The sequence below is a fragment of the Actinopolymorpha sp. B9G3 genome, assembly GCF_040120725.1.
Taxonomy (GTDB): domain Bacteria; phylum Actinomycetota; class Actinomycetes; order Propionibacteriales; family Actinopolymorphaceae; genus Thermasporomyces.
This window is the reverse complement of record NZ_JBEEAB010000017.1, coordinates 115,344-170,428: the sequence shown is the minus strand read 5'-3', so window position 1 is coordinate 170,428 and position 55,085 is coordinate 115,344. Positions and strand designations below refer to the sequence as shown.

Genomic DNA, 55,085 nt, shown 5'->3' with positions numbered 1-55,085 from the left:
AGGACCCGAACCATCAACCCCGACCCAACAACCAGGACCCGGAGAACCGGCGAACACAGCGCCGTTAACCACGCACACCCACATCAAAAACCAGCCACCAACACAGAGATCAACACCGCCACCCCGCACCACCACCAGGCACGTGAAAGATCGAGGCTAGTGCGGTCCGACATCAAAGGCGCCGACATGACCGTCCAGGCGCCCAGCTGCGCAGACTGGAATGTCGGCCAGTTAGTTCGGCATCTTGGTGGCGCCCATCGCTCGGCCGAGGCACAGGCGCTCATCCACCGCGCCGACGCCGCCCTTTGCGCTCGGTATGACCTACACGGTCGACCCCGACCTGGCGATCGACGCTATCGACGAGTGGATGCGCCTCACCGCGATGCCGGTGATTTTCGAGATCGACCCCGGCAGGCGCAAGCTGCTCGGGCCCGGCCGCAACCTGCACTTCCATGCCACCGACACCACACCAGAGAAGTCCGCGGAGTGGACGATCGATCTCACCGGCGACGTCATCACATGGCATCGTGGTCGTGCGAAGGCGGCTGTGGTCTCGGTGCGGGGACCTGTGGCCGATCCTCCTTGTCTGCTACCGACGCCTACCTGTTCGTCGCAACGGAATAGCGATCGTCGGCGACAGCCAGCTGCTCGACCTGTGGCTGGAGGCGGTCCCGTTTGGTTGACTCGACTTGGGGTTTTCGTAGCCTCCGCACCCTAAACGTCCGCGCCGGAGCACTGAGCTGTCGCCGATTCCGGGCAGCACCTGGGCGGTGAGGGCCGTGCTGGTGGTCGTGGACGCTGGTTGATAAGGGGTGGCGACTGGTCGCTGACTTCCTCGCCGAAACGGAGTGCGGATCTGTCATTGGAGCGGTGGTGACCTGCGCAGACCTGGGGTCAGGGCGAGTGCGGCCGCCGCGGTTGCGCCGACTGTGGCGATTGCTACCGCGCCGACGCTCAGTGGTGCCACTGTGAGGAGGGCGCCGGCCAGCAGTGGGCCGACGGCAATTCCGGCAGTTCCGATCCCGCCAACGAGGCCGAACACGTGGCCTTGGTCGGCGGGCGGGATGCGCTCGTACTCGATGGTGATGAAGGTGGCCGAGAAGAGTCCGGAGCCGAAGCCGGCCGTGAGCATCGCGCCGACCACGGCGGGCACCGGTGCCTGGGACGCGATGAGGATGAACGGTGGCACGAGTGCGAGCAGGACAGCGGTCGCCATCAGCAACCGTCGGTCGAGGCGGGGCCCCAGGATGCCTGCGAGTGAGGAACCGGCGATCGCGCCGATCCCGCTCGCGGTGAGGATGGCCGCGAGCTGGGGCGCGCTGTGGAGAACTGTCTGCCCATAGACGGGGGCGAGGACGCTATTCCAACCGGACATGGCGACAGCGAGCGCGAGCATGATCGTGATCAGCCGCACGAGAACGCGGTCTGCCCGCAACACCTGGGCTGCTGATAGCAGTGACGGTCGGTGGTCCTGGCGGGGTTGGCGTTCGGCTGGCAGGAACAGCTGGATGGCCAGACCGGAGACGAGGAAGGTCGCGGCATCGACGACGAGAGCCCACGGAGCGCCCACCAGGGCGATGGTGGCGCCGGCGAGGGGTACCCCGATCACCTTCGCGAGCTCGAGGGAGGCGAGATACGGTCCGCTGACAGTCTCGGTCGTCGTCTCTGCCAGGCGTGCCGTCTGCGCGAGCATGACCATGCTGGCGGCGACGGCGGGGGTGCGAAGGAGGCCGTTGACCGCGACCAGGACCAGGAGGAGGGGGTAGGCGATCCCGGTGGTCACGTGCAACACGGGAACGGCGAGGACTGCGAGGCCTGCGACAACGTCGGAGATGACGCGGGTACCGCGCGGGCCGAGATGCCGGATGACCGACCCGGCGAACAGTGACGCTGCCGCGACCGCGAGAAACTCGCACGTGGCCGCGATGCCGGTGAGCGCCGTGTCACCGGTGGTCTGGAAGACAAACCATGGGAGGGCGACCAGACTCATCGCTCCGCCGACGGTGGAGACAAGATTGGCGCCCATAAGGGCGGCCAGGGGAGCACGTCGGCGAGGTCGCGTTACCGTCACGTAGGAAGTTTACGGCGTAAACGTGTACGGTGTAAACGTGCGGGAGTCGCGCGAAGCCGAGCCGTGGAATGCGCCGTCAGGCGGAGTGCCAGTGAGCCGCCGCGACGAGATCGTCGACGCTGCGATCGCCATCTCCGAAGAGGTCGGCGTTGACAACCTGTCGATGCGGCTGATCGGCAAGCGGATGGGTACCTCGGCCATGGCGATCTACCGGCACGTCCCTAGCCGGGAGGCACTCCTCGACGCCATGGTGGGCCGCGTCCTCGCCTCCGTCGCACTGCCTGGACCGGAGAAACCGTGGCCAGAACGCCTCCGGGTGATCGGACACGGGTTGCTCGATGCCGCCCAAGCCAACCCGACCGTCTTCCCGATGGTGCTCACCCGCACCTACCAGGCCGATGAGGCGATTGCTGTGATGCGGTCGATGTATGAGGTGCTGGCCGAGGCTGAGGTACCGCCGGATGCCGTGCCGCGCGTCGAACGCATGGTCAGCACGGCCTTGATCGGTTACGCCGTAGCCGCCTCGACTGATGCCTTCTGGGCCGTGGACCCCACACTCGCGTCCGGTGAATTGAGAGTTCCTGACGTCCGGTCGGCCGGGGGAGCCCCCGAACGCTGGCACGACGAGCTGGACCAAAACGTGGACGACCTCGTCATGCTGGTGCAGTCCCTTGCAAGAAAGGATCGGCGTAGCGAAGATCCTTGACTCGATCTGTCCGTACGAGGATCGCCACCGAACACCTACAGCCGCTCAAGGCAGCCAGTGAGACCTTCTACGACGGCGAGCACGTCAACCGAGCGATTGCGAGTGGCAGACGAACTGCCCGCCGTGGAATCGTGCCGAGCTTGTCGTCCACACCGCTGGCAGCATCAGAACAAGCGACTTCCGTACTGTGCAGGAGCAGCGTTTCGACCGGAGCCGATCCCATACGCACAGCCCAGGTTAGTTCTGGGGCTCCGGGAGTCGGGGATGCTCGGTCGGGTAGAGCGCAACCATGAATGCGTGGGCCTTGCCTGGATTTCGTCTGGGCAACTGCGCGAACTCGTTGACCAGGTCCAGGACGCGGCGGTAGAACTCCTCGGCGTCTGCGTCGTCGATCCAGGCGTAGCGCTTGATCGCGCGGAGATTGTCGTCGATGTGAGCGGGAGCGGCCTCGGCTGCCCACTCGGCCATTCGGTTAGGGATCAGCTCGGTCTGTTCAGGCGTGATCTGGCCGACGTAGAAGACTCGTGCGGTTCTCCCGTAGAAGCGTTCCTCTTGTCCCCGGATGGTGCGCGTTCGTACGACCTTGAGCATCCCGGCGTCGGTCAGGAGATCGACGTGATAGGCGACCGTGCTCTTTGGGCGCTTTACCGCAGAGGCTAGTTCTTGCACCGAGGCCGCCCTCTCGAGCAGTAGTTCGAGCAGGGTGCCGCGGAAGGAGTCGAACATCGCCTTGAGCTCCTGGGTGGACGTGACGATGCGCACGTCGTCGAGCTCGTAGTCCGGCACCTGCTGACTGGTCGACATTTCTCGATTACTCCGCTACTGTGACTGCTCGAAATATCTGGATTAGTTTCGCGGCCAGGCTACGCGTCGCGGCACGAAACGATCAACTACACGCGATAAGCGCCAGGCGAGGGATCTCGTGACCGGCGAGGGCGGATGGGAATCGAGGCTGGACATGGTTGTCGTGGATGTGGAACACGTTGGAGGGTCTTCCTGGGAACCGGCGGCGTCGAGGATCGAGTGCGCCGGACGTCGGCCGCACCCGGCGAAACGCTGCCTGACCTCGGATGAGGTGCCGAATGCCTGACAGGACGGCGGCCAAGCCATACACCGTCCGCCCGCTCGATGCGTCGACATGGGATGCCTTCGCGGAGTTGGTCGAGCGTAACGGTGGGGTATTCGGCGGATGCTGGTGCATGGGCGGTCACCCCGAGGCCGCGCAGGAAGGCCTGGACAAACGCGCCGCGAAGGAAGAGCGCGTACGCACGGGCCGAGCCCATGCCGCGCTGGTATTCGATGCCGAAGGCGTTGCCCAAGGTTGGGCGCGTTACGGCAGCCTCGAAGAGCTGCCGGGAATCAGTCACCGGCGCGCGTATGAGCAGGATCCACCACCGCGGCCAGACTGGCGCATCAGCTGTTTCTACGTCGACAAGCGTCACCGCCAGCAGGGCGTCGCCCGGGCCGCCCTCGAAGGGGCGCTCGACCAGATCGCGCGGGCAGGCGGAGGGCTCGTCGAGGCGATCCCTGAGGTGACCACCGGGCGCACGGCGCATGGCCGGTTCCTGTTCAACGCGACGGTCGAGCTGTTCGAGCAGAACGGATTCCAGCGCGTACGCCAGGTCGGCAAGCACGCATGGATCGTCACCCGCGTCCTCGACCCCGCCTGACCTCCGTCGAGGTCACACCAGGCCCCGGCCCGAGCATCCGGATCCGCCCACAGTTATCCATCTGGCCAGAGCCCGTTCGACGAGCAAGGAGATCGCTATGACCACCCTGTCAGATCGACCCAACACCGCTTTGATGGTGATCGACGTCCAGAACGGCGTGGTGGCCGATGCGTACGAGCGCGACAGCGTCGTCGCCAACATCGGCACACTCGTCGACCGGGCTCGCGAAGAGGGCGTCGCCATCGTGTGGGTTCAGCACTCCTCCGAGCAGATGAGGAAGGGCAGTGACTCCTGGGCGTACGTCTCGGAGCTGACGCGCCAGGAGCCAGAACCGTTGGTGCACAAGACATTCGCCGATTCCTTCGAAGACACCGACCTCGAGGACGTACTGGCCAAGGCTGGTGTCGGACGCCTGGTCGTGACAGGAGCGCAGACGGACGAGTGCATCCGGTCTACGATCCACGGCGCCTTTGTACGTGGCTACGACGTGACTCTCGTCGGCGACGCGCACACAACGGAGGATCTGAGCCCGTGGGGTGCTCCACCGCCGGACAAGGTCATCTCGCATACGAACCTCTATTGGCAGAACCACTCGGCGCCCGGCCGCACTGCCGGAGTCACGGAAACAAAGGACGTGACGTTCAGCGGCTGAAGGGCCGGCATCGGAGCGAGCCGACTGTCAAACGAACCGGCATGCTGCGCCGACGGCATCCACCGTCGAAGACGACCCTGGCCGGCTTGATCAAGCACATGGCCTCAGTCGAGGAGTGCTGGACCGCGGACGCTCAAGGTCGTAAACCCGACCTGCCGTGGGATCCGGCCGAAGCCGAGGAGGACTGGGACTGGAACTCAGCGGTCACCTTCGCGACCAGCCTGTCCGTGACCAAGCCCTTCACCGGACGCGTCGTCGTCTTCGGTTCGGCATCCGGAGAGGCCAGCCTCACGACCCACGACCTGGTCTTCGCCCACCAGGTACAGGTCAAGGGACCGCACATAGGCGCATTGGCGACCGCGGCGCCTTCCATCTACCGAGGTCTGCTCGATGAGATCGAAACGCTCATTGAGCAAGGCGTGTATATCCCCGGCACTCCACACATTCATCCCCTCAGCGACGGCCCGGCCGTGCTCCAAGAACTTGAAGCGGGCGTGACGCACGGCAAGCATGCCCTCGACCCAACGCGATGGGGTGAGCATTGTGAGCCATCGCAACGCTCCGCTGTCGGAACGCTTGGACACTGCCACCCTCGTTCACCCGAACGCTGGCTCGTCGACGGGCGACAGCTCAGAACCCGCGCCGGGACGACGAATCAACGCCGCGGAGCAGCTCGACCAGCGGCATGTCGGCCATGGAGGTCAGCACCATGTCGGCGTCGTGGAGGGGGAGCTGCCTTGTCATCGCGTTGGGGACGACGACGCAGGACAGTCCGGCCGCCCTCGCCGCCGCCAGTCCGTTGGGGGAGTCTTCCAGGGCGATCGCCCGCTCCGGCGCGACGCCGAGTGCCTCGACGGCGACCTGGTAGAGCGCCGGGTCCGGCTTGGTCCTGCGTACGTCCTCGGACGTCTTGACGGTGTCGAAGTGCTCGGTCAGGCCGAGCCGGCGCAGGTGCCCGTCGACCCAGCTCAGCGGGGAGCTGGACGCCAACCCGATCTTGAGGCCGTGTTCTCGCGCGTCCCGGAGATACGCCTCCACGCCGGGCAGGATCGGGTTGGCCGCGATCAGCTCGTGGACGCGGGCCCGCTTGGCGGTACGGATGGCTGTCCGGTCGACGCTTCGGCCGCTCAGGTCGGCGAGATGGGCGTACGGATCCCAGCCGTGATCGGAGCTGCCGATGCACTGCGCCCAGATCTCGATCTCCAGTACGGCGTCATGGGCGGCGAAGATCTCCTGCCACGCCTGGAACTCCGGTACCTCGGTGTCGAGGATGAGCCCGTCGAAGTCGAACACCAGGGCCTCGAAAACCGGGGCCTCGAACGCCGGCATGGGTCGCGGTTCAGCCGGGCCGTCACCGTCCTGCACCTCAGATCTCTCCACGACGACCATTCTGGGTTGTCGTAGGTCCGACGTGGTCGACGACCCGCGGAGGCGCCCTCGGATGCCCCGGGCGTCGAGGGGGAGGTAATTGCCCGGGCGGGCCACCTAGGCTCCGGGCATGGCAGCGCGCGACAACCGTCGGGAGCCCCGGCCACGTGGCCGCCCGCCGCACCCTGACGTGCTGACGCCCACCGAGTGGGCGGTCCTGCTGAAGGTCCGGGAAGGGCTAGGTAACGCCGAGATCGCCCAGATCCGCGGATGTCGCGTCGACACCGTGAAGTACCACGTCGCGAACATCGTCGGGAAGCTGCAGCTCACCGACCGGGCAGCCCTGCAGCGCTGGTCCGGCCGACCACTCGGGGACGAGCCAGGGCCCGGGATCGACCTCGCCCGGGCCGAGAGGAGACAGAAGATGGCCACCACGACCGCACCAGGCACGCTCACCGGGATCGCACCGATGTTCCTCGTCGACGACGTGGCGAGGACCGCCGAGTGGTACCGCGACCACCTGGGTTTCGACATCGGCGACTACCTCCGCGAGGACCACGCGCATGGCCGAATGCACGAGAGCCTCGGTGAGCCCGTCTTCGCGATCCTGCACCGCGACGGCCAGCGGGTGATGCTGGGGCGGACGACGGAGCGCGGCAGGGGCGTGCACTCCAACCAGGACTTCAAGAAGATGTCCTGCGACGCGTACTTCTGGGTCGAGGACGTCGAGGCGTTGTACGCCTATGCGAAGGCGGCCCGCGTGACCTTCCTGCAGGACCTGCACGACCGGTACTACGGCCTGCGCGAGTTCCAGCTCAGGGACTGCGACGGTCGGGTTCTCACCTTCGGCGGAGACCTGCCTGGCAGCTGAGCAGTCCCTGACGTGGACGGAGCTGGGTTCCTCCTGTTTGGGAGAAACACCTGGAGCGCGGTCGTCGTCCGGCTGACATTCAGAACGTTGGCCTCGGGACGGCATCGGATCAGGCATTGGCGACAACCCGTTCGAACCCGTCGATCCCTTACCCGGTTGGACTGTCCTACGTCCGGCGCCCCTGGTGACGTGACCCCAGGGCCGGCCATACTCGAAGGCCCGCGTCCCAGAAGGAGTCCACGTCATGCAGATCGAGGCCATGGAGATCGAGTCCGCCGTTGACAAGGCGCTCGCGCGCCTGGACCTCGCGACGAAGGCGAGCCTGCTTGCCGGCAAGGACGTCTGGTCGCTCCCGGCTGTGCCCGAGATCGGGTTGAAGTCGCTGGTGATGTCCGACGGGCCGATCGGCGTACGCGGAACCCGGTGGACGCCCGACGACCCGTCGATCGCGCTGCCCAGCCCCACCGCGCTCGCGGCGACCTGGGATCCGGAGCTGGCCCGGCGTGTCGGGCGGCTGCTCGCCCAGGAGGCGCGCCGCAAGGGCGTGCACCTGCTGCTGGCGCCGACGGTCAACCTGCACCGGAGCCCGCGCGGTGGTCGGCATTTCGAGGCGTACTCCGAGGATCCGTTCCTCACCGGCCGGATCGGGGTGGGCTACGTCGCGGGTGTGCAGGACGGCGGCGTCGGTGTGACCGTCAAGCACTATGTGGCGAACGACTCCGAGACCGACCGGTTCACCGTCGACGTGCGCGCGTCGGACCGGGCGCTGCGCGAGCTCTACCTCGCGCCGTTCGAGGCGATCGTGCGCGAGGCCGGCGCCTGGGGTGTGATGACGGCATACAACAAGGTCGACGGCACGACGATGACCGAGCACGACGGGCTGGTGAACGGCGTGCTGAAGGGCGAATGGGGCTTCGACGGGGTGAATGTCTCCGACTGGACCGCGGCCCGCGACACCGTGGGTGCGGCGCTCGGTGGTTTGGACGTCGCGATGCCCGGGCCGCGGACCGTCTTCGGCGAGGCACTGGCGCGCGCCGTCGAGGAGGGCAGGGTGCCCCTGACCGTCGTCGACGAGGCCTGCCGCCGGGTGCTGCGGCTGGCGGCGCGGGTGGGTCTGCTCGCGGGCGCGGGACCTGTCGTGGCGCCCGAAGCGCTCCCGGAACCGGTCGACGGCGAGGGCCTCGCGCGTGAGGCGGCGAGCCGGTCGTTCGTCCTGCTCCGTAACGACGGCCTGCTCCCGCTGGACCCGGGCCGGCTCACGCGAGTGGCGGTCATCGGTGCGGCCGCGGCCGAGGCGCGCGTCCTCGGCGGTGGTTCGGCACAGGTGTTCCCGGAGCGGGTCGTCTCGCCGCTCGACGGTCTCCGGGCGGTCCTGCCCGAGGTGACGTACGCCGTCGGCGCGGATCCGCGGACCAAGCTCGCTCCCGCGGCCGGCGACTTCGGGCTGCACGCGGTGTTCCGGGCCGCCGACGGCACGGTCCTCGGTACGCAACCGCTCCAGGACGGCTCTGCCCGCTGGCTGGGCGACCTGCCGGACGGAGTAGACCTCGCGGCCCTGGACAGCGTCGAGGTCGCGGGCGAGTTCACACCAGCCATCGCTGGCACCCACCGGTTCGGGATCGCCGGTGTGGGGGACTACCGGCTCGTCGTCGACGGTGTGGAGCGGTTCGCCGGCCGGCTGGAGGCCGACAGCGACGATCCTGGCGCGGCGCTACTGAACCCGCCGGAGCTGCGCTTCGACGTCGACCTCTCGTCCGGACGTCCGGTCCAGGTGTCGCTGACCCACCGGGTCGCCCGTGCCGAGGACCGCGACGAGGGTGCGTTCATCACGTTCCGGCTCGGCCATGCCACTCCGACGCCTCCGGCGGACGCGCTGATCGAGCAGGCCGCTGCGGCTGCCGGAACCGCGGACGTCGCGATCGTCGTGGTGGGAACGACCGAGGAGGTCGAGTCGGAGGGTTTCGACCGGTCGAGCCTCGCGCTCCCCGGACGTCAGGACGAGCTGGTCCGGAAGGTCGCGGCCGCCAACGCACGCACGGTGGTCGTCGTCAACGCCGGCTCGCCGGTGGAGATGCCGTGGCGCGACGAGGTGGCGGCCGTCCTGCTGGTCTGGTTCCCGGGCCAGGAGGCCGGCGCGGCCCTGGCCGACGTACTCACGGGAGTCGCCGAGCCCGGCGGGCGGCTGCCGACCACCTGGCCGGTGGCCGCGGCCGATTGCCCCATCCTCGACGTCGAGCCGGTCGCCGGTGTGCTGGCGTACGACGAAGGGATCTTCATCGGATACCGCGCATGGCAACGCCGGGAGGGCCCCGCCCCGGCGTACTGGTTCGGGCACGGTCTCGGTTACACCGACTGGTCGTACGACACCATCGACGTACGACCGGCGAGCGATCCGGATCTCGCCGAGGTGACAGTCGGCGTCCGCAACACCGGCACCCGGGCCGGCCGGGAGGTCGTCCAGGTCTACCTCGCGGCCGAGGCGCCCGAACCCGAGCGGCCCGCCCGCTGGCTCACCGGTTTCGCGAGCGTCAGCGCGGCGCCGGGAGAAGCCGCCGAGGTGACCGTCACCGTGCCTCGCCGGGCCGCCGAGGTCTGGGACGACGGCTGGACACTCGTGCCCGGAACCTACCGGGTGGAGGTCGGCAGAAACGCCGCCGACGTCCGGGTCACCGCACCGCTGGCGCTCGGGTCCTAGAAACGCGGACCCGCTTGGGTCGGAGAAACCCGGACAACAACCGTCCCGGGATGGTCATCGCTCCGGGTCCTTCGTACGTGTACAACGTGATGGACATGCCGAGCGACGACTACGACGAAGGGCACATTCGGAGTTTTACGGGAGCCTTTCCGGACCTGTTCCCGCGGGCGGTACGCCTGGCCCGCCGGATCCTCACCGACCAGGCATCGGCCGAGGATGTGGCGGCGGAGGCCCTGACTCGTGCGTACGCGGCCTGGGACCGGATCAACACCTCCGCCGGCCACCGCACCGCATGGGTCCTGAGGGTCACCACCAACCTGGCCATCGACGTCGTACGCCGGCGGGCGAACCTGGAGAGAGTGACCGAGGCGTCGCCCTTCGAGCTCGAGACCCTCGGATCGTCACCGGGCCAGGTGGACGAGCAGGACGCCGCCACCACCCGACTGGTCCTCATCGACGCGATGCGCGGGTTGCCACGCCGCCAGCAGGAGGCGATCACCCTGCGGTATCTCGCCGGCCTCAGCCAGGTCGAGACCGCCCAGGCGCTCGGCGTCAGCACGGGAACCGTGGCGAGACATGTCCATCGCGGTCTCGCCGGCCTTCGGACCCACCTGGCCGAGTTGCAGCCGGCGATAGCAGGGATCACGGAACTCGTCGAAGGAGGACGCATGAAGATCAGTTCGTTGCAGGAGGCAGTGGAGCTGCAGGGCACCGACACCGTTCTCGAAGCGCACGTGACCGGGGTACTGCCCGGCGAGTGGGGGTGGAGCGTCGACGTCGGAATCCCCGCCGTCCTTGTCATGCGCGGACGACGCCACAGGCCGATTGGCGACGACGACCTGTCCGCGCTCGTGGGCGAGGACGTCGACTGCGTGGTCGCCGAAGTCGACCTGGACCGCGAACGCATGGTCGTGGCGCGGGTGATGAGTGGTGTGGACGAGGAGGAGGAGTACGCCCGACGCCACCGGCTCGTGGCCGGGATTCGGCCCGGCGAGCTGCGGTCGGGACGGGTGCACTCGCTCGTACCGTTCGGTGCGTTCGTGGACATCGGTGGCCTGCATGGACTGGTGCACGTGTCGGAGCTGGGGCGGTCGGTCGACCATCCGGGCGAGGTCCTTCAGGTCGGCCAGGACGTGGACGTCGAGGTCCTCGACACGAACGTCGAGCTCCAGCGGGTCGCGCTCCGCCTCCATCAGATCGCCTCAACGCAGTGAGACTCCCGCCGCCTCCTCGTGTCCGGCACGGTTCGGGCGTACGGCACCATGGGAAGCTGCCGTGCGACGAAAAAGGCGGGTGTGATGGGAGTACGTAGCGACTATCTGGCCGTTGCCGACTCGGCCGTGGCGTTGCTGAAGGATTTGGCGGTCGCGTCGAAGTGGGACGGACCGAGTGCGCTCGAGGACTTCAGCGTCGGAGGGCTCGCGTTCCATCTGGCCAACCAGATCTTCCATGTCCCGCAGACGACACCGTCCTCCGGTCCGGCGATCTCGCTCGCGGAGAACTACGCCCGGGCCGCCTGGGTCGGCAAGGACGCGTCGCACGAGGTGAACGTCGGGATCCGCCAGCGCAGCGAGAACGACGCCACAGAAGGCGTTTCGACATTGATCAGCCAGGTCGAGGCCGCGCTCGCCGAGGTCAGGGCGTTGATCGCCGAAGCACCCGAGGACCTTGTCGTCCACATCGAACGGGCAGGTTGGGACCTGACATTCGACGACTTCCTGACGACCCGGCTGATGGAGCTCGTCGTCCATTCCGACGACCTCGCGGTGAGCGTGGGAGTTCCGACGCCTCCCGTGCCCGAGTCGGCGGCGCGGACGGTCGTGGATCTGCTGAGCGGGATCGCGGTACGACGGCACGGTGCGACGGCGGTGATCCGGGCTCTGTCCAGGGCCGAACGCGCGCCCTCGACGATCGCCGCCTTCTAGCGCGGACGGTCAGCTCTCCCTGGCTCTGGCCCCGGCCCGGAATGGCTGGTGGCCGCCGGCGCCTTCGGACACGCGCCGGTCCTCAACCGGGCTGGGCAGCCAGTTCGGCGATCCGGCTGACCCGCGCGGCGACCACCGGGTGGTCGCGGGGGATACCGCGTTCGGGAGCGAGCCAGCCACACAGTTCAGGAAGACCGTGTACCACCGCCGACCGCCTGATCGACTCCAGGTGGTCGGGCGGCAACGGCTGGACCCGCTGGTAGCCCTCGAGCAGCACCGGCAACAGCGGGACGCCCAACACCTCCGGGGCGTTGAGATGGAAGAACCCGAGGTCGAACAGGGAATCAGTACCTCGGATCTCGCCGAAGTCGATGAGTCCGGTGTACGCACCACGCTGGACGAAGATGTGGGCCAGCGTGAGGTCACCGTGCGCGAGGGTGGCGGCCGGCACGGGGCGGGCGATCTCCTGCTCGACCAGCCGTTCGATGGCGTCGAGAGTCTCGGTGCTGAAGGCGGTGGCGAGTGGACCCGGCCATGTGTGGCGTGGCGGAAGGCCGTCGATGACGAAGCTGCCGTAGGTGTCGAGCTGCGCCTGTAGCGGCCCGGGTCCGCGCCGCTGGATCCAGCCGAAGCCCTTCACCGGATGCTGGTTGAGCCGGGCGAGGTCGGCGCCCGCCTCCTGGAGTGCCGTGGTCGCACCCGACCGGACCGAGACCTGTTCGAGGGGGACGCCGTGGATCTCGGTGGTGATGAGGACAGAGCGCCCGAGCGCGGGGTCGAACGGCTCGACGTGGACCGGCTCGGGAACCCGGACACCCAGCTGGCGGAGCTGGCGGAAGAGCTCCGCCTCCGCCTCGAGATTCTCATCGGCCTCCTCCGCGAGCCGGAGATAGAACGTCTCGCGGTCGCGGCGCAGACGGTAGACCTGGGTACGGAGGCCGTCAGGTGTGCGCTGACAGGAGACAGGCACCGTGGTGCCGAACGCCCTGGCGACGAGGGCGTCAAGAGCAGCCTGGTCGACGTCGGGCTTGCGGGCGAGCACGGGCAGGTATCTGGGCCCTTCATGCATGGCGGTAACCGTACGGATGTCCCTTTTCGAAGTAAATGCCCAAACCGGACATCTCCCGATCGGCTCACGGCATGGGTTCGACCCGCCACGCGTCGCCGTCCGGCCGGAGCCGCCAGACATCTGTCACCCGGAGGGTCCAGCCGTCGCCGTTCAACGTGGTGGGAAGGGACGGCGGGGATCCGTCCGGAAGGGTCGAGGCATCGAGCGGCACCCAGATCTCGGACCAGTCGGGCGTGAGGAGCGCGCCGCCTGGTGCGACGAGTTCGCAACCATCCGGTGAGCGCCAGGCGACGTGGCGATAGACGGTGCCGATGTCGAGGGGTGTGACCTGGCCCGGACGGAACGTCAGCCCGTTCCGCTGCCAGCGGATTCGTAGCACTCTCGATGCCGCGAACCGCTTCCTGAGCACGTCGACCTTGGCTTGCTGCCGCTTCTCACGGGCGGCTTCGAGTCGTCGTACACCCTCGAGTCCGTACGCTTCTCCACGCGTTTCGGCGGCGGCCAGGTCGTGGTTCTCAACCGTCTCGGTCAGCAGCGCCTGGAGGTCCTTGACGACCTGCAGCCGACGTCGCCGTTCGCTGCCGGTCGCGTCGAGAAGATATCCGTACGCAGGTCCGGTGTGGTACGGAAAGCTGCGTACCCACGACACCTCGTCACCGTCAGGAAGGTCCTGCACATGCTCGGCCAACGCCTGCGGTGAAGCGCCCGAGAGCCGCCAGCCGGTGTACTCCGCCATTCCTTCGGCGATGTCGAGGTTCTGTTCGCGCATCGCCTCTGCCGCCGTCGCATGCAGACCTCGACGACGGCGGAACAGCAGAGCATCGGCCGCCGCGGATCGCCACTCGTCGTTCGTTCCCACGAGCGCGAGAGCACGGGAGAGGGCGACGCTTTCGAGTCGTAACCAGGTCCGCCCGTTCGCGGTGTCGAGCAGGTCGGCTCCAGGGACGCCGGTGGTCTCGATCGAGGTGATGTCGGAGAAGAGTTGCGGTTGCACCACTACGTGCCACGCTTCGTGGAGCAACTCGCGCACGGCCGCCTTATCGGTGTCGTGGAAGGAGAACTCGCTGGCCGCCCATCGCCTACCCGCCCACTCGAGCGAGGTACTTCCGAGTGCGAAGTCCGGCGGCCGTGGGCCCGACCACAGGCCTTGACCGTCAGGTGCGTAGCCCGGTCGGCACGGATCGGCGGTGAGCAGGATGCGGTCGTCCTCGATGCCCATCCACGAGACGTCCGCGAGCGAGATGCCCCACAGGTCACCGTCATCGGCAACGAGACAGGCTCGTGCGGTGGAGACGAGGTCGGCGAAGCGTGTCATGGCCGCACGTCCAATCGTGACTGCCGCAAGGCGGCGATGGCGGCCTCCAGCACGTCGTCCCGGCCGGCGGCGATTCCCTCTGGCGTTGGCGCGACGAGGATGTCGGGGTGGATGCCGAGGTTCTGGAACCGGCCACCAGCAGGTCCTCCCACCGCTCATCTGGAACGGTCAGGCTCGGATGGTGGAAGTACAGCTCGCCCCACACACGCGCCAGTCCGGTCAGTCGCTCGATCCGCGCGGAGTCGCCAGCCATTGGTCGAGTATGACCCGGTTTCGCACGCGTCCTCGGGCACGCGGACCGTGTTGCGATTTTCGCAACGTACGCATAGGCTCGATCTCATGGCCGACTCCACCGCGACACGGGTGCGCGCACTGATCGAGTCCAGCGGGCTCACGCAGTCGGCGTTCGCCGCCAGAGCGGGGCTGGACGCGTCGAAGATGTCCAAGTCACTGTCGGGTGTGCGGCGGTTCACCTCGTTGGACCTCGCTCACATCGCTGAGCTCGGCGACGTGACCGTCGACTGGCTTCTCGGCGGGAGGGCCGGCCCGCCCGCGGTGGCTGCCCGCGCGGAGAGCTCCCATGACGGTGGAGTGGATGCGGGCGTTCGCGAGGCGACCCGCCTGGCGCAGGCGCGGGAGGATCTCGCGTTCCTCGGCTATGCGCAGGCATCGGGCACGGTGCGTTCGGTCGACGCTCACGACCGGCCGGCGGACAATGGCGCCCGCCTCGCCGCCCGGGTCGTCGACCAACTCCGCGACGCGGGAGGCGATCCGCTTGCCCGGGATCTCGCGTCCGTCGTCGAGCACTACTTCGGCATCGACGTCGCCGTGAGCATGATTCCGGCCGGGTGTGACGGCCTGGCCTGGCACGACCAGCACACCCGGCTCATCCTGGTGGCGACGAGCGAGTATCCGACCCGGCAACGCTTCACGGTCGCTCACGAGCTGGGCCACCTGCTGGCCGGCGACGACCAGGGCCTCTCGATCGACAAGGACGTGATGGATCCGGAACGCCGGCGCCATCCGTCCGAGGCCACCGCCAACGCCTTCGCCGCCGCGTTCCTGCTTCCGGAGGATGCGTTGCGCGACGCTGTACCGAGCGACGGCGGGTTGTCGGTCGATGACTTCGCCGCGCTGGTCATGCGCCTCTCCGTCTCGCCCAGCACCCTCGCCTACCGCCTTCACGCCCTCGGCCTCATCGCGACCCCGCTTCGGGAAGAGTTCCGTACGCTGACGACCGCCGCATGCGCGTTCCGGGTGGGGCGGAGCGGTGAGTTCGCTGACTGGATCGAGTCGAGTCGCCGGTCGCGGCTCCCCGCAGCGCTCGTCCGGGACACCTTCACGGCCTATCTCGATGGCAAGGCCACCCTGCGACCGTTCGCCAACCTCGTCGGTGTCGATGTCGACATCCTGCGGCGGGCCCTCGAGACGCCGGCTGAACCGGGCGCCGGCGATCCGGAGCCCGAGTTCGTTCCGTGACCGCCTACTGGTTCCCCGACAACACCGTCCTCTGCAACTTCGCGGCGGTCGACAGCCTGGCGCTACTCGAGGAGACTCTCGCCGGGCGCGGTCGCTGGGTGGAGGCGATCGCCTTCGAGGCGGACCGATCGGCAAGGACCTACCCGTGCCTCGCGACGATCGGGCGCGACGGTTGGCTCGGCAAGCCCGTCGAGATCACCGAAGCCCACGACATCCACCAGATCGAACGCCTCCGCCGCGCGGTCTTCGGCGGGCCACCGCGGCAGGCGCTGCGCCACCTCGGCGAAGCCCAGACCTGTTACGTGATCCAGTCTTGGCCCGAGTTCGCCGGCTCGCACTGGGTGAGTGACGACCGGGAGGCGTTACGGTACGCCCGGCTGGCCGGCATACCCACCTGCGACACCGCAGGTCTGATCAGCGAGGCGATCGCGGGCGACCTTGTTTCGCGTACGCACGGCTATCAGCTCATGCGCGACATGCTGTCCGCCGGCCGCCACCCCCGCGTCCCTTCCCATCCCGCCAACCTCTGAATCCCGCCAACCTCTGAATCCCGCCAACCTCTGAATCCCGCCAACCTCTGAATCCCGCCCACCTCTGAAGGCGAGGTAGTCGTCGATCGACGGTGGGACCACTCGGACAGGTCGCCAGGACCGTCCGAGCCGTCATGCGCTGATCAACTTCTGGCGAAGTGGGCGAAGCCTCGCCCGAGGGATCTCACCAGCCGCGGGAACGCCATTCGTCGAGGTGGGGGCGTTCCGCGCCGAGGGTGGTGTCGGCACCGTGACCCGGATAGACCCACGTCTCGTCCGGCAAGTGGTCGAACAGCTTGCGCTCCACATCGCCCAGGAGGCTCTCGAAGTCCTTCTTCGACCCGTGCGTGTTGCCGACCCCGCCGGGGAAGAGGCTGTCACCGGTGAAGATGTGCGGCCGGCCGCCCGGCTCGTCGTACAGCAGGGTGATCGAACCCGGCGTGTGGCCGACCAGATGGATCACCTCGAGTGTGCACGAGCCCACCGACACCTGGTCTCCGTCGCGTAGGACCTCGTCGGTCGGTACCGGGATCCCCTCGGCGTCGTCGACGTGCGCCGCGGTCCGGGCGCCGGTGTGTGCCACGACGTCGGCGAGCGCCTGCCAGTGGTCGCCGTGCCGGTGGGTGGTGACCACACGCGCCAGCGGACCGTCGGCGTCGAGCAGGCCGAGCAGCGTTGCCGCTTCGTTGGCGGCGTCGATGAGGAGCTTCTCGCCGGTCTCGCGGCATCGGAGAAGATAAGCGTTGTTGTCCATCGGACCGACCGCGACCTTGGTGAGGACGAGGCCGGTGAGCTCCCGTACCGCAGGTCGTCCGCCAACCGTTACTTTTCCGTCGTACGCCACAACTCGTCACGCTAGCGCACCGGACACCCGGCTCCGCGGTAGCCCTGTGCCCAGGTGTCGCCCGGCGACACCTGGGCCGGCCGCGGCAATTCGGTGGACTGGACGTGAGATCCTTACGTGTTGTGACGGACCTTCCCCAGCTGCTGACAGACCGACTGGCCCGTGCCTTCTCCGAGGTTGCCGGCGATCACGCCGACCCCGCGGTCCGGCGTTCCGACCACGCCGACTACCAGGCAGACGGCGCACTCCCGCTGGCGAAGAAGCTCCGCCGCCCCCCGCGCGAGATCGCGGCCGCGATCCTCAACGTCGCCAAGATCGAGGACCTCGTCGCAAAGGCTGAGATCGCGGGTCCGGGGTTCCTCAACCTCACGGTCGCCGACTCCGCGCTGTCACGACTTGTCGAGGAGATGGCCGCCGACGAGCGCCTCGGTATCCCGAAGACGACCGAGCCCGAGCGGACGCTCATCGACTACTCCGGGCCCAACGTCGCCAAGGAGATGCACGTCGGGCACCTGCGGTCGACGATCATCGGCGATGCCCTTGTCCGGCTCCTCGAGTACCTCGGCCACGACGTCGTACGTCAGAACCACCTCGGCGACTGGGGTACCCCCTACGGCATGCTGATCGAGCACATGATCGACATCGGCGCAGGCGAGGCCGCGGCCGAGCTGTCCGTCGGTGACCTGGGCGCGTTCTACCAGGCGGCCAGGCGGGCGTTCGACTCTGATCCGGAGTTCGCCGACAGGTCCAGGCGCCGTGTCGTGCTCCTCCAGAGCGGAGACCAAGAGACGTTGGCGCTGTGGCGGCTTCTCGTCGAGGAGTCCGCACGCTACTTCGAGGCCGTTTACGAACGGCTGGATGTGCGCCTGCGGCCTGGTGACATCGCGGGGGAGTCGAGCTATAACGATCAGCTGTCATCCGTCATCGATGAACTCGTGCAGGTGGGCCTGGCGGTCGAGAGCGACGGCGCACTCTGTGTCTTCCCGGAGGGGTTCGATGGTCGCGAGGGTAGACCGCTCCCGCTCATCCTTCGTAAGAGTGACGGCGGCTTCGGTTACGACACCACGGACCTTGCTGCTCTCCGGTACCGGGTGCGCGAGCTTGGTGCGCAACGGCTGGTCTACATCACTGACATGGGCCAGCGACTCCACTTCGAGATGGTCTTCGAGGCGGGACGCGAGGCCGGTTGGCTGGGCAAAGGTGCACGGGCCGAGTTCGAGGGCTTCGGGATTGTGCTCGGGCCCGATCGCAAGCGGCTCAGAACGCGTGCCGGCGATTCGGTCAAGCTCATTGACTTGATCGAGGAAGCAGTGCGCCGAGCCACCGCGATCGTCGCCGACAAGGCCCCGCACCTGTCGGCGTCCGAACAGCAGGAGGTCGCGCAGATCGTGGGCATCGGTGCCCTCAAGTACGCCGATCTGTCCAATGACCGGATCAAGGATTACGTCTTCGACTGGGACCGGATGCTGTCCTTCGACGGCAACACGGCGCCGTATCTCCAGTACGCCCGTGCGCGGATCCTGTCGGTGTTCCGGCGCGGCGAGATCGACCCGGCGAGCATCAAGGGCTCCGAGGTCGTGCTCACCGCCCCGGAGGAGCACCGGCTCGCGCTGCGGCTCGCCGAGTTCGAGGGCGTGCTGCACAAGGCGGCTGAAGGCGTCGAGCTGCACCGGATCTGTGGGTACCTCTTCGACCTGGCCACGGCGTTCACGGCGTTCTACGAACACTGTCCGGTTCTGCGTGCCGAGGACGAGAAGACGAAGACCAGCCGGCTCGTCCTCTGCGACGTGACCGGGCGGGTCCTCGCCACCGGGCTCTCCGTCCTGGGCATCTCGGCTCCCGACCGCATGTAGGAGCCCCCTGTTGCGGCGCTGGTCACTCGGTGCCGCCACAGCGCGGTCGCCGACCGAGTGGACGCTCGGCGTGGAAGGATGACAGTCATGAGTGAGTCCGTGAGCACGACAGTCGAGCTTCGCGCCGCGATCGACCGGAGCGGTTACTACCCGGATGTCGTCGCCGACGCGCTGGAGACCTGCCTCGCCGGCGAGCGGGTGCTGTCGTACTTCGTCCACCACGAGCCGACGTTCACCCGCGACGAGGTGACCCGCCACATCACCGTGCTGGTCCTCACCCCGACGCGGCTCATCGTGGGCCACACCGACGAACACCCCGCCGACGACAGCCTGCCGACGCCTTACGCCACGGCGTCGACCGAGGCGGTACCCATCGACCGGGTGAGCTCGGTCGTGGTGAGCCGCGTGGTCGCCAACCCGGCGGCGTACGAACCAGGCGGGGCCGTGCACTCGGCGATCCTCACTGTCGGGTGGGGAGCGATGGGACGTCTGGAGCTGGAGCCGGCCGCCTGCGCCGACCCCAACTGCGAGGCCGACCACGGCTACAGCGGCACGTTCTCTTCCGACGACGTGACGGTCCAGGTCAGCTCGGCCGCCGAGGGTGGCGACGCCGTCGGGCGCCTGCTCGGGTTCGCGCAGGAACTGTCGAGCGTGTCCCGGCGCCCGTCGGTCCGGTGAATGCTGGTCCTCCCGAAGTACGGCGAGGCCGCCCTCTCTGATCTCGTCGCGGCCGCGATGGCGGGTCTGGAGGTCGACAGCGCGCGGAACCTGCTCGGGCTGCCGCCGGCGAGGCGGTACGTCGTCCTCCTCATCGACGGACTCGGCTGGAACCTGCTGCGGACCTACGCCACCGAGGCGCCGTACCTCGCCGGGCTCGCCGACCAGGGCGGGCGGCCGCTGACCGCGCCGGTGCCGTCCACGACCTCGACGAGCCTGGTCAGTTTCGGCACCGGGCGCCCGCCCGGTGAGCACGGGGTGGTCGGCTACACGATGCTGGTGCCGGGCACCGACCACCTCCTCAACACGCTGCGCTGGAACACCACCGTCGAGCCACTGCTCTGGCAGCCGCACGCCACCCTTTTCGAGCAGGCCGAACGAGCCGGCGTCGCGGTGACATCGGTGTCACCCAAGGCGTTTCGCGGCTCGGGCCTCACCGTGGCGGGGCTCCGCGGTGGCGAGTTCGTGGCGGCCGACAGTGCCGGGCAGCGGATCGCATACACCGCGGAGGCGTCCGCCCGCGGCCAGCGCAGCCTGGTCTACCTGTACGAAGGAAGCCTCGACTGGACCGGCCATCGGGACGGCTGCCACTCGCCGGCCTGGAGGCACCAGCTGTCAGCGACCGACGCCTTCGTCGCGCGACTCCGTGCGGCGTTACCCGCCGACGCGACCCTGCTCATCACCGGCGACCACGGCATGCTCGACGTACCCTTCGACCGACGGGTCGACGTCGACAGCGACCCGCGACTCCGTGCGGGGGTCTACCTCGTCGGCGGTGATCCACGGTTGCGCTACCTCTACACCGAGCCTGGGGCGACCGACGACGTGGTGGCGGCCTGGCGCGAACGGCTCGGGCCCGACGCGATGGTGCTCACCCGGGACGAGGCCGTGACCCAGGGCTGGTTCGGTCCCGTGGACGAACGGGTGCTGCCGCGCCTGGGTGATGTCGTGATCGCTTCGCTCGGCGATGTCGCCGTGGAATGTGCCGCCGAGTTTCCCATGGAGGCGAGCCTGCTCGGCTGGCACGGCTCACTCACCGCCGACGAGATGCTGGTACCCCTCCTCGTCGCCGCCTGATCCGTGGGAATGATCACGCATACGTGATCATTTCCCACGACACACGCAAATTTGCCGTGCATCGTTGGTACTTGCCAGGTAAGCGTGATCATTCACGTCCGGCGCGTCGGTGGCACGGGTGTGAGGTAGCCCACCCTTTTCGACCACGAGTCGATCACGGCGTGTCTCGCAACCTGAGTTTGCAAGGATGGCTCGCCGTGGCCGAACTCGTCTTCTTCACCGGAACGATGGACTGCGGCAAGTCCACACTCGCCCTCCAGCTGGACTACAACGCGCGTCAGCGTGGGCTTGCTGGGCGTCTGTTCACCTGCCATGACAGGGCCGGGCAGGCGACGCTGTCCAGCCGCCTCGGACTGACCGTGCCGGCGATCGAGGTCAAGGCTGATCTCAACCTGCAGCGCCTGGTGGTGGGGGAGATGACCGCGGGCGCGCGGATCGACTACCTGATCTGCGACGAGGCACAGTTCTACTCGGGTGAGCAGATCGAGCAGCTCGGCCGCATCGTCGACGAGTTGAGCGTCGACGTCTACGCGTTCGGGATCTTGACCGACTTCCGGACCCGGCTGTTCGAAGGCAGCCAACGCCTGGTGGAGCTGGCCGACCGGGTAGAGGCCCTGCAGGTGAGGTCGCTGTGCTGGTGCGGCCGGCCCGGCACCCACAACGCGCGCACCGTCGGCGGCGTCATGGTCACCGAGGGCGAGCAGGTGGTGATCGGCGACACCGACGAGGTGCGGGCGCTCGACCTCGGCTACGAAGTGCTGTGCCGGCGCCACCACCGGCGGAAGGTGACTGCGCACGTCGGCAACTCAGGATCGCTGTCGCCCGACGTCCTTCCGTTCGGCACCAGCAGCTGACCCAACGACGACCGGGAAACGCGCGACGGCCCCGTACGCAGGAACGTCCGCGCCAGCTCAGCACTCCTGCAGGAACCGGTCCAGCACCCGCGCCCCGAACCGCAGCCCGTCGACCGGCACGCGTTCGTCGACCCCGTGCGCCATTCCCCGGAACGCATAGTCGGGCGGCAGGCGCAGCGGCGAGAAGCCGTAGCCGGCGATGCCGAGCCGGGCGAACGCCTTCGCGTCGGTGCCGCCCCCCATGCAGAACGGCACGACGACCGCCTCGGGATCCTCGGCCCGCAGCGCGTCGCCCATGGCCCGGAACCACGGCGAGTCCACGGGCGCTGCGACGGCCTCGGTGTAGTCGAGCGTTTCGCGGCTGACGTCGGGGCCGAGCAGTTCGTCGATGGTGGCGAGGAACTCCTCCTCCGTGCCGGGCAACGCGCGCCCGTCGAGCAGGGCGTGGGCGGTGCCGGGGATCACGTTGATCTTGTATCCGGCGTCGAGCATGGTCGGCGTGGCCGTGTTGCGCACCGTGCCGGCAGCCAGCAGGCTCGCCCGGCCGAGGCGTTCGAGGGTGCCGTCGATGTCGGTCAGGTCGACGGGGACGTTCAGGGCCGCGCCGGCGTGTTCGAGGTAGGCCTGGACCGTCGGCGTGAGGCGTACCGGCCACTCGTGGTCCGCAATCCGGCCGAGCGCCTTCGCGAGCTTCACGACCGCGTTGTCGGGGTTGGGCCGAGACCCGTGCCCCGCCCGCCCGCGTGCGGTGAGCCGCAGATGGATGGTGCCGCGCTCGCCGGCCGCCACCGGGTAGAGGCGTACGCCGTCGACATGGAACGTATGCCCACCGGACTCGCTGATCGCCGCCGTACACCCGGCGAACAGGTCGGGGTGGTTGTCGACCAGCCAGTTCGCGCCGTAATCGCCGTGTGCCTCCTCGTCAGCGACGAACGCCACCACGATGTCGCGCCTCGGCTCCACCTCCCGGACCGCCCACGACCGCAGCACGGACAGGACCATCGCGCACATGTCCTTCATGTCGATCGCACCCCGGCCCCACACGTAGCCGTCCTGGATCCTTCCGCTGAACGGCGGCACGGACCACTCACTCGGATCGGCGGGTACGACGTCGAGGTGGGCATGGACGAGCAGCGCGTCGGCCTCGGGGTCGCGGCCGGCGATCCGGGTGACGACGTTGGCCCTCCGGGGAGCGGACTCGAGCGTCTTCGGTACATAACCCGCAGCCGCCAGCGTGTCGGCGACGAACGCAGCCGCCTCGCGCTCGCCCACGGAGTCGCCAGGTCCGCGGTTGGTGGTGTCGAACCGGATGAGCTCGGCGCAGAGCTCCTCGACGCCATCGTCGGGGTGGCCGGACGACCCGGAATCCTGCGTACTGGCTGGGCTCACAGCGGTCCTTCCTGGCTGGGAGGTGTGTGGGGTCTGGGGACGTGTGCGGTCGTGGCCCTTCCTCCGGACGCTAGGCGAGGGCAGGTTCGGTCAGTCTCAGCCTGGCGGTACCGGTCTGGGCGTCTGATTCCAGCTCGACCTCGCTGCCGAGCGGGACCGCGAGCTGCCCACGGCAGTGGCCGAACCCGAGCTCCCAGACGATGGGTACGCCGAGATCGCCCAGCCGGTCGGACAGGACCTCCCGGACGTCGGCGAGTTCACCACAGTCGACCCACGAGCCGAGGGCGATGCCGGCCACGTTGCGAAACCACCCGGCCCGGCGGAGGTGGCTGAGGTACCGGTCGATGCGGTACGGCTCCTCGGTGACGTCCTCGAGCAGCGCGATCGCCCCCGGAGGCGGCGGTGCGATCTCCGGGACCCCGGCACCACTCGCGACCAGGCTCAAATTGCCGCCGACCGCGATCCCGCGTGCCCGACCAGGTACCAGTGGCGCGGCCCGCGGACTCTCGAGCAGCACGCCAGCATCGGGCGCGAACAGCATGCGGCGCAGATTGTCCTGGGCCACCGGGTCGTCGACGAAGGAGCCGCTGCCCACCATCGCGCCGAAAACGGTAGGGATACGCAGCCGCGAGCCGATCACCTGGTGGAGTGCCGTGATGTCGCTGGACCCGGTGAAGACCTTGGCCGGTGCTGCGGCGAGTGCGTCCCAGTCGAGAAGGTCGAGAGTCCGCATCGCACCGTAGCCGCCGCGGGCGCAGAACACCGCGACCGTCTCCGGATCGCACCAGGCCCGCGTCAGGTCCTCGGCCCGTTGTCCGTCCGTACCGGCGAGATAGTCGAACCGGGGATGCCGGGCGTGTACGTACGTGCCGAGGCGTACGTCCAGCCCCCAGGCCGACAGGATCGCCACCCCCTTGTCGAGCAGGTCCGGCGCCACTGGTCCGGCGGGCGCCACGACGCTCACCCGGACTCCGGCGCGAAGTCGCCGGGGCCGGTCGTTCTGGCGGGGCCGGTCGTTGTGGCGGGGCCGGTCGTGCTGGCGTCCCCCGTGTTGTCCTGGCATCGATGCCACTCCTTCTCGCCGCGCCCGTCGACAGCACTTCGGAGCAGCCTGTCAGATGCGGCCTCGTCACGAGGGCGGTGGTCCGCGCGAGGGTAGCGATCGGTCATGGCGAGGATCAGCGGTTCCCGAGCCCGCGGGTTGTGTGTGGCATGGCGGTCGGATTTGGAAGACTGCGTGCCGTGAGTGCGCTGATCTCAGTCTCCGAGCTGTCCGAAACCCTGCGGTCGGACCGGCCGCCGGCCGTGCTCGACGTCCGGTGGGCGCTGACCGGACCACCAGGTCGGAGCCGGTACGACGTCGGCCACATTCCTGGCGCCCGGTTTGTCGACCTCGACAAGGACCTGTCCGCTCCGCCCGGCGGGTCCGGGCAACGGTATGGCGGGGGCCGGCATCCGCTGCCGGATGCGGAGGCCTTCTCCCAGGCCATGCGGCAGGCGGGGGTGTGGGCCGACCGAGCGGTCGTGGTCTATGGCGAGCAGGACGGCTTCGGTCCCGCCCGAGCATGGTGGTGCCTTCGGTACTTCGGCCACACCGCGGTCCAGTTTCTCGACGGCGGCTTCCCCGCATGGATGGCGGCCGGCCTGCAGGTCGAGTCGACGACGCCGGACGTCGCGCCAGGTGACTTCGAAGCGCAACCGGGTGGGATGGCCCTGCTCGACGCCGACGGTACCGCACGGATGGCACGCGAGGGCGTGCTGCTCGACGCCCGGGCGGGGGAGCGGTACCGCGGCGAGAGCGAGCTGGTCGACCCGGTTGCCGGCCACATTCCAGGAGCCCTGAACGCACCCACCGACGCCAACACCAGTGGCTCAGGCGGCTTTCGCGCCGCCGCGGAGCTGCGGAAGCGGTTCGCCGGCCTGGGTGTGAAGCCCGAGAGCCCGGTCGGCGTCTACTGCGGATCCGGCGTGAGCGCGGCCCACGAGGTGCTCGCGCTCGAACTGGCCGGAATCCCGGCCGCGCTGTATGTCGGCTCATGGTCGGACTGGGTGTCCGACCCGAGCCGTCCCGTGGCGACGGGCACGCATCCGGATCCGCCCGGTGCCCAACCAGGGGCACAGCAGAGCCCACCGACCGGCGGGTGGTTCGCGGAGCACGCGCGTGGTGGCGAGCGTCAGGGGTGAGCGCCGCACGGACCGAACTCCTGACCAGGCTCGCCGACCTCATCGAGGCAGTCCGCCGACCGCATCCGGTACGGGTGGCGATCGATGGCGTGGATGCGGCAGGCAAGACCACGCTGGCCAACGAGGTCGCCGACGTGCTCCGGGCGCGGCGTCGGCACGTGATCCGCGGGTCGATCGACGGGTTCCACCGACCTCGGGCGCTACGCCGGCAGCGGGGTGAGCTGTCGCCGTACGGCTACTACGCGGACTCCTTCGACACATCGGCCGTTCGTACGTTCCTGCTGGATCCGCTCGGACCGGACGGTGACCTGCGGTATCGCTCCGCGGTCTACGACTACCGCGCCGACCGCCCGGTCGAGACGCCGCCCGTCCTGGCGGTGCCGGACTCAGTCCTGGTCTTCGACGGCGTATTCCTGCTCCGCCCGGAGTTGCGAGCCGCGTGGGACCTCCGCCTCTTCGTCTCGGTCGGTTTCGCCGAGATCCTGCGCCGTGCGACCCGGCGTGACGCGGACCTGTTCGGCGACGTCGCGCAGGTGAAGCGCCGCTACCACGCGCGGTACCTCCCCGGCCAACGGCTCTACCTCGCCGCCGAGCGACCGGCGTACGAGGCGGACGGCGTCGTCTACAACGACGACCCCGCGAGGCCCTGCATGCGGATGCGGACCACCTCGCGCTGAGTCAACTCGAGACGACCGCCGGCCGCCCGCGCGTCCCAGGCGTCGAGTCCGTCGCGGGAACGGCCGCGAAGCAGTCGGCGCCACAGAGTGTCGAACAGCGGTGCGGCCTCGTCGGGCCCGAGGAGCCCTGCCTCGTGGCCGCACCAGCCGCGATCCCTCATTCCGTCGTACGCCACGATCTGCGCCGGCCGCGCATCGACGGGGACGATGTAGCGCGGAGCGTCCGAGGAACTGACAGGGCCGTCGTCATGGCTGCGGCCGCAGTCGCATCCGCGGCTGGCGACGGGGGCGGCGACGAAGAGAGCCGACTCCGGGTGGCGCTCCATGGTGACCCGGGTGCCGCGGCACCGGAACAGAACCAGACCGCCGTCCGGGATCAGGGCGCAGACCTGGATCGGCGTGGGATGGGTGGGTGCGACGATGGTGAACCCTCGCTCGGAAAGTGCGCGGGTCCAGTCGGCGAAATTCATCACGAACGTCCTTGAAGCTGCTGGTCGCGGGTGCATCGATCCCTTGGATGAGGACCAGGTCGCGAGGCCGGCGAATACCGGCACAAAAGCCGCGGAACCTGGGGTGGCTCAGCGACAACAACAGCGACAAGAGACGCGTGAACGCATGGCGGCCATTGTGCCAGCGGCATGCGCGTACCCCCTGGGCAGGGGTCCTCTACCCAGGGGAGGCGGGCCCGATCTAGTCCTTGGCCTCGCGGCCACCGCCGCCGAAGAGGATGTCGTCCCAGCTGGGAACCGAACCCCGACGGCCGCTCGAGCGGGCCCGCTTGCGCCGTGCCTCGGCGGTCGAGCGGGCCCGACGCGGTGTGGCCTGCTCGCTGCCGTTGGACCGCTCGGCGGCGGGCGGGGGAGCCGGCTCGGCCCGGGATGCGACGGCAGGTTCCTCAACGCGCTCGGTGCTGGGCGGATCATCAAGATCGGGCATCTCGTCCGGGGCGAGCTCCCCGGAGTCCGAGGTTGGCGGACCGGCGTCGGGCCGGTGCTCGCCGGACGTGCTCCGCCCCGGCTGTGGCTTGGGTCCAGACCCACGGGCGGCCAGGGTCTGCGACAGGTCGATCGTGTCCTCGGTCTCGGGAAGCTCAAGGGCCGGCTCGGCCGGGGTGACGCCCGGGTCCGGCGAAGGAACGGGTGCGAGCCGCAGCCGGTGACCGTCTCGGGTGGAACGACCCGCGGCGGAGCGGTGTCGTTCGTCGGCGTCGTCAGGGGAAGGCCCGAACCCTGGTGCCAGCTCTGGCGTCAGCCCCGGAACCGGCTGGGTGGCCTCGCCGACGAGAGCCCTGGCGATGTCATCCGCGGACGTGACCACCCGGCCGAGCGGGTCGTAGCGGAACGTCGCCTTGTGGTCGGTGCCGCCGAGGCCGAACGACACGGCCACCACCCAACGCCCCTCGCTGCTCCGCCAGGCGTCCCAGCTCGCGTGGTCACGGCCCACCTGCAGCTCGTCGAGACGCTTGCCGACCGCTTCGTCGAGAATCTGGCCGGGCCCGTCGCGTCCATTGCGGCGGAGTGCACAGCGGCGGGCCTGCTCGGCGATGTATTCACGCTCGGCGAGCACCGGGCCGGCGTAGCGCAGGATGCGTTCGATCGGCACGTCAGCCGCCGCCGCGATGTCCTCTGAGGACTCACCGGCCCGCAGGCGGGCCTGGATCTCCTTGGGACGAAGCCGGCTCTGCCGCTCCAGCGGCAATGCACCTTGCCGGGCCCGATCACTCACCACTGCTCCCCGTAGTCGATCGTCGACGCGTAGCGCGAACTCCTCGCCAGTGCGCTCGTGAGTCAGGACCAGATGGGTGCCGTCATCGCTGAGACGTACCAGCTTGACGTCGCGCATCGTCTCCGCCTCCCCACTTCTCGAGCCCGTCTAGTCTCTCCTGGCTCGGGAGGGCGACGCCAGGCAGCGCGCCGTGGACATCGGAGGTCCTTGGGCAGGCTTTGGATTAATCAGGCCGTGGATCGGGCAAGGCTAGCGTCTTCGGGCGAGGAAACCCGCGGGCCGGGCGCGCGGCCGGCGAGTGTGACGAGGGCGGTGGCGACGGCCGCGACGAGCGGGACGAAGAACCCCGCGCGTCCGCCGGCGGCGTCCACGACCAGTCCGGCGATCGCCGCGCCCGCCGCGACACCCGCTGCCACTCCGGTGTGCGTCCACGCCATGCCCTCGGTCAGTCGCGACGCGGGCACCGTGCGCTCGATCACCGCCATCACGGCGACCAGAGTCGGTGAGATGGCGAACCCGGCGAGGAACATGACGACCCCGAGGATGCCGAGGTGACCGATGAACGGCATCGGGATCAGGGTGACGGCGAGCACCGCCGCACTCACCCGGAGCCGGACATGGGGTGGGGTACGCAGCCGCAGTGTGCCGATGACGAGCGCGGCGAGCATGCTTCCCGTCGCCCAGACCCCGAGCAGCACGCCGGACAGGGCGCGCTGGCCGCCCTCCGACGCGACGGCCACGACGACCACCTCGGCACTGCCGAAGAGGACGCCGAGACCGGCGCTCGCGACGACGAGCGGTCCGAGGTTCGGCCAGCCCAGAGCAGGTTTCCTGCCCTGCCCCGCCCGGACCTGGTGCACCGGAGGTTCCGTGCGTCGCTGTACGGCGAGCAGCAGTGCCCCGGAGAGTCCGGCGAACACCGCCGCCGCAAGTCCGGCGACGGGGCTGATCGAGGTGGCGAGCAGGGTGATGAGGGGTGGGCCGATCATGAACACCAGTTCGTCGATCAACGCCTCGAGCGCGAACGCGGTGTGTAACCCGGGCCGGCCCTCCAGGACGTGCGTCCAGCGGGCCCGCACGAACGAACCGATCAGCGGGCTGGTGGCACCCGAGACGGCCGCGATGAGCTGCGGCACCGGCGAGCCGGTGCCGGCCTGGACGGCGACGATGACGCCACCCATCGACACCGCGTTGAGGAGAGCGAGCGGCGGGATGACGCGGCCCTGGCCGAAGCGGTCGACCAGCCGCGCCTGCACCGGAGCCGTGACCGCCTGCGCGACGATGAACGCTGCCGCGACGGAGCCGGCGAGGCCGTAGGAGCCGCTCACCGCCGACACCAGGAGCACGAGGCCGATGCCGGTCATCGACATCGGAAGTCGGGCGTACCACCCGATCGCCGAGAACGCGAGACTGCCGGGCAGGCTCAGGATCGTGCGGTAGGGCGTGAACATGTGACCAGCGGCTCGCAAATGCTCGACGGTGAACTGGACTCGAGTTCGTTCACCCTAACGACGGGCGCCGACAGACCGCCTGGGAATATCGATCCATGGCGGCCGAACCGTTCGATGCGCTCCTGCTGGTGTCCTTCGGGGGTCCGGAGAAGCCGGCCGACGTCTTGCCGTTCCTCGAGAACGTCACACGCGGTCGGGGCATACCGCGCGAACGCCTCGCCGAGGTCGGCGCACACTACGACCTCTTCGGGGGGCGGAGCCCGATCAACGACCAGTGCCGGGCGTTGCGTCAGGCGCTCGTCGACGAGTTCTCCGCGAGCGGGCTCGACCTCCCCGTCTTCTGGGGAAACCGGAACTGGGCCCCCTACCTCGTCGACGCCGTGCGCGAGCTCCGTGACGCTGGCGCCAGGCGGGTGGTGTGCCTGCTGACCAGCGCCTACGCGTCGTACTCCGGCTGCCGGCAGTATCGCGAGGACCTGGCGGCAGCCGTCGCGGAGGTCGGTGAGGGGGCGCCGGAGTTGACCCGACTTCCGCACTACTTCAACCGGCCGGGCTTCGTCGCGCCGTTCGTCGACGGTACGCAGGAGGCGTTGGCTCGGCTGCCCGTAGGCGCTCGCGTCGTGTTCGTGACCCACTCGATCCCCGAGGCGATGAACGACGCGAGCGGCCCGGACGGCGGTCGCTATGTCGCCGAGCACCGTGACGTGTCCGCGGTCGTCGCCGCCACGGTGGCGGAGCGCATCGGCACCCGCCTCGACTGGGACCTCGCCTACTGCAGCCGCTCGGGTCCGCCCGCCATGCCGTGGCTCGAGCCCGACATCAACGACCACCTCGCCACCCTCGCCGACAAGGGCGTGCCCGGCGTCGCCGTCGTACCCATCGGTTTCGTTTCCGACCATATGGAAGTGATGTACGACCTCGACACCGAGGCGAGGGCGACCGCAGAACGGCTGGGGCTGGCGTTCGCGCGCGTTCCCACGCCGGGCGTCGACCGGCGGTTCGTCGCGATGGTGCGCGAACTCGTGCTCGAGCGGATCGCGATGGCCCGCGGAGAGATCGCCGAACCGCCGGCCGCCGCGGTCGAAGGTCTGCTCGGGCCGGCGTGGGGTGACTGTCCGGCGGGCTGTTGCGCCAATCTCCGTGGACCGCGCCCCGCCGCCTGTGGCGCCGACTGACACGCTCCCTTCCCGCAGGAAGCCCGCAGGAAGTCGGCCGCGAGGGTTCCCCCACGAAGTCGACCGGGGAAAATCGAGATCTGGAAATGTGTCGCTACGATGACCTGGATATGGCCGGCGCATGACGGGGCAACAAACCGCGGAAATGCCCGGCTCCCTTCTTTGGGTGACCACGGACACTGCTGAGTAGACACGCGATGCAGACATTTCCCTCAGGGCACGGTGCTCTTCCCTGTGACGTGACGACATTCGTCGGTCGCCGCCAGGCGGTGGCGGACGTCAAGCGCCTCTTGTCAGCGGCGCGACTGGTGACGTTGACCGGGTTTGGAGGGGTCGGCAAGTCCCGGTTGGCCATGCAGGTCGGTCGTGAGCTCCGCCGAGCCTTCCCTGACGGTGCGTGTCTGATCGAGCTCGCGAAACTCAGAGATCCGCTGCTCGTCGGACAGGCGGTCGCGGCCGCACTGGATGTCCGCGACCGGTCGGTCCGCAATATCGAGTCGGTATTGTTGCGCTATCTCGCAGACAAGCGAATGTTGCTCATTCTGGACAACTGCGAGCATGTTCTCGACGGATGCGGCGAACTCGTGACCCGTCTTTTGTCGGCGGCACCAAAGGTACGGATACTGGCGACCAGTCGGGAATCACTCGGTGTTGCCGGAGAACACAGTTGGCGCGTGCCTCCTTTGGCATTTCCTACCGAGACCGCTGCGGGGACCATGGGCGTTTCTCGGCTCGCGGGGGAGGCGACCGGTCGGTTACCGGCCCGCCGGCACGAGGCGCTGATGCTCTTCGAGGATCGAGCCGCGGCCGTGTCGCCCGGCTTCTGCGTCAACGGCGACAACGAGGCGACCGTCGCCCGGCTCTGCCAGCGTCTGGACGGCGTACCTCTCGCCATCGAACTCGCGGCGGTCCGGATGCGGATGTTGTCGGCGGAGCAGATCCTCGCGCGGTTGGAGGATCGCTTCCGGCTGCTGACCGACGGCCAGCATGACGCGCAGGGCCGGCACAGGTCGTTGCGTGCGGCGGTGGAGTGGAGCTTCGACCTCTGCACCGAAACCGAGCGGTTGTTGTGGGCACGGTGCTCGGTGTTCGCCGGCGGGTTCGACCTTGACGCGGTGGAGAGCGTCTGCGCAGGCGAGGGCCTCTCCCAGGAGGATGTCTTCGCCGGCGTGACGGGACTCGTGGACAAGTCCATCCTCAGCTGCGACCACAACGGGCGGGCGGCGAGATACCGGATGCTGGAGACGATCCGGCACTACGGTCAGGAGCAGCTCGTCGCCGGCGGCGAGGAGGCCACCGTCCGGCGCGGGCATCGCGACTACTACCTGCGGATCGCCGAGCAGTCCGACGCCGACTCGTGCGGCCCACGCCAGGCCGAGTGGATGGCGCGGCTACGGAACGAGCGATCGAACATCTGGGCCGCGCTCGACTATTGCTTCACCGAACCAGGGGAGGCACGGACCGGGCTGCGGATGGCGTCGGCGCTGTGGTTCTACTGGGTCGCGTGTGGTGTCGTCCGCGATGGTCGGCTCTGGTTGGACCGCGCGCTCGCCCTCGACACCGCGCCGAGTGGTGAACGCGCCCGCGCGCTGTGGATGGCCGGTTGGATCGCCAGTCTGCAGGGTGACAACACGGCGAGCCGGCGCCTGCTCCGTGAGTGTCAGGGCCTCGCCAGGCAGCTCGGCGACGAGACCGACCTGACGTATGCGACCCAGTTCCTCGGTGAAGCGGAGACCTTCGTCAACGACCTCGAGCACGCGATGCCGTTGCTCGACGACGCGTTGTCTCGGCATCGGCAGGCGAACGCCTGGACGGCGCCGGGACTGCTGATCTTCGGACAACACGCCAGAACCGACTTCCTTCGCGGCGATGTCGACCGTGCTGTCGCCCGGCTCACCGACGGTCTGGAACTCTGCGTGTCTCTGAACGAACGCTGGACGCTCTCGTGCACGGAGTGGAACCTCAGCGTCACCTGGTGGTCAGCGGGGAACGTGCGGGAGGCCGCGAAGTACGCCGGCGACGCATTGCGGAAGAAGGCGGAGCTGGACGACCAGTTCGGCATCCCCTTCTGTCTCGAGGTCCTGGCATGGGTCGCCGCGTCCGACTCCCGCCCGCACCGAGCCGCGGTGCTCCTCGGTGCCGTACGCAGGATGTGGGACCTGATCGGCCGTCCGCTCTTCGGCTTCACCACCCTGCTCGAGTGGAGTGCGGAGGCCCGGCAGCGCAGCCAGGTCGCCCTGGGTGAGGACGCGTTCGCGGCGGCCGAGCGGATCGGTGCCACAGTCCCGCAACAGGAGCTGATCGCGTTCGCGCTGAGTGACGAGGCGGATCTCCAGGCGGTGGCGGGCAGCGCTACCGTCGCTGTGCCGTCGACCGGGCGGGGCACGACAGCCGTACGAATTCCGGCTTCCCGGAGGCCCGCGGCCCCGGCAGCCCTGACCAGACGCGAACGCGAGGTGGCCGCACTCGTCGCGGAGGGGATGACGAACAAGGAGATCGCCTCCCGGCTGGTCATCTCCCGCCGGACGGCGGAGGCACACATCGAGAACATCCTCACCAAGTTCGGGTTCAACTGCCGCGCACAGATCGCGGCATGGGCGGCCGTCAACGCCGAGCTGGCCTGAGGTGTCCTCGGTGGCGACCGGATGCGCCAGAGCGTCGAGCCGCCGGGAAGAAACTTCCGATCCAGGACATTAGGCTCTGGATCATGACTGCGGAGACGACGCCCGGACCAGGCGCGGAAGCCGGGCAGGATCCGGTGGCCGATCCGGCGACACCGTTCCACGACCTCGACCACTATGTCGCGCTGCGGCGGCTGACGGGCATGTGGCTGGCTCCCGACGGGGGCCAGCTGGTGGCGGCCGTCCAGCAGCTCGCCCCGGACAGGAAGAGCTACCTCAGCGCGCTGTGGCGGATCGACCCCTACGGGGATAGGCCTGCCCGGCGCCTGACGCGTGGCGCCAGTGGCGAGACCAGCCCGGCGTTCCTCCCCGACGGGTCACTGCTGTTCGTGTCCAAGCGACCACACGCCGAATCCGAAGGATCCAAGGAGTCCGACGACGAGAAGCCTGCCCTGTGGCTGCTCCCCGCCGCCGGCGGCGAGGCGCGTGCGGTGGCGACAAGGCCAGGCGGGATCGCCGGGGTAGCGGTCGCGCGCGCCGCCGGCACCCTGATCGTGTCTGCCTCCGCGCTGCCGGGAGCGAAGACGCCTGACGACGACGCCGAACGCCGGAAGGACCGCAAGGACCACGCGGTTGCGGCGATCCTGCACGAGGGTTACCCGATTCGGCACTGGGACCACGACCTCGGTCCCGACGAGGTGCGCCTGTTCGCCGCGGAGCGGCCGCTCGCGGGCGACGCGGAGGAGGACGAACCCGTCGACCTCCGTGACCTGACCCCTGAGCCGGGCCGTGCCCTCGACGAGGCCAGTTACGACGTCAGTCCCGACGGCAACACCCTGGTGACGACGTGGGGCGTTCGCCTCCCACGCGGTGACGTACGCGCCGAGCTCGTGGCGGTCGACACGGCGACGGGCGAGCGCCGGGTGCTCGGCGGCGACCAGGCCTACGAATACGGGGAGCCGCAGATCTCGCCCGACGGCCAGTGGGTGGCATGCGTACGCCACCTTCGCAGCACGACGGAAGCGCCGGCGGACAAGACCCTGTGGCTCGTGCCGCTCACCGGCGGACCGGGCCGCGACCTCACCCCGGAGCTGGACCTGTGGCCGACCGGGCCTCGGTGGTCGCCTGACGGGAGCGTGCTCTACTTCGTCGCCGACGAACTCGGCCGAGCGCCGGTGTTCGCGCTCGAGGTCGATACCGGTGACATCCGCCGGTTGGCCGCCGACGCGGCCTACACCAACCTGTCACCGGCGTCGGATGGCCGGTCGCTCTACGCCCTGCGTACGTCCATCGACACGCCGCTCGCGCCCGTCCGGCTGGCCGTGGACCGTGAGGACCAGACTCCGACATTCCTGCGCGGACCGGACGAGGCGCCGGCCGTTCCCGGTCACGTCAGCCAGGTGAGAACGGAGGCGGCCGACGGCACACCGCTGCGGGCCTGGCTGGTCCTGCCCTCCGGCGCGTCGAGCGACACACCCGCTCCGCTGCTGTTGTGGATCCACGGTGGCCCGCTCGGCTCGTGGAACACCTGGAGCTGGCGGTGGAACCCCTGGCTGATGGCCGCTCGCGGCTACGCCGTGCTGTTGCCCGACCCCGCACTCTCCACCGGCTACGGCCGCGAGTTCGTCAAGCGGGGTTGGGGACGTTGGGGTGCTGAGCCCTTCACCGACCTGATGAGCATCACCGACGCTGCCTGCGCCCGCGACGACATCGACGAGCAGACGACGGCCGCGATGGGCGGGTCGTTCGGCGGCTACATGGCCAACTGGGTCGCCGGGCACACCGACCGGTTCAAGGCGATCGTGACGCACGCGAGCCTGTGGGCCCTGGACCAGTTCGGGCCGACGACCGACGTCGCGGCGTACTGGTACCGCGAGCTCACACCGGAGCGCGCTCTCGCCAACTCGCCGCACATGTTCGCCGACCGGATCCGCACGCCGATGCTGGTCGTCCACGGCGACCGTGACTACCGCGTTCCGATCGGCGAGGCGTTGCGGCTGTGGTGGGAGCTGTCGTACCGCCACGAGGGGGAGCCGGACGACTTCCCGCACCGCTTCCTGTACTTCCCTGACGAGAACCACTGGGTGCTCAGCCCGCAGCACGCGAAGGTGTGGTACGACACGGTGCACGCGTTCCTCGCCTGGCACGTCCACGACGAGCCATGGGCCCGACCAGACCTGGTCTGAGCCGGTCGGCCAGAACCGGGCATTCGTGACATGGCTGCCAATTCAGGTCTTTCATTGCGCGAAACGGGTTGCATCCAACGGGGACTGCGCACATTTCAGCAACAAAATCGGGTTACATCTTGCTGGATGTGGTTCCGTTCAGCCGGGTCGAAGGTATAGCTTCCGGGCAGTCAAACTCCGTCTCGCGGACCTGCGAGGCGGAGTCCCTGTGACCTGATGTCCCAAGCCTGCATGGAGAGTTCCCGTTCGACTGCGCTGTGTAGTTATCGAAGGCTGTTGTTGTAGGAAAGCAGGCGGCGCTGCCGAGGCAGCAAGCGCCGTACGACCGGGAGGTGAAAGTGTCGGCGACCGACCAGACGGAGCACGCGGTCGAGCAGAGCAAGACTCCGCGACAGTCCGGACGAAGGTCCGCGGCGCGATATGTGGTCGGTCGGATAGTCAAGGCACTGTTCACGATCTACGTCGTCGCGACGGCGACGTTCTTCCTCGTGCGACTCCTTCCTGGCAACCCGGTTGACGTCTACATCAACCAGCAGATCGCGCAGTACGGCATGAGCTACCAGGACGCCGCCAACCAGGCCGCGGGACTGTTCTCGTTCGATCCCAACGAGCCGGTTCTCCTGCAGTACCTCGACTATCTCGCCGGCATCGTGAGGGGTGACTTCGGCGAGTCGCTGCTCTCACCCGGCTCGTCCGTGCTCGGCCAGATCGGTGCGTACCTTCCCTGGACACTCTTCAGCGTCGGAATCGCCCTTGTCGTCAGCTTCATCCTCGGCATCGGGATCGGCATGATGATGGCCTACCGGCGCGGCGGCATCTTCGACCATCTGATGACCTTCGCCGGCTCGGTGACCCACTCGGTCCCCAACTTCCTGCTCGCGATGATGATCGTCGTCTTCTTCGGCGTACAGCTGGAATGGCTGCCGATCGCCGACATGCGCGGTGCCTACTCACCCGGCGTGGTTCCGGAGTTCAGTGCGGCCTTCATCGCGGACGCGCTCTACCATGCGGCGTTACCGATGCTGGTCTATGTGCTGACCTCGCTCGGCGGTTGGATGCTGGTGATGAAGTCCTCCACCGTCGAGACGCTCGGCGAGGACTACGTCACCGTCGCACGAGCCCGTGGGCTCACCGACCGGCGGATCCAGTTCCAGTACGTCGGGCGCAACGCGATGCTGCCGCTCTTCACCAGCTTCGCGTTGTCGTTGGGATTCGTCGTCGGCGGCTCGATCCTGGTCGAGCAGGTGACGCAGTACCAAGGCATCGGCTTCCTGCTGTTCGAGGCGGTCAACCGGCGTGACTATCCCGTCCTTCAAGGGATTCTGCTGGTCGTCACCATCTCCGTCGTGATCGCCAACCTGGTCGCCGACCTTCTCTACAGCCGGATCGATCCGCGGATCCGGATCGCGAGCGGAGGGAACTGAAACGTGGCCCAGATTCTCGAGCCGAGCGCCACGGACTTCCACGCTCCGCCACCACCGGACGAGAAGGACGTCGGTGTCTTCAGGGCGTTCGTCCGTGCGCTGATGCGCAGTCGCACCGGCTTCATCGGGTTTCTCGTCTTCGCGGGCATGGTGCTCATCTGCCTGATCGGTCCGCTGTTCACCCCCGACGACCTGCCGACCGACGTCGCGAGGATCTACGCCGCACCGACGCTCGCGCATCCCCTGGGCTTCGACTCCGAGGGACGCGACGTGCTGATGCAGCTCATCAACGGTGGGCGAACGGTAATCTTCGTCGGCTTCATGGCGGCACTCGTCTCCACCGTCATCGCCGTCCTCTTCGGGGCACTCGCGGCGTACGTCGGTGGCCGGGTCGACTCCATCATCGTCACCGCCACCGACATCGTCCTGACCGTTCCGGGCATCATCCTGCTGGCGGTGCTCGCCGCGTTCTACCGGGTCGGAAGCTCCTGGGCACTGGCGGTGATCCTCGGCATCCTGGGGTGGCCGGGGCTCTTACGCGCCGTGCGTGCGCAGGTGTTCTCGTTGAAGGAACGCGAGTACATCGAGGCGGCCAAGCTGCTCGACCTCGGCACCGTCCGGATCGTCATCCGCGAGATCCTGCCCAACATGGCGAGCTTCATCCTGATGAACTTCGTCATCGGCATGACGAACGCCATCTACGCGCTGGCCGGCCTCTATCTGCTGGGCCTCGCCCCGATGGAGGGCGATAACTGGGGCATCATGATCAACTTCGCGTGGACGCGGGGGGCGATCTTCTTCGAGGGCAGCTTCTTCTACATCATGGGCCCGGTGCTCGCGATCTGCATCCTCCAGCTCGCGCTCGTGACGATGGCCCGCTCGTTCGAGGAGATCCTCAACCCGCGGCTGCGGCACAACTAGGAGGACGTACGCAAGTGGATCGCGAGCAGGAGAGTCCCACGGTGACCGGATCGGCGTCCGGCGTCGCCGCGACAGGTGAGCCGATCCTGTCCGTGCGGGATCTCTCGGTGGAGTACAAAACCGGCCAGGGTGTCGACGATCCCGCACAGCGTGCGGTCAACAGCGTGAGTTTCGACCTCTACCCGGGCGAGAGCATCGCGCTGATCGGCGAGAGTGGGTGCGGCAAGACCACGCTCGGGCTTGCGATTCTGCGTCTCCTGCCCAGACTCGGCTCGATACCGAGCGGATCGGTCACCTATCGACGCAGGGACGGGTCGGTCGTCGATCTCCTGAGCCTGAACCACGAGCAGCTGCGTCAGTTCCGGTGGAGCGAGTGCGCCATGGTCTTCCAGGGCGCGATGAACTCCTTCAACCCCGTCCTGCGGGTCTGGGACCAGATCTATGACACCATCCGGGCACATGACACGTCGATGTCCCGCCACGACGCCCATGACCGCGGTGTCGAGGTGCTGAAGGAGGTCGACCTCGAACCCGACCGGGTACTCAGGTCCTACCCCCACGAGCTGTCCGGCGGGATGCGCCAGCGGGTCCTGATCGCGATGAGCATGCTGTTGCGCCCGCAGATGCTGATCCTCGACGAGCCGACGACCGCACTCGACATCCTGACCCAGCGGGCGATCGTCGACCTCATCCACGACCTGCATGACAAGCTCGACTTCGCGATGATCTTCGTGTCGCACGACCTCGCCGTGGCGGCCGAGCTCGCGACGCGGGTCGCGACGATGTACGACGGCGAGATCGTCGAGATGGGCGATGTCAGGGACATCTTCTATCGCCCGCAACACCCTTACACCACGAGCCTCATCAACGCCGTGCCCACGGTTGCCGACGGTTCGACCGTCGTCGAGTCACCCGTCGGTGCCACCGGCCAGGAGTCGCCCGCGAACGGAGGTCCGGCCGATGAGTGAGCTACTGGAACTCGACTCTCTCACCCACGTGTTCAAGACCCGTCGCGGCGAGGTCCGTGCCGTGGATGATGTGTCCCTCAAGCTCGCCGAGGGCGAGGTGCTCTGTCTCGTCGGCCAGAGCGGCTCGGGCAAGAGCACCGCGGCCAAGATCGCGTCCGGTCTGCTCAAGCCCACCGAGGGTGCCGTGCGGTTCGACAAGGGAGACATCTACGCCAAGGGCCACGGGCACAAGCAGCGGTTCAAGAGCTTCCGACGAGCCGTTCAGTACGTCCATCAGGATCCGTACGCCTCGCTCAACCCGATCCAGGACGTCATGGCCACCCTGTCCGCGCCGCTGTTCCGGCACCGCCTGGTGCGCAGCAGGTCGGAGGCCCGCAGCCGGGTGTCGGACCTCCTGACCCAGGTGGGTCTCACACCTCCGGAGACGTTCCTGACGAAGTTCCCGCACCAGATGTCAGGCGGCCAGCGGCAGCGGGTGGCGGTGGCAAGGGCGCTCACGCTCGACCCGCGGCTGATCATCGCCGACGAGGCCACCTCGATGCTGGACGTGTCGATCCGGATCGGCCTGCTCGGCATGCTGACCAAGCTGCGCAAGGAACTCGGGGTCGGCTTCCTCTACATCACCCATGACCTCGCGATGGCGAAGTACTTCGGACGTGAGGGCAACATCGCCGTCATGCACGTGGGCCGGATCGTGGAGTTCGGCCCGACCCTCGACGTCATCGCGGACCCGCAGGATCCCTACACCCAAGCACTTCTGGAGGCTATCCCAGAACCGGACCCCGACCTGGCGCGGCGCAAGCGCGCCGCCCGCCTCGCGGCCAGCCGAGCCGGCCAGGACAAAGGAGTTCCGGCGGCATGATCGGTCCCGGAGCCGGAATGGCGGCATTTCGATGGGCGGCTTTCCTTGCCGTGTGCGCAGGGTTCCTGCTGCTCGTCGTCCAACCCGGGACAGCCGAGTTCGTGATCACCGTGTTCATGCTGTGTCTCAGCGTGTTCTTCGCTGGGGCGGTCGCTGTTCTCGTACGAATGAAGAATCGCTGAGGAATCACCTCCTTATGCGGCACAACCCTTTGATGGGGAGGAACCCAATGAATGCAACACCTGGCCCGGTCGAGCGGGAGTTGTCCCGTCGACACGTGCTCGAGATCTTCGGTTTCGGTGCCGCGGGGGCGGCCCTCCTCGCCGCGTGTGGCGGCGGCGGGGGCGGGACAGGCACCGGCGGCGGCGGTGGCGGTGGAGGCGGCAGTGCCGAGTTCGCCGGTGCGTGGCCGTACCAAGTGCCGCCGAAGGGTCACTTCAACCTGATGAGCGGTGTCACCGACGGCATCATCGCCGGTGGTGCCTATCAGGACCTGGTGGTCCTGCCCGGTGGGATGTACTACTGGGCGGACAAGAAGTGGGAGCTGCTGCTCGCCGAGAACTTCGCCATCGACGACGCTGCCAAGACCTTCACCTACACCGTGCGGTCCGGGCTCACCTGGAGTGACGGCAAGCCCATCACCAGCAAGGACGTCGTTACGACCTTCTGGTGTCTGCGGGTCATGCGTAACGTCGTCTGGAACTACGTCTCCAAGGTCGAGGCGACCGATGACCAGACGGTCGTCTTCACGATGAACAACCCGTCGACGGTGCTCGAACGTTACGTCCTTCGGCAGGCGATCTTCGCTGACGCGGTCTACGGCGAGTTCGCCACCCGTGCCCAGGAGCTGTTCGACGGCGGCAAGGACCTCGACAGTCCCGAGGGCGGCACGCTCAACAAGGACCTGCAGGCGTTCCGGCCGGAGGCGGGCAAGTTCCTCGCCAGCGGCCCGTTCACCTTCGACACCAACAGCATCACCAACGCCCAGCTGACGCTCGTCAAGAATGACAAGGGTTACCTGGCCGACACGGTGAAGTTCGACGTTGTCACCCTCTTCAACGGCGAGACCCCGACGATCACCCCGCTAGTGCTGAGCAAGAAGGTCGACTACGCGACCCACGGGTTCCCGGTGGCAACGGAGAAGGAGTTCATCAACAAGGACATCCGGGTGCTCCGGCCACCGGTCTACTCCGGTCCCGCGCTCTTCATCAACCTCGACAAGCTCAAGGAATTCAAGGACGTCAAGGTCCGGCAGGCGCTCGCGCACGCCATCAACCGCGACCAGAACGGCACGGTCTCGCTCGCCGAGTCCGGCAAGGGCGTCAAGTACATGGCGGGGTTCTCCGACATCCAGGTGCCGGACTGGCTGAGCCAGGAGGAGCAGGACCAGCTCAACCCGTACGAGTTCGACCAGGACAAGGCGGCTTCCCTGCTCACCGAGGCAGGCTGGAAGAAGCAGAGCAACAACTGGCTGAAGCCCGACGGCAAGCCGGCAAGCTACGAGCTGACCTTCCCGGCCGAGTTCGCGGACTGGTCTGCCGCGGGTGCGGAGCTCGCCAAGCAGCTCTCGTCGTTCGGCATCCAGGTGAAGGGTCGTGGCGTCACGCACACCCAGCAGCCGATCGATGTCGACAAGGGCGCGTTCGAGTTCGCGATCCAGGGGTGGGGCGCGGGCAACCCGCATCCGCACTTCGCGTTCGTCGCGGACTTCTTCACCCACAACATCCCGATTGCGGCCAACCAGGGCGGGAAGGGCAGCGCGTTCGAGCTGAACCAGACCACCGAGGCGTTCGGCAAGGTCGACCTGGAAAAGACCGTCACCGAGGCGGGCCAGGGTCTCGACGAAGCGGCGCAGAAGAAGAACGTCGCCACCGCGGCGATCGCGTTCAACGAGCTGTTGCCGATCATCCCGATCTTCGAGCGGTACGGAAACAACGCCGCGCTGGAAGGGGATCGGGTGAAGGCCTGGCCGCCGGACGATGACCCGATCCTGCTCAACTCGCCGTACGCCGACAACTTCACGGTCCTGCTCATGCTGACCGGGAAGCTCGAACCCGCCGGCTGAGCGAGAGTTCGGCCGACCCCACGCGGTCAGTGGAGCGGCGGAGCAACACGGACGGACCCCCGGCAGGCATGCCCTGTCGGGGGTCCGTCCGTGTCCAGGTCACCTGACCGCTCGGGTCATTCCTTGTGGTCTGCGCTTCGCGCGCCAGGCGCATGCCTTGGATGAGGGTGCCCCTCACACAATGTGCCGTGCGACTCATCCGGCGGACAAGGCCTCCTCGGCCGTTTCCGGCCGCCGCCTCGCGCCGAGCCAGGCGTCCTTGAGCGAGATCTTCGCGCCCATCCGCAGGATCGCCCCCTCGTAGATCCGGGCGCCGGCGACGACGAGAAGAGCGATGGCCGCCAGCATCAGGCCCAACGCGAGTCCCGTCTCCCACCAGGGCGCCGAGCCGCGGGACATGCGTACCGGCGCGCACAGCGCGGAGAAAGGTGGGATCACGCCGAGCAGTCGCGACGCCAACCCGTCAGGGTTGAAGTTGACGTAGAACGTGGCGAAGAACGACACCATGATCAGCATGTTCGCCGGCCCGATGACGTTCTGCAGCTCCTCCTGACGGGACACTCGCGCGGCGCTGGCCGCGAACACCGCACTGTAGAAGGCGTAGCCGAGAACGAACCACAGCAGGACGAACCCGACCGGGACCAACAGGTCAGGCGTCACCTCCAGCATCCCCGTGGCGTTGCCGAGCAACAGGCCGAAGGCCGCGATCAGGGTCAGCTGGAGGAACCCGAGCAGCCCGATGCCGAGGATCTTCCCGGCCAGCAGGGCCTTGGTGTTGATCGCCGAGAGGATCAGCTCGACCACCCGGCTCGCCTTCTCCTCCACGATTCCGAACGCCACCCACATGCAGTAGCCGATGATCTGGCCGTAGAGGACGATGCTGCCGATGAAGGCCACCTGACCCCGCTGCTCGGCCTTCGGGTCCGGCGGGTCGAGCGCGTCGACGGCGAGCGGAGGCACGGACTGGACGGCCCGCGCTTCGTCCAGGTCGAGCCCCTTGGCGCGAAGCTGCGCCGTGGCGGTCACGTCGCGATGGGCCGCCTGCAGCGCGGCCGCGAGCGTGTCGTCCAGGTCCTCCTTGACGAGGATCTTGTCCTTCATGATGTAGGCGTCGAGGTCGCCGTCCTCGACGGCCGCCTTGGCCCGCGCCTCGGAGGAGTAGTGGTGCTGCTCGATGGTGATGCCGAGCAGCTGCTCCTGGGCGTTCACCGCCGCCGACAGCTTGTAGATGCCGTCGGCGATCGCCACCTTGTGCGTACCGTCATTGCCGAACAGTTTCGGCATGAACAGCACGGCTCCCAGGATCACCAGTGTGATCACGGTCGAGAACCAGAACGACCGGTCACGCAGCCGTTCGGACAGCTCACGCCGGGCAACAGTCCGCGTCGCCTCCCGGAAGGTCAGAGCCGCACTCATGCTGGTCTCCTTTCGCATGGCCGCTGCGGTGCCTCACTTCGGCACACCTCGTTCCTCGGGGTTCCTGCGTGGGGGCTCCTCGCGCTCATGCTGTTCCCCTTTTCGCATGGCCGCTGCGGTGCCTCACTTCGGCACACCTCGTTCCTCGGCGTACCTACGTGGGGGCTCCTCGCGCTCATGCGACGACCTCCGTCTTCTGCGTGTCCTGCGATCCTGTGGCGTTCCCCGGAAGGGCGCTGTCAGCCTCGGAGACGGCTTCCCGGAAGAGCTCCGCCAGCGTGGGGGTCAGCCAGCGGAACTCCTGGACCGCACCAGCGGCACGGGCAGTGTCGAGCAGGAGTTGGTCGTCGGTTCCCTCGGCGAGCTCGACCACCGTCTCGGTGGCCGCCCTCTTTGTCGGTCCAACGGCAGGCCGCTCGGTGAGGACCTGGGCGCCCCGCACTGCCGCGCTCCACCCCGGCGGTGCGCCGACCACCACCCGGTAACGGCGTGGACGATCCTTGTTGCGAAGGTCCTCGACCGGGCCGGACGCGACGATCCGCCCCGCCTGGATGATCCCGACGGCATCGCACAACCGCTCCACGAGCTCCAGCTGGTGGCTGGAGAAGAGGACGCCGACACCTCGCCGGACCCGCTCGCTCAGAATGTGGGCGAGGGCATCGACTCCTACCGGGTCGAGGCCGGAGAACGGCTCGTCGAGCACGAGCAGCTCCGGATCGTGGACCAGCGCGGCGGCCAGCTGCACCCGCTGCTGGTTGCCGAGGGACAGTTGCTCCACGCGTTCGTTCGCTCGGTCGGCCAGGCCGAACTCGCCCAGCAGCGAGGCGACCGATGCGGCTGCCACCGTCGGCGGGGTCCCGCGCAACCGGGCCAGATAAATCAGTTGGTTCCGGATCCGCATCTTGGGGTAGAGGCCGCGTTCTTCGGGCATATACCCGAAACCCCGGCGGGCGTCGGCATCAGCCGATCGACCGTGCCAGTGGACGGCACCGGCGTCCTGGGCCAGGACACCCATGAGTATGCGCATCGTGGTCGTCTTGCCAGCGCCGTTCGTCCCGACGAACCCGAACATCTGGCCGGGCAAAACGGACAAGGAGAGGTTATCGACGGCGACGCGGTCGCCGTATCGCTTGGTTACGCCAAGTAGTTCGAGCACCAACCAAGGCTCTCAGGCGTACACCTTGCTCGATGTCATCCTCGGGGACGGTTTCCTATCGCTCCGGGGTAGGATCCGGGCGCCCCCATGAAAGAGGGGTGACAGTGACACAGGCGTAACGGGGATGTACGTCCGCAAGATCACGAGCGACACGCGGATCCAGTACGAGTGTGCCGGATCTGCATAGGGCAGAATCTGCGCCCGCGAATCGGGCACAAGTTCAGCCCGCCACGCGTTACGTGCTCGACAAGCGGTGATGGGCGCACCGCCAAGCGCGCCACCACCAGAGGGGGTCGAGCGCGACGTTTGCGCACAAGGATGTGCGTACCGCAACACCCGCTGAGCCAGGGGGAAGAGGGACGATGGCCACCGACTACGACGCGCCACGCAAGACAGACGAAGAGCTCTCCGAGGACAGCATCGAGGAGCTCAAGGCGCGGCGCATGGACAAGAACTCAGGGAAGGTCGACGTCGACGAGGCCGAAGTAGCCGAGACGTTCGAACTGCCCGGTGCGGACCTGTCCAACGAAGAACTATCCGTGCGGGTGCTGCCCCGCCAGTCAGACGAGTTCACCTGCTCGAACTGCTTCCTGGTCCACCACCGGAGCCAGCTCGCATTCGAGAAGAAGGGCCAACCGGTCTGCCGCGACTGTGCTGCCTAGCCCGGTCCGGGCCGCCTGCTGGTGGCCACGGACAAGGGTCTGGCCAGAGTCGCTCGCAGGAACGCGTCCGGCGCCGTGTTGACCGCTCGAGAAGTCGGTCGGCACGGCGCCGGACGCGTCACGTGTGACCCGCGCTGGCCCTATGAGCCGGAAACCGGATGCCCGCGTCACGCGGAGTCGTCGGGCCGCAGGCCGGGCGGCAGCTCACCGGTCCACTTGCGCCACATCCGGGCGGCCTGACGGCCGGCAAGGAGCCTGGCGACCGCGACCCCGACACCACTCGCCACCGCCCAGGTGACGGCTTCGCGCCAGGTGAGGTCCGGATCGTCCGGGTCGGCCGGCGGCTCATTGCCCGTGACCCAGCGCCAGCCGGTGTCGACCCCCTTCTTCGTCACCGCCACGGCGGCGAAGGTGCTCAGTCCGCGTACGACGGTCCATCCAAGCTTCGACCCAGCCACGTGAAACCTCCGTTCTTGTCCCGAGTCTTCCACGCGGTACCGGCCCGCGGGGTCAGTCTCGAGTCCTCGCAGCCGCCACCGCGTCATCGAGCGCGCGGGCGAGGGCTTCCGGGCGCCGGGTCGCGACGTACCAGTACGGCGTCGGATCGGCGGGGTCGGTGACCTCGACGCGGATCCCGCGGGGGAGGTAGGGCCGCAGGAACATCCGTGCGGTCGCGTCTGCCGCCGGCCCGCGGAGGGCACGCGCCTGCGCGGACGAGAGTGGAAGCGCCGAGCCCACCGCCGTGAGAGGGAGGCGGGCAGAGCCCACCCGGAGCGAGTGCTGGTCGACCCGGATCGCGAGCCGGCCGTAGACGAGGAGGCCGGCGGCGCACAGCAGCGTCGTGGCGAGTCCGGCGATGTGCCCACCGAGATGCGGCCACCCGTGCTGGGCCGCGAACCAGAAGGAGCCCGCCAGCCCGCCCACGACCAGCCACCACCAGACCGGGACCCACAGGCGCTCGGTGTAGCGGGTGGCGCCAGCCGTGGACTGGTGCCGGTCAGGGTCGGTCTCCGCCGGTGCGTTCACGACCGCCAAGCCTCCCATCCACCCGCTCGGTGCCACGGGTAGGGTCAGGCACCGTGACCCCCGAGAACGACGTACCGGTTCTCATCCGGCGTCTCGACCCAGACGTCACCATTCCCGCCTATGCTCATGCGGGTGACGCCGGTGCCGATCTTGTCACCACGGTTGGCCTCACCCTCCAGCCGGGGGAGCGTTCGGTCGTGCCCACCGGCATCGCCCTCGCACTGCCGGCCGGGTACGTCGCCTTCGTCCATCCGAGGTCCGGCCTCGCGGCACGATGCGGGATGTCGATCGTGAACGCGCCTGGCACCGTCGACGCCGGCTACCGGGGAGAACTCCGCGTCGTCCTGATCAACCTCGACCCGCACCAACCGATCGAGCTCCGTCGTGGTGACCGGATCGCCCAACTCGTCGTCCAGCGTGTCGAGCGGGCCCACTTCATCGAGGTCGACACCCTGCCCGAATCGTTGCGAGGTGACGGCGGCTATGGCTCGACCGGTGGCTTTACCGAGGCGGGCCAGACCCGTGGGGGAGGAACCTGACGTGGTCTTTCGCAAGGCGCAGCCTTCGCAGACGACCTCCGATCTCGACGCGCGGGACCGGAGGCGTCGCGGCCGAGGTCCCGACGACGCCATGGCTGACCAGGCGGCGTGGGATCCGGCAGATCCGTACGCCGGGGGTGCACCGACCGCCGCTTCCGGAGCCCCGGGCGTCCCCTCACGCCCAGGACCCTACGACTCCAGCGAGGTGGAGCACGGCTCCGATCCCGCGGCGGCCGGCCGGGACGACTTCGGCGCCCTGCAGATCCCCAGAATGGCCGGAGTCGAGGTCAAGGTGGGAATCAACCAGGCATCACAGGTGGATGCCGTGTTCCTCGTGCAGGGCGCATCAGCGCTCGAGCTACGCGCCTTCGCGGCGCCGAAGAGCCGCGGCCTCTGGGACGAGGACCGGCGCAGCGTCTCGGCCGACGTCACGCGAGCGGGCGGGGTCGTGACCGAGGGGGAGGGCCCGTTCGGACGCGAGCTCAAGGTGATCATGCCGGGTCGGACACCTGACGGTCAGCCGGTCAACAAGACCTTGCGGTTCGTCGGCGTCGACGGCCCACGCTGGGGCCTCCGCGGCACCCTGCACGGCCAGGCCGCCTCGGACCCGGCGGCTGCGGGCCCTCTGCTTTCCGCCATGTCCGCGATTGTCGTCGTGCGCGGCAAGAGTCCGATGGCGCCCGGCGAGATGATCCCGTTGCGCGACCCCCATGCGGCGCGACCTGCGTAGGCGGGCTCGGAACGGCTCCGCAGTCGTCCGGCGACTGGTCGACCGGTCGAAGCGGCACGGGCACGGGTAACCTGCGTCGCATGACCGAGGCCAGGAGGCGTGACCCCCATGAGTGAGGGTGGAAAGACCACGCGCACCGGCATGTGGCGCCGCGCCCTCTCCCGGCTCGCAAGCAGCCAGGACGCGCTGGAGGCGGCCGAGCTGCAGGACGACGTGTTCGAATCGGGTTATGAGCCGATCGGGAGCTGTGCTCACCGTGAACAGGTCCAACTCTGCGGCACTCTCCGCACGGTCACCCTCAGACCGCGAGGCGGCGTCCCGGCGCTGGAGGCCGAGCTGTACGACGGTTCCGGCTCCGTCACCCTGGTCTGGCTGGGCCGGCGCCGGATCGCCGGCATCGAACCTGGCCGCAGCCTGATCGCCAAGGGTCTGATCGCTTCCCGCGACGACGAGCGGATCATGTACAACCCACGTTATGAGCTTCGGCCCACAGATGACCCGGACCACTAAGGTGACCCGGACCACTAAGGAGCAGCGGTGACCGACCAACAGCCGGCCGAACAACAGCGCGTGGACGAGCCGGAACCTTCGGCGCAGGAGGGGTTCTCCCTCGTCCGGGCGTTCGGCGGCTGGGGAGGCATGCTCGACGCGGGTATACCCGGCGTGGCTTTCCTCATCGCCTACACGGTGTCTGGCCAGGATCTCCGGTTGGCGCTGATCATCGCGCTGTCGGTCGGTGCGGTGCTGGCCGTGATCCGGCTGGTACGTCGCGACCCGCTACAGAACATCATCGGCGGCTTCATCGGCGTCGCCATTGCCGCGCTGATCGCGAACGCCACCGGGAAGGCCGAGGACTTCTATCTCCCGGGTCTGTTCATCAACGCCGGCTACGCCGTCGCCTATCTTGTCGGAAACCTCCTTCGCTGGCCGCTGATCGGTCTGATCGTGGGCTTCGCCGCGGGCTGGGGAACCACCTGGCGGCAGGATCCCGTGCTGCTGAGCGCGTTCATGCGGGCAGGTTGGCTCTGGGTGGGTCTGTTCGCGGTCAAACTGGCGGTGCAGCTGCCGCTGTATCTCGCCGGCGAGGTCGTCGCACTCGGAATCGCCCGGGTGGCCCTCGGCTGGCCGTTGTGGCTGCTCGTCCTGTGGCTCAGCTACATCGTCATCAAGGGCTCGGTGCCGCGGGAGCACTGGGCGGCGGTGAAGCAGGCCGCCGACAAGATCGGGCAGGCCCGTGGCGGCTCCTGAGGTCGCGACGCCACACGTGACAAAGCCGCCCTACCTGTCTTCGGTCGGAGGCTGGGTCTCATGCGGTGACAGGAGTTCCTGAAGCTCCTTCTCCCGCTCGGGAATGGCGACGAACAGCAACTCGTCATGACCCTCGAGGGGGGTGTCGCCGGTCGGCACCAACACCCGCCCGGACCGGACAATCGTGACGAGCGTGGTGTCAGGCGGCCAGGAGACGTCCTGGACGCGGCGGCCGATCGTCGTGGAGTCCTCCGGGAGGGTGAGCTCGACGAGGTTGGCCTCACCCTGTCGGAAGGTGAAGAGGCGTACGAGGTCGCCGACACTCACGGCCTCCTCGACGAGTGCGGCCATGATCCGCGGCGTCGAGACGGCGACGTCCACACCCCAGGACTCGTTGAACATCCACTCGTTCTTGGGGTGGTTGACCCGGGCGACCACCCGCGGGACACCGAACTCGGTCTTGGCCAGCAGAGACACGACGAGGTTGACCTTGTCGTCTCCCGTCGCGGCGATGACGACGTCGCAGCGGTGCAGGGCGGCCTCGTCGAGCGTGGAGAGCTCACAGGCGTCGGCCAGGAGCCACTCTGCGTGCGGGACGACCTCGACCTTCATGGCGGCCGGGTCGCGGTCGATGAGGAGGACCTCGTGGTGGTTCTCGACCAGCTCACTCGCGATGGACTGGCCGACGTTGCCGGCACCGGCGATGACCACGCGCATCAGAGTTCCTCCGGACCCGAGGCGAAGGCGTTCTCCACCTTGTCGATCGTGCCCTCGCGCATGATGACGTGAACGAGGTCGCCGTCCTGTACGACCGTGTCGGGGCCGGGCAGGACGCCCTCGCCGAGCCTTGTCAGGAACGCCACGCGGGCCCCGGTGGTCCGCTCCAGATCGCTCACCCGGTGGCCCACCCAGGCCGCGTCGATGTGGATCTCGGCCAGGCGTACGGTCCCTGTGGGGTCGCGCCACTCCGGCTCGGAACCTTCCGGCAGCAGCCGGCGGATGATCTGGTGGGTCGTCCACGGAATCGTGGCGACCGTGGGAATGCCGAGGCGCTGGTAGACCTCAGCACGCCCAGGGTCGTAGATCCGGGCGACGACGTTCTCGACCCGGAAGATCTCGCGGGCGATCCGGGCGGACAGGACGTTGGAGTTGTCGCCGCTGGAGACCGCGGCGAAGGCTCCGGCCTGCTCGATACCGGCCTCGGCGAGGACGTCGCGGTCGAAGCCCATGCCGGTGACGGTCCGGCCGCCGAAGCTCGGGCCGAGCCGGCGGAATGCCTCCGTCGCCCGGTCGACCACGGCGACGCTGTGGCCACGGTCCTCGAGGCTGTGCGCGAGTGTGGAACCGACGCGTCCGCAGCCCATGATCACGATGTGCACGGTGTCCTTCTTCGCCCGATCGCTGGTCGGATCGTCCCTGACGCTACACCGCGTCACCCCGCCGGTGGCGGCCCGGGCATCGGACTCTGCCTGATCAACAGCGCGCCCCGGCGCGGAAACCCGTACGGTGCCCGTCGACAGGCCGTCCGTCGCTACCTCTAGCATCCTTGCCGTGGGAATAGGCGACCTCGGCAAGCGGCTGCTGATCGGGCGCAAGCTCCGCAGTACCCAGATCCACCAGACGCTTCTGCCGAAGCGCATCGCTCTCCCCGTCTTCGCCAGCGACGCACTGTCCTCCGTGGCGTACGCACCGGACGAGATCTTCATCATGTTGTCGTTCGCGGGCCTCTCCGCGTACGCCTTCTCCTGGAAGATCGGCATCGCGGTCGGGATCGTCATGCTCGCGGTGGTGGCGTCGTACCGGCAGAACGTGCAGGCGTATCAGTCCGGCGGCGGCGACTACGAGGTCTCGACGGTCAATCTGGGTCACGCGGCCGGGCTCACCGTCGCAAGTGCGCTGCTGGTCGACTACGTGCTCACCGTGGCGGTGTCGATCTCGTCGGCCGCGCAGTACGCCGCGACGGCGATCGAGTCGTGGCAGGGGCACCAGACGACGGTCGCGGTGATCGCCACGCTCTTTCTCATGGCGATGAACCTGCGCGGGATCCGAGAGTCCGGTACGGCGTTCGCGATCCCGACGTACCTCTTCATGGCGGCGATTCTCGGGATGTCGCTGTGGGGTCTCGTCCGCTACTTCCTCGGAACCCTGCCCGAAGCCGACTCCGCCGATCTCCAGATCGCTGCCGAACCGGAGTTCGCGCAGGGCTTCACGGGGCTCGCCGCCGCGTTCCTGCTCCTGCGGGCGTTCGCGTCCGGTTGCGCCGCGCTCACCGGGGTGGAGGCGATCAGCAACGGCGTTCCGGCGTTCCGCAGACCCAAGGGGCGCAACGCCGCGGCGACCCTGCTTCTGCTCGGCGTCATTGCCGTGGTGATGGGCCTGAGCGTCAACCTGCTGGGCAACGCCATGGGCGTGCGCATGGTCGAACGCCCAGCGACCCAGCTGCTCAACCCGGATGGCACTCCGGTGGGACCGGGCTATCACCAGGACCCGGTGATCAGCCAGCTCGCGGGAGGGATCTTCGACCACTTCCCGATCGGGTTCTACTTCGTCGCCGCGGCGACCGGCGTGATCCTGGTGCTGGCCGCCAACACGGCGTTCAACGGGTTCCCGGTCCTGGGGTCGATCCTGGCCCGCGACGGCTACCTGCCGCGGCAGCTGCACACCCGCGGCGACCGGCTGGCGTTCAGCAACGGGATCGTCCTGCTGGCGGGGTTCGCGATCGTGTTGATCGTCGCGTTCGACGCCGAGGTCACCTCGCTGATCCAGCTCTACATCGTCGGCGTGTTCGTGTCGTTCACGGTGAGCCAGACCGGCATGGTCCTGCACTGGACAGCGCTGCTACGGACGGAGCAGGATCCGGGCGCCATCCGGCGTATGCAACGCAGCCGGTTGATCAACGCCTTCGGGCTCAGCGTGACCGCTGTCGTGCTGGTCGTCGTCCTCGTCACGAAGTTCACCCAGGGAGCGTGGATCTCGATCCTCGCGATGGCGGTGCTCTTCGTTCTCATGCGCGGAATCCGGGCGCACTACGACCGGGTGGCCGAGGAGTTGACGGCGGCGCCGGAGGATGAGCTGACCCTGCCGTCCAAGGTGCACGCGGTCGTCCTGGTCTCGAAGCTGCACCGGCCGGCGTTGCGGGCGCTGGCGTTCGCGCGGGCGTCGCGTCCGGACGTGCTCGAGGCGTTGACCGTGGACGTCGATCCGGAGGAGACCCGCAAACTCGTCGACGAATGGGACCGTCGCGGCATCCCGGTGCCACTCAAGGTCCTCGCTTCGCCCTACCGCGAGATCACCCGGCCGATCCTGGACTACATCCGTCACATCCGGCGGGCGAGCCCGCGCGACGTGGTGACGGTGTACATCCCGGAGTACGTCGTCGGGCACTGGTGGGAGCACCTGCTCCACAACCAGAGCGCGCTGCGGTTGAAGACCCGCCTGCTCTTCACCACGGGCGTGATGGTGACCAGCGTGCCGTACCAGCTGCGTTCGTCGCAGATCGCCGAACGCCGGGCAGAGCGGCAGGTCAACGCTCCCGGTGGCGTACGACGCGGCGGACCCCGGCGGACCGGCGGCAAGCCGTCCGCACGGCGGTGACCAGACCGTGGCCCACCTCGGGCGCGTCGGCTACTTCTGGCGCTGGGTGGCTCGGTGACGGTGGTCGGCGACGCGGACCCGGTTGGCGCACCGGAGCGAACAGAATCGGCGCCGTCCTCCCCGTGACGTGTCGACGAACACGAGGCCGCACTCGTCCCGGTCGCAGCGTCCGAGCCGTTGACCTCCGGCGTCGCACAGTGCGTGCGCGAGTCCGGCTGCGGTCTGTGCCCGGACCCGCGTCACGACGTCGGGATCTTCGGGGAAGTAGTGCAGGTGCGGAAACCGGCCACCGTGCTGGCTCACGAACGGCCGGCTGGCTCCCTTCTCCAGCAGTGCGTTGATGGTGTCGACCTGATGGTCGAGGGATGTTTCTCCGTACGCCTGACGCAGTGAGTCGGCCCAGGTACGCAGTTGCGCGGCCTGAGTTGCGGAGAGCGTCCTGGTATGGACGTCATGGGCAGCCAGCAGTGCACGGAGGCCGTCCGGATCGTCGGCGCCGTGGGTGTGGCAGAAGTTGACCAGCGCGGTCGACAGTTGCGCCGCGGACCCGCCGTAATGGTTGAAGTGCACAAGCCCATGACAGCATGCTGGGGTGGTGCGACACAACAGCCCACATTCCGCATCCTGCCCGCCGGCGTCCCCGTCGCCCAGTCCGTCACCCAGTCCGTCGCCCAGTCCGTCACCCTGCGCGTCAGCGTGTCCGTCGTGCGGGTGGCGGTTGGCGGATCCCGGGGTGCGGCACCTGTCGTGGCACGCGACCTCCACCGGGTGGGTGGGGTACCTCCGCTGCGTGTGTGGTGACGTCGTGGTCATGGTGGCCGGAAGGGTCGCGGCGGCGGCCGGGCTCGCGGAGAGCGTGCCTCAAGCCCCGGGGGACTGATCGCCTAGACTCGGGCGGCGGATGAGGCCGGGCGGCCGGCGGGCGTCAAACCTCCTGATCGCGGCCGTCGCGCCAGCGTCCAGCCCCGCAGTGCCACCGATGAGAAAGGGACGCCAAGCGTGAGCCACCCCGGCCGAGGCCTGCTGCGTGTCGCGCGCGGCGGTCTCCTCGCCGTGTGCTGCGCCATGCTTGCCCTGGCGGGGCATGTCATCGGCGGTGGAGATGTCCCGAAGGCACACACCTGGGTCGCGGTGGCGGTGCTCACCGGCGCGGGGTTCAGCGTTCTGGCCGACCGACAGCGCTCCTTCGGCCAGGTACTCGCGGGGGCGGTGGCCGCGCAGGTGGGGTTCCACCTCGCGTTCTCGCTGACCGGCCCGGGTGCTGGCGATCACGCCCAGCCCGCCGCCGACGGGTCTCACGGCATGGGCCTGCCCACGGATCTCGCCATGGTCGGCGGCCACCTGCTGGCAGCCGCCGGCACCGCCGCGCTGGTGACCCACGGCGACACGGTGCTCTGGTCACTCGTCGAGCTTCTTGGGCTCGTACGCATGCCCCCGCTGGGCGCACCGCTCGTGGTCACCGTGCCGTGCTCACCGGCGCCCTCGCGGCCGGACCTTCCTCGGCCGGGCACCAGCCTGTCCGCCCGGGCGCATCCCAGGCGTGGGCCACCGCTTCGTACCCGCTGACGTTCCACGTCGAGCCGAGCCGCGGCGACGCGATGTTCGCCGCCAGCTTCTTATCGCCAGGCGTTGCTGACGCGCAGCCGACCTCACCGAGTCGACGGTCGGTGCGCCGCATGCGCCACGTCACCGAAGGGTTCTCATGTTTTCCCACCCAGTTCGCCGCGGCGCGGTCGTCGCGGCGGCGACCGCGAGTGCGCTTGCCCTGCTCACCGGGCCAGCGTTCGCCCACGTGACGGTCAATCCCCGGGAGGAGACGCAGGGCAACTACGCCAAGCTCGCCTTCCGTGTCCCCAACGAGTCCGACACCGCCGCCACCGTCAAGGTCAAGGTGTCCTTTCCATTGAAGACCCCGCTGGCCTCGGTCCGCGTGAAGCCGCACGACGGCTGGAAGGCACGGGTCACCAGGACCAAGCTGCCCGAGCCGGTCGAGTCGGGCGACTACACCCTCGAGGAGGCGGTCAGTGCGATCACCTGGACCGCCGAGAAGGGCGTCAGGATCGGCCCGGACGAGTTCGACGAGTTCGAGGTCTCGGTCGGTCCACTACCGGAAGAGGAGTCGCTGGCCTTCCCCGCCGTCCAGACCTACGACGACGGCGAGGTGGTCGAGTGGACCGAGCCGGTCCGTGAGGGCGCTGCCGAGCCTGAGCACCCGGCACCCGTTCTCACGCTCACGCCAGAAGAACGCGGCTCCGGCCACGGCACCGCACCCGCGGCCGACAAGGATGAGGCCGGCTCCGACGACCCGGCCGCGCCCGTCGAGGTGGCGGCGGTCGGGACGTCCGACCAGACCGCACGGCTGCTGGGTGGTACCGGGCTGGGTGTCGGCGTCCTCGGCCTCGCCGCTGCCCTGCTGCTCCTGCTCGCCGTACGCCGCAAGGACGCCGGGTGACGGTCGTCCCGAGGGGACGTGGTGGCTCGCACCCCAGGTGGGTGCGGGCCACCGCGACCCCCCTTGTCCGGGTCCTGACGCTCGCGGTCATCCTGGTGGGATGCACGCTCGCCCAGCTCGCCGGACCGGTACCGGCGTCTGCACACAACTCGTTGGTGTCGAGCACGCCCGCCGACGGTGCGAACCTGCGACGGGCCCCCACGGCGGTGACGCTGACGTTCGACCAGCCGGTCGGGCGCCGGTTCGGCGTGGTGGCGGTCACCGGACCCCGGGGAGAGAAGGTCCAGGCCGGTGCGCTCGAGGTCTCCGGAGCGAAGGCGACGCAAGCGCTGCGGACGCTGAGCCTGCCCGGCACCTACCAGGTCGCCTGGCGGGTCGTCTCCGTGGACGGGCATCCGATCACCGGCACCTTCCGGTTCCGCCTCCAGAAGCGGGCCGCGGGCCTCGCACCCTCGCCGACGGACTCGGCGGAGCCGTCGACGGCGACACCCTCGGCAACGGATCCGCCGACCGATTCCCTCACGGACCCGCCGACCGATACGCCGACGCCGTCCGGCACGGCCACGACGCCGGCGAGCGGAGGCGGCAGCCGCTGGCCGATCATCGTGGGTGGGCTGGCCCTCATTCCGTTGATCGCCGTCGGCGTGGTGCTCGCCGTGCGGCGCGGCCCCAAGTCGCCGGACTCCGGCGCCCACGGATGAGGAACCGCTGATGGCGACGGAACGCCGGAGTCCCGGTCTCGACCCGCGCGCCGCACCCTGGCTGGTCGCGGCGGCTGTCGTGCTGGGTGCGCTCGGTGTGCTCCTGGTCGCGCTGGGGGTGGGTGGGGGTGGACCGCGGCCGGCCGCGCCCGGTCTTCCCGACCCCGGTGCCCTCACCGGTTGGGGGATCCCGGTCGCCAAGCTGACGATGGACCTC

The 55,085-nt window shown here is 68.6% G+C and carries 55 protein-coding genes and 1 pseudogene (1 of these 56 only partly in view); 36 read left to right on the top strand and 20 right to left on the bottom strand.

The window, feature by feature from the left end:
- The first annotated feature begins 12 nt into the window (after window positions 1–12).
- On the top strand, window positions 13–624 hold the full coding sequence (locus ABNF93_RS35025) for a maleylpyruvate isomerase N-terminal domain-containing protein (RefSeq protein WP_502877626.1): 612 nt from the start codon (window positions 13–15) through the stop codon (window positions 622–624).
- Between the two features lie 235 nt (window positions 625–859).
- Here the strand turns inward: ABNF93_RS35025 and ABNF93_RS25850 are convergent, their stop codons facing one another.
- On the bottom strand, window positions 860–2,071 hold the full coding sequence (locus ABNF93_RS25850; protein WP_349330776.1) for an MFS transporter: 1,212 nt from the start codon (window positions 2,069–2,071) through the stop codon (window positions 860–862).
- 37 nt (window positions 2,072–2,108) lie between these two features.
- Between ABNF93_RS25850 and ABNF93_RS25845 the strand changes: the two genes are divergently transcribed.
- Window positions 2,109–2,777, top strand: a complete 669-nt coding sequence (locus tag ABNF93_RS25845; protein ID WP_349330775.1) for a TetR/AcrR family transcriptional regulator — start codon at window positions 2,109–2,111, stop codon at window positions 2,775–2,777.
- A 237-nt stretch (window positions 2,778–3,014) separates the two neighbouring features.
- Here the strand turns inward: ABNF93_RS25845 and ABNF93_RS25840 are convergent, their stop codons facing one another.
- Window positions 3,015–3,581: a helix-turn-helix domain-containing protein gene (locus ABNF93_RS25840; protein ID WP_349330774.1), complete on the bottom strand. Its 567-nt coding sequence runs from the start codon at window positions 3,579–3,581 to the stop codon at window positions 3,015–3,017.
- A gap of 278 nt (window positions 3,582–3,859) precedes the next feature.
- Here ABNF93_RS25840 and ABNF93_RS25835 point away from each other — a divergent pair, with 278 nt between their 5' ends.
- The 3 genes and pseudogenes from ABNF93_RS25835 to ABNF93_RS35020 form a co-directional block, all read left to right on the top strand.
- A complete protein-coding gene (locus tag ABNF93_RS25835; RefSeq protein ID WP_349330773.1) occupies window positions 3,860–4,447 on the top strand; it encodes a GNAT family N-acetyltransferase in 588 nt (195 codons plus the stop codon).
- 97 nt (window positions 4,448–4,544) lie between these two features.
- Window positions 4,545–5,099, top strand: coding sequence for an isochorismatase family protein (locus tag ABNF93_RS25830; protein ID WP_349330772.1), 555 nt, complete (start codon window positions 4,545–4,547; stop codon window positions 5,097–5,099).
- Window positions 5,100–5,140: 41 nt separating this feature from the next.
- Window positions 5,141–5,254 (top strand): annotated as a pseudogene (locus ABNF93_RS35020) (mycothiol transferase); the annotation flags it as partial.
- A 42-nt stretch (window positions 5,255–5,296) separates the two neighbouring features.
- On the opposite strand, the gene ABNF93_RS25825 reads toward ABNF93_RS35020, so the two are convergent.
- Together ABNF93_RS25825 and ABNF93_RS25820 are read right to left on the bottom strand one after the other, a co-directional pair.
- Window positions 5,297–5,683 (bottom strand): hypothetical protein, encoded by a 387-nt coding sequence (locus tag ABNF93_RS25825; RefSeq protein WP_349330771.1) that lies wholly within the window; start codon window positions 5,681–5,683, stop codon window positions 5,297–5,299.
- Window positions 5,684–5,729: 46 nt separating this feature from the next.
- Complete coding sequence (locus ABNF93_RS25820; protein WP_349330770.1) at window positions 5,730–6,479, bottom strand: HAD family hydrolase; 750 nt, start codon at window positions 6,477–6,479, stop codon at window positions 5,730–5,732.
- Window positions 6,480–6,597: 118 nt separating this feature from the next.
- On the opposite strand from ABNF93_RS25820, the gene ABNF93_RS25815 reads away from it, so the two are divergent.
- The 4 genes from ABNF93_RS25815 to ABNF93_RS25800 all read left to right on the top strand — a co-directional run bounded on the left by ABNF93_RS25815 (window position 6,598) and on the right by ABNF93_RS25800 (window position 11,958).
- The gene (locus ABNF93_RS25815) at window positions 6,598–7,338 is read left to right on the top strand and encodes a LuxR C-terminal-related transcriptional regulator (protein WP_349330769.1); all 741 of its coding nucleotides are present in this window, start codon (window positions 6,598–6,600) and stop codon (window positions 7,336–7,338) included.
- A 244-nt stretch (window positions 7,339–7,582) separates the two neighbouring features.
- Window positions 7,583–10,033, top strand: coding sequence for a beta-glucosidase (locus tag ABNF93_RS25810; RefSeq protein WP_349330768.1), 2,451 nt, complete (start codon window positions 7,583–7,585; stop codon window positions 10,031–10,033).
- Window positions 10,034–10,083: 50 nt separating this feature from the next.
- On the top strand, window positions 10,084–11,247 hold the full coding sequence (locus ABNF93_RS25805) for a sigma-70 family RNA polymerase sigma factor (RefSeq protein ID WP_349330767.1): 1,164 nt from the start codon (window positions 10,084–10,086) through the stop codon (window positions 11,245–11,247).
- An 84-nt stretch (window positions 11,248–11,331) separates the two neighbouring features.
- On the top strand, window positions 11,332–11,958 hold the full coding sequence (locus tag ABNF93_RS25800; RefSeq protein WP_349330766.1) for a maleylpyruvate isomerase N-terminal domain-containing protein: 627 nt from the start codon (window positions 11,332–11,334) through the stop codon (window positions 11,956–11,958).
- Between the two features lie 82 nt (window positions 11,959–12,040).
- Here ABNF93_RS25800 and ABNF93_RS25795 read toward each other — a convergent pair whose 3' ends face one another.
- From ABNF93_RS25795 to ABNF93_RS25785, 3 genes are all read right to left on the bottom strand, one after another.
- Window positions 12,041–13,027 (bottom strand): phosphotransferase family protein, encoded by a 987-nt coding sequence (locus tag ABNF93_RS25795; protein ID WP_349330765.1) that lies wholly within the window; start codon window positions 13,025–13,027, stop codon window positions 12,041–12,043.
- Window positions 13,028–13,091: 64 nt separating this feature from the next.
- Window positions 13,092–14,342: a hypothetical protein gene (locus ABNF93_RS25790; protein ID WP_349330764.1), complete on the bottom strand. Its 1,251-nt coding sequence runs from the start codon at window positions 14,340–14,342 to the stop codon at window positions 13,092–13,094.
- Window positions 14,339–14,494 carry a hypothetical protein gene (locus ABNF93_RS25785; protein ID WP_349330763.1) on the bottom strand — a complete coding sequence of 52 codons (156 nt, stop codon included), beginning with the start codon at window positions 14,492–14,494 and terminating at the stop codon, window positions 14,339–14,341. The genes ABNF93_RS25790 and ABNF93_RS25785 overlap by 4 nt, the downstream gene beginning before the upstream one ends.
- Before the next feature lie 187 nt (window positions 14,495–14,681).
- On the opposite strand from ABNF93_RS25785, the gene ABNF93_RS25780 reads away from it, so the two are divergent.
- Together ABNF93_RS25780 and ABNF93_RS25775 are read left to right on the top strand one after the other, a co-directional pair.
- On the top strand, window positions 14,682–15,821 hold the full coding sequence (locus ABNF93_RS25780) for a helix-turn-helix domain-containing protein (protein WP_349330762.1): 1,140 nt from the start codon (window positions 14,682–14,684) through the stop codon (window positions 15,819–15,821).
- The gene (locus ABNF93_RS25775; RefSeq protein ID WP_349330761.1) at window positions 15,818–16,351 is read left to right on the top strand and encodes a hypothetical protein; all 534 of its coding nucleotides are present in this window, start codon (window positions 15,818–15,820) and stop codon (window positions 16,349–16,351) included. Before ABNF93_RS25780 ends, ABNF93_RS25775 begins: the two co-directional genes overlap by 4 nt.
- Before the next feature lie 184 nt (window positions 16,352–16,535).
- Here the strand turns inward: ABNF93_RS25775 and ABNF93_RS25770 are convergent, their stop codons facing one another.
- Complete coding sequence (locus ABNF93_RS25770; protein WP_349330760.1) at window positions 16,536–17,195, bottom strand: MBL fold metallo-hydrolase; 660 nt, start codon at window positions 17,193–17,195, stop codon at window positions 16,536–16,538.
- Between the two features lie 122 nt (window positions 17,196–17,317).
- Here ABNF93_RS25770 and argS point away from each other — a divergent pair, with 122 nt between their 5' ends.
- The 4 genes from argS to ABNF93_RS25750 all read left to right on the top strand — a co-directional run bounded on the left by argS (window position 17,318) and on the right by ABNF93_RS25750 (window position 21,696).
- A complete protein-coding gene (gene argS, locus ABNF93_RS25765; protein WP_349330759.1) occupies window positions 17,318–19,048 on the top strand; it encodes an arginine--tRNA ligase in 1,731 nt (576 codons plus the stop codon).
- 87 nt (window positions 19,049–19,135) lie between these two features.
- Window positions 19,136–19,726, top strand: coding sequence for a DUF5998 family protein (locus tag ABNF93_RS25760; protein WP_349330758.1), 591 nt, complete (start codon window positions 19,136–19,138; stop codon window positions 19,724–19,726).
- Window positions 19,727–20,842 carry an alkaline phosphatase family protein gene (locus tag ABNF93_RS25755; protein ID WP_349330757.1) on the top strand — a complete coding sequence of 372 codons (1,116 nt, stop codon included), beginning with the start codon at window positions 19,727–19,729 and terminating at the stop codon, window positions 20,840–20,842.
- Window positions 20,843–21,039: 197 nt separating this feature from the next.
- Complete coding sequence (locus ABNF93_RS25750; RefSeq protein WP_349330756.1) at window positions 21,040–21,696, top strand: thymidine kinase; 657 nt, start codon at window positions 21,040–21,042, stop codon at window positions 21,694–21,696.
- 57 nt (window positions 21,697–21,753) lie between these two features.
- On the opposite strand, the gene ABNF93_RS25745 is transcribed toward ABNF93_RS25750, so the two are convergent.
- Complete coding sequence (locus ABNF93_RS25745; RefSeq protein ID WP_349330755.1) at window positions 21,754–23,085, bottom strand: M20/M25/M40 family metallo-hydrolase; 1,332 nt, start codon at window positions 23,083–23,085, stop codon at window positions 21,754–21,756.
- Between the two features lie 70 nt (window positions 23,086–23,155).
- Entirely contained in the window at window positions 23,156–24,148 is a 993-nt protein-coding gene (locus ABNF93_RS25740; RefSeq protein ID WP_349330754.1) for a S66 peptidase family protein, read from the bottom strand.
- 179 nt (window positions 24,149–24,327) lie between these two features.
- On the opposite strand from ABNF93_RS25740, the gene ABNF93_RS25735 reads away from it, so the two are divergent.
- Together ABNF93_RS25735 and ABNF93_RS25730 are read left to right on the top strand one after the other, a co-directional pair.
- Window positions 24,328–25,269 carry a sulfurtransferase gene (locus tag ABNF93_RS25735; protein ID WP_349330753.1) on the top strand — a complete coding sequence of 314 codons (942 nt, stop codon included), beginning with the start codon at window positions 24,328–24,330 and terminating at the stop codon, window positions 25,267–25,269.
- Window positions 25,266–25,946, top strand: a complete 681-nt coding sequence (locus tag ABNF93_RS25730) for a nucleoside/nucleotide kinase family protein (protein ID WP_349330752.1) — start codon at window positions 25,266–25,268, stop codon at window positions 25,944–25,946. The genes ABNF93_RS25735 and ABNF93_RS25730 overlap by 4 nt, the downstream gene beginning before the upstream one ends.
- On the opposite strand, the gene ABNF93_RS25725 is transcribed toward ABNF93_RS25730, so the two are convergent.
- The 3 genes from ABNF93_RS25725 to ABNF93_RS25715 all read right to left on the bottom strand — a co-directional run bounded on the left by ABNF93_RS25725 (window position 25,892) and on the right by ABNF93_RS25715 (window position 29,122).
- The gene (locus tag ABNF93_RS25725) at window positions 25,892–26,416 is read right to left on the bottom strand and encodes a hypothetical protein (RefSeq protein WP_349330751.1); all 525 of its coding nucleotides are present in this window, start codon (window positions 26,414–26,416) and stop codon (window positions 25,892–25,894) included. The two genes, ABNF93_RS25730 and ABNF93_RS25725, sit on opposite strands and share 55 nt — an antisense overlap.
- Window positions 26,417–26,636: 220 nt before the next feature.
- Entirely contained in the window at window positions 26,637–27,788 is a 1,152-nt protein-coding gene (sepH, locus tag ABNF93_RS25720; protein WP_349330750.1) for a septation protein SepH, read from the bottom strand.
- A 110-nt stretch (window positions 27,789–27,898) separates the two neighbouring features.
- On the bottom strand, window positions 27,899–29,122 hold the full coding sequence (locus ABNF93_RS25715) for an MFS transporter (protein WP_349330749.1): 1,224 nt from the start codon (window positions 29,120–29,122) through the stop codon (window positions 27,899–27,901).
- 95 nt (window positions 29,123–29,217) lie between these two features.
- Here ABNF93_RS25715 and ABNF93_RS25710 point away from each other — a divergent pair, with 95 nt between their 5' ends.
- From ABNF93_RS25710 to ABNF93_RS25670, 9 genes are all read left to right on the top strand, one after another.
- Entirely contained in the window at window positions 29,218–30,297 is a 1,080-nt protein-coding gene (locus ABNF93_RS25710; protein ID WP_349330748.1) for a ferrochelatase, read from the top strand.
- Window positions 30,298–30,536: 239 nt separating this feature from the next.
- Window positions 30,537–32,921, top strand: a complete 2,385-nt coding sequence (locus ABNF93_RS25705; RefSeq protein WP_349330747.1) for a LuxR C-terminal-related transcriptional regulator — start codon at window positions 30,537–30,539, stop codon at window positions 32,919–32,921.
- Window positions 32,922–33,004: 83 nt separating this feature from the next.
- Entirely contained in the window at window positions 33,005–35,104 is a 2,100-nt protein-coding gene (locus tag ABNF93_RS25700) for a S9 family peptidase (protein ID WP_349330746.1), read from the top strand.
- Between the two features lie 338 nt (window positions 35,105–35,442).
- Window positions 35,443–36,528 carry an ABC transporter permease gene (locus ABNF93_RS25695; protein WP_349330745.1) on the top strand — a complete coding sequence of 362 codons (1,086 nt, stop codon included), beginning with the start codon at window positions 35,443–35,445 and terminating at the stop codon, window positions 36,526–36,528.
- 3 nt (window positions 36,529–36,531) lie between these two features.
- Window positions 36,532–37,449, top strand: a complete 918-nt coding sequence (locus ABNF93_RS25690) for an ABC transporter permease (protein WP_349330744.1) — start codon at window positions 36,532–36,534, stop codon at window positions 37,447–37,449.
- A 14-nt stretch (window positions 37,450–37,463) separates the two neighbouring features.
- Window positions 37,464–38,417, top strand: coding sequence for an ABC transporter ATP-binding protein (locus tag ABNF93_RS25685; RefSeq protein ID WP_349330743.1), 954 nt, complete (start codon window positions 37,464–37,466; stop codon window positions 38,415–38,417).
- On the top strand, window positions 38,410–39,279 hold the full coding sequence (locus ABNF93_RS25680) for an ABC transporter ATP-binding protein (protein WP_349330742.1): 870 nt from the start codon (window positions 38,410–38,412) through the stop codon (window positions 39,277–39,279). Before ABNF93_RS25685 ends, ABNF93_RS25680 begins: the two co-directional genes overlap by 8 nt.
- A complete protein-coding gene (locus ABNF93_RS25675) occupies window positions 39,276–39,461 on the top strand; it encodes a hypothetical protein (RefSeq protein WP_349330741.1) in 186 nt (61 codons plus the stop codon). The genes ABNF93_RS25680 and ABNF93_RS25675 overlap by 4 nt, the downstream gene beginning before the upstream one ends.
- 47 nt (window positions 39,462–39,508) lie before the next feature.
- A complete protein-coding gene (locus tag ABNF93_RS25670; RefSeq protein WP_349330740.1) occupies window positions 39,509–41,344 on the top strand; it encodes an ABC transporter substrate-binding protein in 1,836 nt (611 codons plus the stop codon).
- Window positions 41,345–41,539: 195 nt separating this feature from the next.
- On the opposite strand, the gene ABNF93_RS25665 is transcribed toward ABNF93_RS25670, so the two are convergent.
- Both ABNF93_RS25665 and ABNF93_RS25660 read right to left on the bottom strand, forming a co-directional pair.
- On the bottom strand, window positions 41,540–42,760 hold the full coding sequence (locus ABNF93_RS25665; RefSeq protein WP_349330739.1) for an ABC transporter permease: 1,221 nt from the start codon (window positions 42,758–42,760) through the stop codon (window positions 41,540–41,542).
- 175 nt (window positions 42,761–42,935) lie between these two features.
- Window positions 42,936–43,916 carry an ABC transporter ATP-binding protein gene (locus ABNF93_RS25660; RefSeq protein WP_349330738.1) on the bottom strand — a complete coding sequence of 327 codons (981 nt, stop codon included), beginning with the start codon at window positions 43,914–43,916 and terminating at the stop codon, window positions 42,936–42,938.
- A 362-nt stretch (window positions 43,917–44,278) separates the two neighbouring features.
- On the opposite strand from ABNF93_RS25660, the gene ABNF93_RS25655 reads away from it, so the two are divergent.
- Window positions 44,279–44,578: a DUF4193 domain-containing protein gene (locus tag ABNF93_RS25655; RefSeq protein ID WP_349330737.1), complete on the top strand. Its 300-nt coding sequence runs from the start codon at window positions 44,279–44,281 to the stop codon at window positions 44,576–44,578.
- Window positions 44,579–44,745: 167 nt separating this feature from the next.
- Here the strand turns inward: ABNF93_RS25655 and ABNF93_RS25650 are convergent, their stop codons facing one another.
- Complete coding sequence (locus ABNF93_RS25650) at window positions 44,746–45,036, bottom strand: DUF4235 domain-containing protein (RefSeq protein WP_349330736.1); 291 nt, start codon at window positions 45,034–45,036, stop codon at window positions 44,746–44,748.
- A gap of 52 nt (window positions 45,037–45,088) precedes the next feature.
- A complete protein-coding gene (locus tag ABNF93_RS25645; RefSeq protein WP_349330735.1) occupies window positions 45,089–45,604 on the bottom strand; it encodes a DUF3093 domain-containing protein in 516 nt (171 codons plus the stop codon).
- A gap of 53 nt (window positions 45,605–45,657) precedes the next feature.
- On the opposite strand from ABNF93_RS25645, the gene dut reads away from it, so the two are divergent.
- From dut to ABNF93_RS25625, 4 genes are all read left to right on the top strand, one after another.
- Entirely contained in the window at window positions 45,658–46,143 is a 486-nt protein-coding gene (gene dut / locus ABNF93_RS25640; RefSeq protein WP_349330734.1) for a dUTP diphosphatase, read from the top strand.
- Between the two features lies 1 nt (window position 46,144).
- Window positions 46,145–46,873 carry a DUF3710 domain-containing protein gene (locus tag ABNF93_RS25635; protein WP_349330733.1) on the top strand — a complete coding sequence of 243 codons (729 nt, stop codon included), beginning with the start codon at window positions 46,145–46,147 and terminating at the stop codon, window positions 46,871–46,873.
- A gap of 108 nt (window positions 46,874–46,981) precedes the next feature.
- The gene (locus ABNF93_RS25630) at window positions 46,982–47,383 is read left to right on the top strand and encodes an OB-fold nucleic acid binding domain-containing protein (protein ID WP_349330732.1); all 402 of its coding nucleotides are present in this window, start codon (window positions 46,982–46,984) and stop codon (window positions 47,381–47,383) included.
- Window positions 47,384–47,410: 27 nt separating this feature from the next.
- On the top strand, window positions 47,411–48,121 hold the full coding sequence (locus ABNF93_RS25625; protein ID WP_349330731.1) for a DUF3159 domain-containing protein: 711 nt from the start codon (window positions 47,411–47,413) through the stop codon (window positions 48,119–48,121).
- 30 nt (window positions 48,122–48,151) lie between these two features.
- Here ABNF93_RS25625 and ABNF93_RS25620 read toward each other — a convergent pair whose 3' ends face one another.
- Both ABNF93_RS25620 and ABNF93_RS25615 read right to left on the bottom strand, forming a co-directional pair.
- The gene (locus tag ABNF93_RS25620; RefSeq protein ID WP_349330730.1) at window positions 48,152–48,838 is read right to left on the bottom strand and encodes a potassium channel family protein; all 687 of its coding nucleotides are present in this window, start codon (window positions 48,836–48,838) and stop codon (window positions 48,152–48,154) included.
- Window positions 48,838–49,500, bottom strand: a complete 663-nt coding sequence (locus ABNF93_RS25615) for a potassium channel family protein (protein ID WP_349330729.1) — start codon at window positions 49,498–49,500, stop codon at window positions 48,838–48,840. The genes ABNF93_RS25620 and ABNF93_RS25615 overlap by 1 nt, the downstream gene beginning before the upstream one ends.
- A 172-nt stretch (window positions 49,501–49,672) precedes the next feature.
- Between ABNF93_RS25615 and ABNF93_RS25610 the strand changes: the two genes are divergently transcribed.
- Window positions 49,673–51,715, top strand: coding sequence for an APC family permease (locus tag ABNF93_RS25610; protein WP_349330728.1), 2,043 nt, complete (start codon window positions 49,673–49,675; stop codon window positions 51,713–51,715).
- A gap of 30 nt (window positions 51,716–51,745) precedes the next feature.
- On the opposite strand, the gene ABNF93_RS25605 is transcribed toward ABNF93_RS25610, so the two are convergent.
- Window positions 51,746–52,528 carry a CGNR zinc finger domain-containing protein gene (locus tag ABNF93_RS25605; protein ID WP_349330727.1) on the bottom strand — a complete coding sequence of 261 codons (783 nt, stop codon included), beginning with the start codon at window positions 52,526–52,528 and terminating at the stop codon, window positions 51,746–51,748.
- A 186-nt stretch (window positions 52,529–52,714) separates the two neighbouring features.
- Between ABNF93_RS25605 and ABNF93_RS25600 the strand changes: the two genes are divergently transcribed.
- The 4 genes from ABNF93_RS25600 to ABNF93_RS25585 all read left to right on the top strand — a co-directional run.
- Window positions 52,715–53,281, top strand: a complete 567-nt coding sequence (locus tag ABNF93_RS25600; protein ID WP_349330726.1) for a hypothetical protein — start codon at window positions 52,715–52,717, stop codon at window positions 53,279–53,281.
- 136 nt (window positions 53,282–53,417) lie between these two features.
- Window positions 53,418–54,167, top strand: a complete 750-nt coding sequence (locus tag ABNF93_RS25595) for a YcnI family copper-binding membrane protein (protein ID WP_349330725.1) — start codon at window positions 53,418–53,420, stop codon at window positions 54,165–54,167.
- Window positions 54,164–54,868, top strand: coding sequence for a copper resistance CopC family protein (locus ABNF93_RS25590; RefSeq protein ID WP_349330724.1), 705 nt, complete (start codon window positions 54,164–54,166; stop codon window positions 54,866–54,868). Before ABNF93_RS25595 ends, ABNF93_RS25590 begins: the two co-directional genes overlap by 4 nt.
- Before the next feature lie 10 nt (window positions 54,869–54,878).
- Window positions 54,879–55,085, top strand: partial view of a bifunctional copper resistance protein CopD/cytochrome c oxidase assembly protein gene (locus ABNF93_RS25585; RefSeq protein ID WP_349330723.1) — the 5' portion only. The gene runs 1,893 nt beyond the window's last position; only the first 207 of its 2,100 coding nucleotides appear in the window; its start codon is at window positions 54,879–54,881; its stop codon lies off the right edge, out of view.

Coding starts and splice junctions, on each gene's coding strand:
- ABNF93_RS25830 (WP_349330772.1), top strand. CDS start 4,545: ATGACCACCCTGTCAGATCGACCCAACACCGCTTTGATGGTGATCGAC.
- ABNF93_RS25795 (WP_349330765.1), bottom strand. CDS start 13,027: ATGCATGAAGGGCCCAGATACCTGCCCGTGCTCGCCCGCAAGCCCGAC.
- ABNF93_RS25630 (WP_349330732.1), top strand. CDS start 46,982: ATGAGTGAGGGTGGAAAGACCACGCGCACCGGCATGTGGCGCCGCGCC.
- ABNF93_RS25595 (WP_349330725.1), top strand. CDS start 53,418: ATGTTTTCCCACCCAGTTCGCCGCGGCGCGGTCGTCGCGGCGGCGACC.
- ABNF93_RS25700 (WP_349330746.1), top strand. CDS start 33,005: ATGACTGCGGAGACGACGCCCGGACCAGGCGCGGAAGCCGGGCAGGAT.
- ABNF93_RS25800 (WP_349330766.1), top strand. CDS start 11,332: ATGGGAGTACGTAGCGACTATCTGGCCGTTGCCGACTCGGCCGTGGCG.
- ABNF93_RS25815 (WP_349330769.1), top strand. CDS start 6,598: ATGGCAGCGCGCGACAACCGTCGGGAGCCCCGGCCACGTGGCCGCCCG.
- ABNF93_RS25805 (WP_349330767.1), top strand. CDS start 10,084: ATGGTCATCGCTCCGGGTCCTTCGTACGTGTACAACGTGATGGACATG.
- ABNF93_RS25710 (WP_349330748.1), top strand. CDS start 29,218: ATGGCGGCCGAACCGTTCGATGCGCTCCTGCTGGTGTCCTTCGGGGGT.
- ABNF93_RS25665 (WP_349330739.1), bottom strand. CDS start 42,760: ATGAGTGCGGCTCTGACCTTCCGGGAGGCGACGCGGACTGTTGCCCGG.
- ABNF93_RS25780 (WP_349330762.1), top strand. CDS start 14,682: ATGGCCGACTCCACCGCGACACGGGTGCGCGCACTGATCGAGTCCAGC.
- ABNF93_RS25605 (WP_349330727.1), bottom strand. CDS start 52,528: ATGACCACGACGTCACCACACACGCAGCGGAGGTACCCCACCCACCCG.
- ABNF93_RS25620 (WP_349330730.1), bottom strand. CDS start 48,838: ATGCGCGTGGTCATCGCCGGTGCCGGCAACGTCGGCCAGTCCATCGCG.
- ABNF93_RS25715 (WP_349330749.1), bottom strand. CDS start 29,122: ATGTTCACGCCCTACCGCACGATCCTGAGCCTGCCCGGCAGTCTCGCG.
- ABNF93_RS25760 (WP_349330758.1), top strand. CDS start 19,136: ATGAGTGAGTCCGTGAGCACGACAGTCGAGCTTCGCGCCGCGATCGAC.
- ABNF93_RS25835 (WP_349330773.1), top strand. CDS start 3,860: ATGCCTGACAGGACGGCGGCCAAGCCATACACCGTCCGCCCGCTCGAT.
- sepH (WP_349330750.1), bottom strand. CDS start 27,788: ATGCGCGACGTCAAGCTGGTACGTCTCAGCGATGACGGCACCCATCTG.
- ABNF93_RS25840 (WP_349330774.1), bottom strand. CDS start 3,581: ATGTCGACCAGTCAGCAGGTGCCGGACTACGAGCTCGACGACGTGCGC.
- ABNF93_RS25675 (WP_349330741.1), top strand. CDS start 39,276: ATGATCGGTCCCGGAGCCGGAATGGCGGCATTTCGATGGGCGGCTTTC.
- ABNF93_RS25670 (WP_349330740.1), top strand. CDS start 39,509: ATGAATGCAACACCTGGCCCGGTCGAGCGGGAGTTGTCCCGTCGACAC.
- ABNF93_RS25740 (WP_349330754.1), bottom strand. CDS start 24,148: ATGCCAGGACAACACGGGGGACGCCAGCACGACCGGCCCCGCCACAAC.
- ABNF93_RS25655 (WP_349330737.1), top strand. CDS start 44,279: ATGGCCACCGACTACGACGCGCCACGCAAGACAGACGAAGAGCTCTCC.
- ABNF93_RS25810 (WP_349330768.1), top strand. CDS start 7,583: ATGCAGATCGAGGCCATGGAGATCGAGTCCGCCGTTGACAAGGCGCTC.
- ABNF93_RS25680 (WP_349330742.1), top strand. CDS start 38,410: ATGAGTGAGCTACTGGAACTCGACTCTCTCACCCACGTGTTCAAGACC.
- ABNF93_RS25725 (WP_349330751.1), bottom strand. CDS start 26,416: ATGAATTTCGCCGACTGGACCCGCGCACTTTCCGAGCGAGGGTTCACC.
- ABNF93_RS25790 (WP_349330764.1), bottom strand. CDS start 14,342: ATGACACGCTTCGCCGACCTCGTCTCCACCGCACGAGCCTGTCTCGTT.
- ABNF93_RS25755 (WP_349330757.1), top strand. CDS start 19,727: ATGCTGGTCCTCCCGAAGTACGGCGAGGCCGCCCTCTCTGATCTCGTC.